General features: G+C 71.3%; 53 protein-coding genes, 1 tRNA gene and 1 pseudogene (1 of these 55 only partly in view). 15 read left to right on the top strand and 40 right to left on the bottom strand.

The window, feature by feature from the left end:
• The 3 genes from Q343_RS0109225 to ald all read right to left on the bottom strand — a co-directional run.
• On the bottom strand, positions 1-871 hold the 5' portion of the coding sequence (locus tag Q343_RS0109225) for a M20/M25/M40 family metallo-hydrolase (protein ID WP_029253299.1). 461 nt of this gene lie to the left of the window's left edge; only the first 871 of its 1,332 coding nucleotides appear in the window; its start codon is at positions 869-871; the stop codon falls past the left edge of the window.
• Positions 868-1,488, bottom strand: a complete 621-nt coding sequence (locus Q343_RS0109220; RefSeq protein WP_029253298.1) for a GNAT family N-acetyltransferase — start codon at positions 1,486-1,488, stop codon at positions 868-870. Before Q343_RS0109220 ends, Q343_RS0109225 begins: the two co-directional genes overlap by 4 nt.
• A gap of 61 nt (positions 1,489-1,549) precedes the next feature.
• Positions 1,550-2,659, bottom strand: a complete 1,110-nt coding sequence (gene ald, locus Q343_RS0109215; protein WP_029253297.1) for an alanine dehydrogenase — start codon at positions 2,657-2,659, stop codon at positions 1,550-1,552.
• A 133-nt stretch (positions 2,660-2,792) separates the two neighbouring features.
• On the opposite strand from ald, the gene Q343_RS0109210 reads away from it, so the two are divergent.
• From Q343_RS0109210 to Q343_RS0109200, 3 genes are all read left to right on the top strand, one after another.
• Positions 2,793-2,877: transfer RNA gene (locus Q343_RS0109210), tRNA-Leu, on the top strand.
• Between the two features lie 273 nt (positions 2,878-3,150).
• The gene (locus Q343_RS0109205) at positions 3,151-3,957 is read left to right on the top strand and encodes a metal-dependent hydrolase (RefSeq protein ID WP_029253296.1); all 807 of its coding nucleotides are present in this window, start codon (positions 3,151-3,153) and stop codon (positions 3,955-3,957) included.
• A gap of 87 nt (positions 3,958-4,044) precedes the next feature.
• Positions 4,045-4,872 carry a serine protein kinase RIO gene (locus Q343_RS0109200; RefSeq protein ID WP_029253295.1) on the top strand — a complete coding sequence of 276 codons (828 nt, stop codon included), beginning with the start codon at positions 4,045-4,047 and terminating at the stop codon, positions 4,870-4,872.
• Positions 4,873-4,881: 9 nt separating this feature from the next.
• Here Q343_RS0109200 and Q343_RS0109195 read toward each other — a convergent pair whose 3' ends face one another.
• The 3 genes from Q343_RS0109195 to Q343_RS14555 are packed head-to-tail and all read right to left on the bottom strand — an operon-like array spanning position 4,882 to position 10,665.
• The gene (locus Q343_RS0109195) at positions 4,882-8,274 is read right to left on the bottom strand and encodes an error-prone DNA polymerase (protein ID WP_029253294.1); all 3,393 of its coding nucleotides are present in this window, start codon (positions 8,272-8,274) and stop codon (positions 4,882-4,884) included.
• Positions 8,267-9,859, bottom strand: a complete 1,593-nt coding sequence (locus tag Q343_RS0109190; RefSeq protein ID WP_029253293.1) for a DNA polymerase Y family protein — start codon at positions 9,857-9,859, stop codon at positions 8,267-8,269. The genes Q343_RS0109195 and Q343_RS0109190 overlap by 8 nt, the downstream gene beginning before the upstream one ends.
• The gene (locus Q343_RS14555; protein ID WP_052367072.1) at positions 9,856-10,665 is read right to left on the bottom strand and encodes a hypothetical protein; all 810 of its coding nucleotides are present in this window, start codon (positions 10,663-10,665) and stop codon (positions 9,856-9,858) included. The genes Q343_RS0109190 and Q343_RS14555 overlap by 4 nt, the downstream gene beginning before the upstream one ends.
• Positions 10,666-10,814: 149 nt before the next feature.
• Between Q343_RS14555 and Q343_RS0109180 the strand changes: the two genes are divergently transcribed.
• Positions 10,815-11,369: a YbhB/YbcL family Raf kinase inhibitor-like protein gene (locus Q343_RS0109180; RefSeq protein ID WP_029253291.1), complete on the top strand. Its 555-nt coding sequence runs from the start codon at positions 10,815-10,817 to the stop codon at positions 11,367-11,369.
• Positions 11,366-11,950 carry a YbaK/EbsC family protein gene (locus Q343_RS0109175; protein ID WP_029253290.1) on the top strand — a complete coding sequence of 195 codons (585 nt, stop codon included), beginning with the start codon at positions 11,366-11,368 and terminating at the stop codon, positions 11,948-11,950. Before Q343_RS0109180 ends, Q343_RS0109175 begins: the two co-directional genes overlap by 4 nt.
• 7 nt (positions 11,951-11,957) lie before the next feature.
• Here Q343_RS0109175 and Q343_RS0109170 read toward each other — a convergent pair whose 3' ends face one another.
• From Q343_RS0109170 to Q343_RS0109135, 8 genes are all read right to left on the bottom strand, one after another.
• Positions 11,958-12,920, bottom strand: coding sequence for a siderophore-interacting protein (locus Q343_RS0109170; protein ID WP_029253289.1), 963 nt, complete (start codon positions 12,918-12,920; stop codon positions 11,958-11,960).
• Positions 12,921-12,970: 50 nt separating this feature from the next.
• Positions 12,971-14,215 carry an APC family permease gene (locus Q343_RS0109165; RefSeq protein ID WP_029253288.1) on the bottom strand — a complete coding sequence of 415 codons (1,245 nt, stop codon included), beginning with the start codon at positions 14,213-14,215 and terminating at the stop codon, positions 12,971-12,973.
• Positions 14,215-15,054 carry a TrmH family RNA methyltransferase gene (locus Q343_RS0109160; protein ID WP_029253287.1) on the bottom strand — a complete coding sequence of 280 codons (840 nt, stop codon included), beginning with the start codon at positions 15,052-15,054 and terminating at the stop codon, positions 14,215-14,217. The genes Q343_RS0109165 and Q343_RS0109160 overlap by 1 nt, the downstream gene beginning before the upstream one ends.
• A 5-nt stretch (positions 15,055-15,059) precedes the next feature.
• Positions 15,060-17,180 (bottom strand): ABC transporter ATP-binding protein, encoded by a 2,121-nt coding sequence (locus tag Q343_RS0109155; protein WP_081829749.1) that lies wholly within the window; start codon positions 17,178-17,180, stop codon positions 15,060-15,062.
• Positions 17,177-18,916: an ABC transporter ATP-binding protein gene (locus tag Q343_RS0109150; protein ID WP_029253285.1), complete on the bottom strand. Its 1,740-nt coding sequence runs from the start codon at positions 18,914-18,916 to the stop codon at positions 17,177-17,179. The genes Q343_RS0109155 and Q343_RS0109150 overlap by 4 nt, the downstream gene beginning before the upstream one ends.
• Before the next feature lie 108 nt (positions 18,917-19,024).
• Positions 19,025-20,278 carry an SPFH domain-containing protein gene (locus tag Q343_RS0109145; RefSeq protein ID WP_052367071.1) on the bottom strand — a complete coding sequence of 418 codons (1,254 nt, stop codon included), beginning with the start codon at positions 20,276-20,278 and terminating at the stop codon, positions 19,025-19,027.
• A gap of 88 nt (positions 20,279-20,366) precedes the next feature.
• A complete protein-coding gene (locus Q343_RS0109140) occupies positions 20,367-20,831 on the bottom strand; it encodes an NfeD family protein (RefSeq protein WP_029253283.1) in 465 nt (154 codons plus the stop codon).
• Positions 20,832-20,925: 94 nt separating this feature from the next.
• Complete coding sequence (locus tag Q343_RS0109135) at positions 20,926-21,711, bottom strand: ABC transporter ATP-binding protein (protein WP_029253282.1); 786 nt, start codon at positions 21,709-21,711, stop codon at positions 20,926-20,928.
• A 27-nt stretch (positions 21,712-21,738) separates the two neighbouring features.
• Here Q343_RS0109135 and Q343_RS0109130 point away from each other — a divergent pair, with 27 nt between their 5' ends.
• The gene (locus Q343_RS0109130) at positions 21,739-22,530 is read left to right on the top strand and encodes a hypothetical protein (RefSeq protein ID WP_052367109.1); all 792 of its coding nucleotides are present in this window, start codon (positions 21,739-21,741) and stop codon (positions 22,528-22,530) included.
• Here Q343_RS0109130 and glgA read toward each other — a convergent pair.
• On the bottom strand, positions 22,517-23,737 hold the full coding sequence (gene glgA / locus Q343_RS0109125) for a glycogen synthase (protein ID WP_029253280.1): 1,221 nt from the start codon (positions 23,735-23,737) through the stop codon (positions 22,517-22,519). The genes Q343_RS0109130 and glgA overlap by 14 nt on opposite strands.
• A gap of 59 nt (positions 23,738-23,796) precedes the next feature.
• Between glgA and glgC the strand changes: the two genes are divergently transcribed.
• Positions 23,797-25,035, top strand: a complete 1,239-nt coding sequence (glgC, locus tag Q343_RS0109120) for a glucose-1-phosphate adenylyltransferase (protein ID WP_029253279.1) — start codon at positions 23,797-23,799, stop codon at positions 25,033-25,035.
• A 25-nt stretch (positions 25,036-25,060) separates the two neighbouring features.
• On the top strand, positions 25,061-25,717 hold the full coding sequence (gene serB / locus Q343_RS0109115; RefSeq protein WP_052367070.1) for a phosphoserine phosphatase SerB: 657 nt from the start codon (positions 25,061-25,063) through the stop codon (positions 25,715-25,717).
• Here serB and Q343_RS0109110 read toward each other — a convergent pair.
• The 3 genes from Q343_RS0109110 to fabG form a co-directional block, all read right to left on the bottom strand.
• Positions 25,698-26,228, bottom strand: coding sequence for a SixA phosphatase family protein (locus Q343_RS0109110; RefSeq protein WP_029253277.1), 531 nt, complete (start codon positions 26,226-26,228; stop codon positions 25,698-25,700). The genes serB and Q343_RS0109110 overlap by 20 nt on opposite strands.
• 4 nt (positions 26,229-26,232) lie before the next feature.
• Positions 26,233-27,000 carry an enoyl-ACP reductase FabI gene (gene fabI / locus Q343_RS0109105; protein ID WP_029253276.1) on the bottom strand — a complete coding sequence of 256 codons (768 nt, stop codon included), beginning with the start codon at positions 26,998-27,000 and terminating at the stop codon, positions 26,233-26,235.
• A gap of 69 nt (positions 27,001-27,069) precedes the next feature.
• Positions 27,070-27,792 carry a 3-oxoacyl-ACP reductase FabG gene (gene fabG, locus Q343_RS0109100; protein ID WP_282706020.1) on the bottom strand — a complete coding sequence of 241 codons (723 nt, stop codon included), beginning with the start codon at positions 27,790-27,792 and terminating at the stop codon, positions 27,070-27,072.
• Positions 27,793-27,818: 26 nt separating this feature from the next.
• Here fabG and Q343_RS15700 point away from each other — a divergent pair.
• The 3 genes and pseudogenes from Q343_RS15700 to Q343_RS0109085 form a co-directional block, all read left to right on the top strand.
• Positions 27,819-28,148 (top strand): annotated as a pseudogene (locus tag Q343_RS15700) (DUF3099 domain-containing protein); the annotation flags it as partial.
• Between the two features lie 153 nt (positions 28,149-28,301).
• On the top strand, positions 28,302-28,541 hold the full coding sequence (locus Q343_RS0109090; RefSeq protein WP_029253510.1) for a hypothetical protein: 240 nt from the start codon (positions 28,302-28,304) through the stop codon (positions 28,539-28,541).
• Positions 28,538-29,446 (top strand): SURF1 family cytochrome oxidase biogenesis protein, encoded by a 909-nt coding sequence (locus Q343_RS0109085; protein ID WP_029253274.1) that lies wholly within the window; start codon positions 28,538-28,540, stop codon positions 29,444-29,446. The genes Q343_RS0109090 and Q343_RS0109085 overlap by 4 nt, the downstream gene beginning before the upstream one ends.
• On the opposite strand, the gene abc-f is transcribed toward Q343_RS0109085, so the two are convergent.
• Positions 29,419-31,017, bottom strand: a complete 1,599-nt coding sequence (abc-f, locus tag Q343_RS0109080) for a ribosomal protection-like ABC-F family protein (RefSeq protein ID WP_029253273.1) — start codon at positions 31,015-31,017, stop codon at positions 29,419-29,421. The genes Q343_RS0109085 and abc-f overlap by 28 nt on opposite strands.
• Before the next feature lie 160 nt (positions 31,018-31,177).
• Between abc-f and Q343_RS0109075 the strand changes: the two genes are divergently transcribed.
• Positions 31,178-31,891 carry a helix-turn-helix transcriptional regulator gene (locus Q343_RS0109075; protein WP_155990701.1) on the top strand — a complete coding sequence of 238 codons (714 nt, stop codon included), beginning with the start codon at positions 31,178-31,180 and terminating at the stop codon, positions 31,889-31,891.
• Positions 31,892-32,011: 120 nt separating this feature from the next.
• Here the strand turns inward: Q343_RS0109075 and Q343_RS0109070 are convergent, their stop codons facing one another.
• From Q343_RS0109070 to Q343_RS0109035, 8 genes are all read right to left on the bottom strand, one after another.
• A complete protein-coding gene (locus Q343_RS0109070; protein WP_029253271.1) occupies positions 32,012-32,338 on the bottom strand; it encodes a metal-sulfur cluster assembly factor in 327 nt (108 codons plus the stop codon).
• Complete coding sequence (gene sufU / locus Q343_RS0109065; RefSeq protein ID WP_029253270.1) at positions 32,335-32,826, bottom strand: Fe-S cluster assembly sulfur transfer protein SufU; 492 nt, start codon at positions 32,824-32,826, stop codon at positions 32,335-32,337. The genes Q343_RS0109070 and sufU overlap by 4 nt, the downstream gene beginning before the upstream one ends.
• Before the next feature lie 52 nt (positions 32,827-32,878).
• Positions 32,879-34,204, bottom strand: a complete 1,326-nt coding sequence (locus tag Q343_RS0109060; RefSeq protein ID WP_029253269.1) for a SufS family cysteine desulfurase — start codon at positions 34,202-34,204, stop codon at positions 32,879-32,881.
• 66 nt (positions 34,205-34,270) lie between these two features.
• A complete protein-coding gene (gene sufC, locus Q343_RS0109055) occupies positions 34,271-35,035 on the bottom strand; it encodes a Fe-S cluster assembly ATPase SufC (RefSeq protein WP_029253268.1) in 765 nt (254 codons plus the stop codon).
• An 18-nt stretch (positions 35,036-35,053) separates the two neighbouring features.
• A complete protein-coding gene (locus tag Q343_RS0109050) occupies positions 35,054-35,395 on the bottom strand; it encodes a non-heme iron oxygenase ferredoxin subunit (protein ID WP_029253267.1) in 342 nt (113 codons plus the stop codon).
• Positions 35,392-36,663 carry a Fe-S cluster assembly protein SufD gene (gene sufD, locus Q343_RS0109045; RefSeq protein WP_081829748.1) on the bottom strand — a complete coding sequence of 424 codons (1,272 nt, stop codon included), beginning with the start codon at positions 36,661-36,663 and terminating at the stop codon, positions 35,392-35,394. Before sufD ends, Q343_RS0109050 begins: the two co-directional genes overlap by 4 nt.
• On the bottom strand, positions 36,663-38,102 hold the full coding sequence (sufB, locus tag Q343_RS0109040) for a Fe-S cluster assembly protein SufB (RefSeq protein ID WP_029253265.1): 1,440 nt from the start codon (positions 38,100-38,102) through the stop codon (positions 36,663-36,665). The genes sufD and sufB overlap by 1 nt, the downstream gene beginning before the upstream one ends.
• A 1-nt stretch (position 38,103) precedes the next feature.
• Positions 38,104-38,829: a helix-turn-helix transcriptional regulator gene (locus tag Q343_RS0109035; RefSeq protein ID WP_043109937.1), complete on the bottom strand. Its 726-nt coding sequence runs from the start codon at positions 38,827-38,829 to the stop codon at positions 38,104-38,106.
• A 134-nt stretch (positions 38,830-38,963) separates the two neighbouring features.
• Here Q343_RS0109035 and Q343_RS0109030 point away from each other — a divergent pair, with 134 nt between their 5' ends.
• The 3 genes from Q343_RS0109030 (at position 38,964) to Q343_RS0109020 (ending at position 41,658) form a co-directional block, all read left to right on the top strand.
• Entirely contained in the window at positions 38,964-39,893 is a 930-nt protein-coding gene (locus Q343_RS0109030; protein WP_029253263.1) for an ABC transporter ATP-binding protein, read from the top strand.
• Positions 39,890-40,645 carry an ABC transporter permease gene (locus Q343_RS0109025; RefSeq protein ID WP_029253262.1) on the top strand — a complete coding sequence of 252 codons (756 nt, stop codon included), beginning with the start codon at positions 39,890-39,892 and terminating at the stop codon, positions 40,643-40,645. The genes Q343_RS0109030 and Q343_RS0109025 overlap by 4 nt, the downstream gene beginning before the upstream one ends.
• Positions 40,646-40,731: 86 nt before the next feature.
• Positions 40,732-41,658 (top strand): COX15/CtaA family protein, encoded by a 927-nt coding sequence (locus Q343_RS0109020; RefSeq protein ID WP_052367068.1) that lies wholly within the window; start codon positions 40,732-40,734, stop codon positions 41,656-41,658.
• A 3-nt stretch (positions 41,659-41,661) separates the two neighbouring features.
• Here Q343_RS0109020 and Q343_RS0109015 read toward each other — a convergent pair whose 3' ends face one another.
• Genes Q343_RS0109015 through Q343_RS0108955 form a run of 13 tightly spaced genes read right to left on the bottom strand, consistent with a single transcriptional unit; the run spans position 41,662 to position 55,350 of the window.
• Positions 41,662-42,318, bottom strand: coding sequence for an NUDIX domain-containing protein (locus Q343_RS0109015; RefSeq protein ID WP_029253260.1), 657 nt, complete (start codon positions 42,316-42,318; stop codon positions 41,662-41,664).
• Positions 42,315-43,994: a CTP synthase gene (gene pyrG, locus Q343_RS0109010; protein WP_029253259.1), complete on the bottom strand. Its 1,680-nt coding sequence runs from the start codon at positions 43,992-43,994 to the stop codon at positions 42,315-42,317. Before pyrG ends, Q343_RS0109015 begins: the two co-directional genes overlap by 4 nt.
• Positions 43,995-44,035: 41 nt before the next feature.
• Positions 44,036-45,136 (bottom strand): glycosyltransferase family 4 protein, encoded by a 1,101-nt coding sequence (locus Q343_RS0109005; protein ID WP_043109935.1) that lies wholly within the window; start codon positions 45,134-45,136, stop codon positions 44,036-44,038.
• Positions 45,133-46,767, bottom strand: a complete 1,635-nt coding sequence (gene murJ, locus Q343_RS0109000; RefSeq protein WP_029253257.1) for a murein biosynthesis integral membrane protein MurJ — start codon at positions 46,765-46,767, stop codon at positions 45,133-45,135. Before murJ ends, Q343_RS0109005 begins: the two co-directional genes overlap by 4 nt.
• Positions 46,767-47,600: a hypothetical protein gene (locus tag Q343_RS0108995; RefSeq protein WP_029253256.1), complete on the bottom strand. Its 834-nt coding sequence runs from the start codon at positions 47,598-47,600 to the stop codon at positions 46,767-46,769. The genes murJ and Q343_RS0108995 overlap by 1 nt, the downstream gene beginning before the upstream one ends.
• Positions 47,597-48,676, bottom strand: coding sequence for a copper transporter (locus Q343_RS0108990; protein ID WP_052367067.1), 1,080 nt, complete (start codon positions 48,674-48,676; stop codon positions 47,597-47,599). The genes Q343_RS0108995 and Q343_RS0108990 overlap by 4 nt, the downstream gene beginning before the upstream one ends.
• A gap of 48 nt (positions 48,677-48,724) precedes the next feature.
• A complete protein-coding gene (steA, locus tag Q343_RS0108985; protein WP_029253254.1) occupies positions 48,725-49,906 on the bottom strand; it encodes a putative cytokinetic ring protein SteA in 1,182 nt (393 codons plus the stop codon).
• Between the two features lie 19 nt (positions 49,907-49,925).
• On the bottom strand, positions 49,926-51,623 hold the full coding sequence (recN, locus tag Q343_RS0108980; RefSeq protein WP_248616802.1) for a DNA repair protein RecN: 1,698 nt from the start codon (positions 51,621-51,623) through the stop codon (positions 49,926-49,928).
• Positions 51,624-51,631: 8 nt separating this feature from the next.
• Positions 51,632-52,552: an NAD kinase gene (locus Q343_RS0108975; RefSeq protein ID WP_043109961.1), complete on the bottom strand. Its 921-nt coding sequence runs from the start codon at positions 52,550-52,552 to the stop codon at positions 51,632-51,634.
• Positions 52,549-53,412: a TlyA family RNA methyltransferase gene (locus tag Q343_RS0108970; protein ID WP_081829747.1), complete on the bottom strand. Its 864-nt coding sequence runs from the start codon at positions 53,410-53,412 to the stop codon at positions 52,549-52,551. The genes Q343_RS0108975 and Q343_RS0108970 overlap by 4 nt, the downstream gene beginning before the upstream one ends.
• Position 53,413: 1 nt before the next feature.
• On the bottom strand, positions 53,414-53,608 hold the full coding sequence (locus Q343_RS0108965; RefSeq protein WP_155990699.1) for a hypothetical protein: 195 nt from the start codon (positions 53,606-53,608) through the stop codon (positions 53,414-53,416).
• 60 nt (positions 53,609-53,668) lie between these two features.
• The gene (locus tag Q343_RS0108960; RefSeq protein WP_029253249.1) at positions 53,669-54,688 is read right to left on the bottom strand and encodes an HAD-IIA family hydrolase; all 1,020 of its coding nucleotides are present in this window, start codon (positions 54,686-54,688) and stop codon (positions 53,669-53,671) included.
• Positions 54,685-55,350: a hypothetical protein gene (locus Q343_RS0108955; RefSeq protein WP_052367066.1), complete on the bottom strand. Its 666-nt coding sequence runs from the start codon at positions 55,348-55,350 to the stop codon at positions 54,685-54,687. Before Q343_RS0108955 ends, Q343_RS0108960 begins: the two co-directional genes overlap by 4 nt.
• Between the last annotated feature and the right edge of the window lie 420 nt (positions 55,351-55,770).

The raw sequence follows: 55,770 nt of genomic DNA, 5'->3' as shown, positions 1-55,770 counted from the left end.
TCGCGCCGACGAACTTCTGCACCGGACCGAGAGCACCGACGAGCGCGTCGACGGAGCCACGGTCCTCGGCGTCGAACGGCAGCCCGGTGAGATCGGCCACTCCCCGCAGGAGTGCGTCGACCGTCGGGGTGAGCTGATAGGGCCACTGGTGGCGACCGATCCGCGTCAGCGCCTCGGCGAGGAGGGTCACGGCGTTGTCGTCGTTGATCTGCGAGCCGTGGCCTGCCGTCCCGTCGGCGACGAGCCGGAGCCACGCAAGTCCCTTCTCGGCGGTCTGCAGCAGATAGGTCCGACGCCCCGCGATCTCCACGGAGAAGCCACCGACCTCGCTGATCGCCTCGCTGGCGCCCTCGAAGAGCTCGGGCCGGTGATCCACCGCGTACCGCGCGCCGTAGACGCCGCCGGCCTCCTCGTCGGCGAAGAAGGCGACGACGACGTCGCGGGCCGGCTTGCGACCCTCGCGCACCATCTGACGGACGACCGCGAGGATCATCGCGTCCATGTCCTTCATGTCGACGGCTCCTCTGCCCCACAGCAGCCCGTCGGTCTCCTCGCCGCCGAACGGGTCGACCTGCCAGTCCTCGGCCTGGGCCGGGACGACGTCGAGATGACCGTGGAGCACGAGCGCGGGCCGTGAGCGGTCGAGCCCCGGCAGACGCACGACGACGTTGGCTCGACCCGGGGCAGACTCGAACAGCTCGGGCTCGAGCCCGACCTCGTGCAGGGACTCCATCACGTACTCGGCGCAGGCCCGCTCACCGGGGCCGCTGTTGTCGCCGAAGTTCGAGGAGTCGATCCGCAGCAGGTCGCGGCAGATCCTGACGACCTCGGACTCGGCGGACGGGACGGACTGCGGGCGGGGGGTGTTCATACGACGTCCTCCTGGAGTCGTGTCGATGCGTCGTCCGGCCAGGGCGCCACGGGTTCACGTCCGTCGCCCGGCAGCAGCGTGGCGATCCACGCGTCGCGCCGCTCACCACGCTGGACGGCGTGGCGTCGCACCGTCCCCTCGAACGTGAACCCGCACCGCCAGGCCACCCGCCGGGACTGCCAGTTCCCGACGTAGGCGGTCCACACGACACGGGCCGCGTCGAGGCCCTCGGCGTCAAAGGCCCAGTCGAGGACCAGGTCGCTCGCGGCACTCGCGAGCCCGTGCCCCCGCGCACCGGGATCGAGCCAGAAGCCGATCTCGGCGTCGACGGCAGACGGCGCCGTTCTGTCGACCGTCAGCCCGATCATGCCGACCAGGTCGCTCGACGACCCCGCGCCGTGGGGACGGATCGCCCACGTGTACGCGGTGTCCTGCGCCCACCCGGGCGTGACGAGCTCGTCGACGAACCAGGCGGCGTCGGACGGGTGGTAGGGCGACGGGACGACCGTCCACCGCTGGATGTCGGCGTCCTGGCAGATCTCCGTGATGCGGTTCACGTCCTTGGCGGTCGGCACCGTCAGACGGACGCGGTCGCTGATGAGGGGGAACGGCTCCATACGGCGAATCCTTGCACGCCTGCACGAGGGAATCGAGGGAGATCCGGCGATGTCCTGCGACCTACCTCGCCAGCGCGCCGTCGACCGACGAGGCGAGCAGATCGTGGGCGTCCGCGACCTCCGTGCTCGTCAGCGCCCCGCGGTGCGTGGCGAGCCCGGTCCGCAGACTCGGGTCCCCGAGCGCTCCCAGGCCGTGGTCGGCGATGCGGGAGAGGTACGGCAGGGTCGCGCTGGTGAGCGCCCGGGTGCTCGTCACCGGCACGATTCCCGGCATGTTCGCGACGCAGTAGAACGTCGACCCGGCGACGTCGAAGACCGGGTCGTCGTGCGTCGTCGGACGCGTGTCCTCGAAGCAGCCGCCCTGGTCGACGGCGACGTCGACCAGGACGGAACCTTGCTGCATCGACTCGACCACCTCGTGCGAGACCAGGCGTGGAGCGCGCGCCCCCGCGACGAGGACGGCCCCGACGACGAGATCGGCGTCGAGCAGCTCGGTCTCGACCGCGTGCGTCGTCGACGCGAGGGTGCGGACGCGACTGCCGAACTGCCGGTCGACGTCGCGCAGCACCGGGAGCGAGATGTCGAGCACCGTGACGTCGGCGCGCAGCCCGACGGCGATCGCGGCAGCGTGCCGCCCCACCGACCCGCCACCGAGGACCACGACCTTGCCCGGGCTGGTGCCGGGCACCCCGCCGAGCAGGACGCCGCGGCCGCCGTCCGACCTCAGGAGGTAGTGCGCGCCGACCTGGGTGGCCAACCGTCCGGCCACCTCGCTCATGGGTGCGAGGAGCGGCAACGACCCGTCCCTGGCCCGGACGGTCTCGTACGCGATCGCGGTGGTGCCGGCGTCCAGCAGGGCTCTCGTACAGCTCTCGTCCGCCGCGAGGTGCAGGTACGTGAACAAGATCTGCCCGTCACGCAGCCGGCCGTACTCCTCGGGCACCGGCTCCTTGACCTTGCACACGACGTCGGCGGCCCAGGCGTCGTCCGCCGCGTCCACGATCCGTGCACCGACGCCCGCGTACTCCTCGTCCGTGATGTGCGACCCGGCACCGGCGCCGCTCTGCACCAGGACGTCGTGCCCGCTGGTGACGAGATGGTGAGCCCCTGCCGGGGTCAGTGCGACGCGGTACTCGTGGTTCTTGATCTCCGTGGGTATCCCGATCCTCATGCGACCAGTCTCCGCCTTCCGCACCCGTGCGCCACCAGAGGAGGCCCTCAGACCGATTTCACGTTTGCCCCCGTTCCCGTGCTATCTTTCTACCCGCACCGCAACGGCCCGCAAGGGGCGGAACGGTCCACCTGTCCGGGTGGCGGAATGGTAGACGCGCTAGCTTGAGGTGCTAGTGCCCGTATTAGGGCGTGGGGGTTCAAGTCCCCCTCCGGACACTCGTTGAGACAGCGACCACGAAGGCCCAGCGCACAGCGCTGGGCCTTCGTGCGTCTCCCGGTCGAGCCCGGGGCGGCATCGCATCAGTGCTGACGAAGAGCTCGCTCATACTGCCGCGCCGGCACCTCCCTCCCTGCCTCTGGCGAGCCGTTCCTGGTGTGCGTGAGAGCGAGACTGCTCCGCTTGGCACACTATTTAACGGCCCGTCTCCGCGATAGTGTGTGTTTCGATCAAACGTGCGAAACCGGGCGAACCGCTAGGAGTGCAGAACCATGATGGGTGGCCACCACGCCGCGAGCGGAGCGGCCGCCTGGGTGGCCGTGACCTCGACGGCCCCGTTCGCGCTCGGCCTCCACCCGGTCTCGGAGGTCGGTGTCCTGACCGGTGCCGTCGTCTGTGCCGGCGCGGCGCTGCTCCCCGACGCCGACCACCGTTCCGGCACGATCGCACACTCGCTCCCCCCGATCTCCGAGGGCGTGACCAGGGCCGTCGCCGCCATCTCCGGGGGCCACCGCAACGGGACGCACTCGATCCTCGGGGTCGCCGTGTTCACCGCTCTCGCCTGGGCGGCCGGTCTCGTCACGGTCGAGACCGAGGCGTTCGGGACGATCGGCGTCGGCGCCGCGGTCGTGACGGTGCTGCTCGTCGCGTTCGCCCTGCGTGCGCTCAAGCTCACCCGAGACCGGAAGTTCGGACCCTGGGCGGCGTCGCTGACGATCGCCGCCGTCATCACGCTGCTCGCCCCCGAGGAGTGGAACTGGCTTCCGGTCGCCGTCGCCCTGGGGACGTCGGTGCACATCCTCGGCGACGTCCTGACGACCGGTGGCTGCCCGCTGCTGTGGCCGATCGAGATCAAGTCGCCCCGCTGGGTGCGCAACGCCGTCGTGATCGACAACGTCTGGCGCCCCGGCGGGCACTTCGCGGTCCCCTTGCTCGGCGACGCCGGGTCCTGGCGCGAGTGGCTCGTCATGATCCCCGTCAGCATCTACGCCACGGTCGGGGTGCTCTGGGCTCTCCTGACGCAGATGGGCTTCGACACCCAGGGCCTGATCGACGCCACGGCCGGTGCGCTCGGCTGACGCCCTGCACCGCCCGTCGCCCGCTCTGGCACCGCCCGCCGTAAATTCCGTTGTCCCACCGGGTGCTCCGGGGCGATGCTGGCCGGGATGACGACGAACCAGGTTCCGTGGGACTCGACCGTTGGCGCTCTGGACGCCGCGCTCGGGCCGGACAGACGATGGTCCACCTGGGGTGCGGTGGAGCGGGGCGCACGCGGACCGGAGCCGAGGCCCGACTGGGTCGTGACCGCCGATGCCGCGGTCGACACCGAGCTCGGCGTCCTGAAGACGGGCAAGGAGGCCGACGTCTTCCTCGTCGAACGGGGCGTTCCTGACGGCGCCTCCTCGCTCCTGGCCGCGAAGCGGTACAGGTCCCCGGACCATCGCCAGTTCCACCGCAGCAGCGCGTACACCGAGGGACGACGCGTCCGACGGTCCCGCGACCAGCGAGCCCTCGACCGCGGTACGGCACACGGCCGGAGCGTCGCCGCGGGCCAGTGGGCTCGCGCGGAGTTCGAGATGCTGAGCTCGCTGTGGGCGCAGGGCGCGTCGGTGCCGTACCCGGTGCAGGTCGACGGCACCGAGGTGCTCATGGAGTTCGTCGGGTCGCGGGACGGCGTCGCGGCACCTCGGCTCGCGCAGACGCGGCCCGACGGCGCGACCCTCTCCCGCTGGTACGAGCAGGTGCGCGCCGTGATGGTCGTGCTCGCGGCCGACGGGTTCGCGCACGGGGACCTGTCCCCGTACAACGTCCTCGCCGACGGCGACCGGGTCGTCGTCATCGACGTCCCGCAGGCCGTGGACCTCGCCGCCAACCCGAACGCCCAGGACATCCTCTATCGTGACTGTCGCACGATGGGCGACTGGTTCCGATCCCGTGGCCTCGACGTCGACGACGGCGAGCTGTTCGCCGATCTCCTCTCCCGCGCCTGGTAGCCCGCCTGGTCACCTGAAGTCACGCGACGTCGACGCCACCGGGAGGCGCAGGGCCGCCAGATGCTCGGCCACGAGATTCGTCGCGCCGTCGGCCCGTTCCACCCGCCCGCGGACCACCATCGCCGCCGCCGACCGCGCGACCGGCCGGAATCTCTTCCACAGCCCCGGGGAGCAGATCACGTTCAGGATCCCCGTCTCGTCCTCCACCGACAGGAAGGTCACCCCGCCGGCCGTCCCCGGGCGCTGTCGGTGGGTCACCACTCCTCCGACGGCGACGCGACGACCGTGCTCCACCTCCGTCACGTCCTGGACGGTGAGCACGCCCGCGCGCGCCAGCCCCTCCCGCAGGTGCTGGGTGGGAAAGCTCTCCGGGGAGACACCCGTCGCCCAGACGTCGGCGACGTCCTGCTCGACGGCCGACATCCCGGGAAGGGTCGGCGCCTCCACACCGACGCTGACCCCCGGCAGGGTTCCCGGGCCTTCCTGGGCCAGCGCTCCCGCCGCCCACAGCGCCTCGCGTCGTCCCACCCCCAGGGACTCCAGCGCTCCCCCGGTCGCCAGTGCCTCGATCTGGCCCGTGGTCAGGTCCACCCGGCGGGCCAGGTCGCGCAGACCGCCGAACTCTCCCTCCTGCCTGACCCGGACGATCTCGTCCGCGAGCGCCTCACTGATGCTCCGCACCGCCACCAGACCGGTCCGTACGGCGAGCGAGCCGTCCTCGAGCCGTTCCACGCAGGCCTGCGCGCGCGAGGCGTTGACGTCGGGGCGCAGCACCTGGACACCGTGCCGGCGTGCGTCGGCGGCGAGCGACTGCGGCGAGTAGAACCCCATCGGCTGCGCGGCAAGAAGCCCGGCGTAGAACGCCGCCGGGTGATGGACCTTCAGCCACGAGCTCGCGTAGACGAGGAACGCGAACGAGTAGGCGTGCGACTCGGGGAAGCCGAAGTCGGCGAACGCCTTGAGCTTGTCGAAGATCTTCTCCCTCGCGTCACCGTCGACACCCTTGCGGGCCATCCCGGCCATGAGCCGCTCCCGCAACGCCTGCATCCGTTCGGCCGACCTCTTCGACCCCATCGCCCGGCGCAGCTGGTCCGCCTCCGCGGGGGTGAAGTCCGCCGCGTCGATCGCCATCTGCATCAGCTGCTCCTGGAAGAGCGGGACTCCGAGGGTCTTGGCGAGCGACTTCTCGAGCAGCGGGTGCAGGTACGTCACGGGCTCACGTCCAGCGTGCCGTTCGATGTACGGGTGCACCGAGCCGCCCTGGATCGGCCCCGGACGGATGAGCGCGACCTCGATGACGATGTCGTAGAAGCAGCGGGGCTGCAGCCTCGGGAGCGTCGACATCTGCGCACGGGACTCGACCTGGAAGACGCCGACGGTGTCCGCCGCGCAGAGCAGGTCGTAGACCGCGGGGTCCTCGGGCGGGAGCCCGTGCAGGGTGAGCTCGACCCCCTCGTGCTCCGCGACGGACTCGAACGCGAGCCGCAGCGCCGTCAGCATCCCGAGGCCGAGCAGGTCGAACTTCACCAGGCCCGCGTCGGCACAGTCCTCCTTGTCCCACTGCAGGACCGTGCGCCCCTCCATCCGCGCCCACTCCACCGGGCAGACGTCGATCACTGGCCGGTCGCACATCACCATGCCGCCCGAGTGGATCCCGAGGTGACGCGGGAGACGCAGGAACCGTTCGGCGAGAGCGAGCACGGGCTCCGGGATCTCCCCCTCCTCGGCCGCGGACTCCGGGCGGCGACGTGGGACGACGTCGTGCCTGTCGTCGGCGGCCCCGTCCGTGGGCGGCCCCCAGATCTCCTGCTGCCGCCGGTCCCGGGCGGCCGTGCGCGTCTGCACGGCCGCCTCCCCGGTGGGTTGCGCGGGGGCGCGCAACGACCCCCACCGCTCGATCGACTTGCTCCATGCGTCCTGCTGCCCGACGTCGTGGCCCAGGGCGCGGGCGGCGTCCCGGACGGCCGAACGGGGTCGGTAGGAGATGACGTTCGCGACCTGCGCCGCATGGGTCCGGCCGAAGCGCTCGTAGACGTGCTGGATGACCTCCTCCCGTCGACGGGACTCGATGTCGATGTCGATGTCCGGGGGCCCGTCGCGCTCCGGGGCGAGAAAGCGCTCGAACAGCAGCCCGTGCCGTACGGCGTCGACGGCCGTGATACCGAGGGCGAAGCAGACGGCCGAGTTCGCGGCGGACCCGCGACCCTGCGCGAGGATGCCCCGCGTGCGGCAGAACTCCACGAGGTCGTAGACGACGAGAAAGTACCCGGGGAAGTTCAGGTCGGTGATCACCTGCAGCTCGTGGTCGATCTGTGCCCAGGCGCGCTCGTTCAGACCCTCCGTTCCCGGAACGCCCGTTCCGGGACCGCCGGTTCCTCGACCCGTCTCTCGGTGCCCTCCCGCGGGCCTCGGTCCGTAGCGCTCGGTCGCTCCTCGCTCGGTCAGCACCCGCAACCAGGAGGCCTCGTCGTGCCCCGTGGGCACGGGGTAGGGCGGGAGCCGGGGCGCCACGAGCGAGAGGTCGAAGGCGCACTCCTCCCCCAGGGCCGCCGCCGTCTCGACCGCCCGCGGGTGCCGTCGGTGGCGGTCGAGCATCTCGGCGGCGGAGCGCAGGTGTGCCGTGGGGGCTCCCGGGAGCCACCCGTCCATGTCGTCGAGCGAGGACCGCGCACGCACCGCCGCCAGTGCCCCGGCGAGGTCCGCGTCGCGCGGCCGGGCGTAGTGCACGTTGCCCGTCGCGACGACAGGCAGGCCCGCATCCTCGGAGAGCGCGACGAGCGCGTCGCACACCACGCTGTCCTGTGGTCCGCCCCCGTCCGTGATCTCGACCGCGACGTTCTCCCGACCGAAGCAGTCGACGAGCCGCGCGAGCTCACGCCGCGCGGCCGCGTACCCGGCCTCCCCCCGGACGGTCGGACCGCCTCCGGTCAGGGCATGGCGGACCGCGCCCTTGCGACAGCCGGTCAGGACGAGCCAGTGCCCGTCCGCCCTCTCCCCCAGCTCCTCCAGCGTGTATTGCGCCGCACCCTTGCTCCCCGTCGCCAGGTGGGCCGTGGCGACGGCCGAGGAGAGCCGACGGTAGCCGTCCGCCCCACGAGCCAGGACCAGCAGGTGCTCTGCCCGGGGGTCCGGCACCCCCGTCGGCGCGTCGAGCACCGGCCTGGCCGCCCGACCCTGTGCCCTCGGCAGGTGCAGCTCCGCGCCGAAGACGGTCGGGAGCTCGACCGCGCGTGCCGCCTGCGCGAAGCGCACCACCCCGTACAACCCGTCGTGGTCCGTGAGGGCGAGTGCCGAGAGACCCAGTCGTGCCGCCTCCGCAGCCAGCTCTTCCGGGTGCGAGGCACCGTCGAGAAAGCTGAAGGCCGAGTGCGCGTGCAGCTCGGCGTACCGGGGCCTAGTCATAGATCGCCTCCACGGCCCAGCGGCCCGCCGTCGACGCGAGGAGCAGTCCCGTCCCGTCGTCGAGCACGACCTGGAGATACACCCGGCGACGTGGTGCGGGGGTCCACCAGCGCTCGGCCATCGGCCAGGGCCCCGCCCAGGCCTGGATCACGTGATGCTCTCTCGACGGAGAGCCGTCGCGCAGCGACGCGGGCGTCCCGCTCATCGCCAGCCGGACGTCGATCGTCACCGGGCCGCCGTTCTCGTCGAGCACGACGACGTCCCGCGCGACCGGAAGGACGGTGGCGGGAGCAGGGTGCGGCAGCCGACCGGGCCAGGGAAGCGCCGGGTCCCGCTCAGGGGGCACCTGCTCACCGAAGGGCACCAGGTGGACGCGGTCCCGGTCGTCCCGCCCTCCCTGCAGCTCGACGGTGACGACCGCGTCCCCGCCGAGGAGGCCCTGGACGCGGACGAGCGCCCTGCGCGCGCGATGGTCCTCGCCGCTGGACGCGCCCCAGAGGCGGGGCTGCTGGGTCCCTGCGGCGATCACGTCCTCGGCCCGGATCGACAGCTCGACGAGGTTGCCGGGCTGCACACCGCGCACGGCAGATCCGGTGAGCCAGCCGTCCAGCTGCCAGCGCACGCGCTCGGTGATCCGTGCGGCGCTGAGTCCTCCCACGGCGTCGTCCCCGCATCGCCACGTCCGCTCCAGCTCACCACCCGACTCGGTACGCGCACCGATCCGGAGCCGCCCGGCCGACACCCCTGCCCGGACGAGCCGGGCATGCAGGTCCTCGGCGAGCCTCCGGGCGGCGAAGGTCGCGACGTCGACCCGCTCGGCAGGAGGGTCCAGGGCGGTGACGACGGCGATGTCGGGCTCGACCCGACGCCGCCCCGGGGGCCGGAGGTCGGCCCCGCCGGCCATCGCGTGCGCCCACTCCCCGAGGGCCCCGAAGCGCATACCCATGCTCGAGCCCGGCAACGCTGCCAAGGCGCCGAGGGTCGAGATGCCCAGACGTCCCAGGAGATCGGTCAGCTCAGAGACGGCACGCACCTCCACGCCCCCTCCTGCGGCGGCGTGCACGAGGTCGTGAACGGGTCGCGGACCAAGAAAGGCTGCGGACCCGCCCGGCGGGACCACCCCGTCCCCGCGCGCCGCCAGCACGGCGGCGAGCACCCCGTCGGCGACCCCCACCTGCGACTCGAAGCCGGAGTCCGCCGCCACCTGGCTCACCAGCGCCTCTGCGAGCGCCGCCTCCGACCCGTGATAACGGCTCGCGCCCGCGGCGGGTAGAAAGAGGAGCCCCGGACGGGCGATCTCGATCCCCGCCACGACCTTCTCCACGGCGACGGCCACCGGCTCGAACTCCCGCGCGTCCCGGGAGTCGTCGGGAGCCAGCAGCTCCAGGTCCGGGCAGAGCTCCTGGGCACGGCGGCGACGCATCCCGCGCCGCACCCCGTGGGCCCGCGCGGTGCTGGAGACCGCGGTGATACGGTGCGCGGCACAGATGGCGGCCGGGGTGTGCGCCGGCACCTGCATGACCGCCATCGCGGCGAGCACCGGCCAGTCCGGCACCCACAGCACGGCGGTCCTGGTCGCGCTCATCCGACGAGCCTGAGGGCAGGGTGCGGCCCGTCCGCACCGGGGAGGTCGTCGACCGCACCCGGCGCGCGTCCGGGTGCCGGGGCACGCAGGGGCAGCTCGATCTCGTAGCGGACCGGGCGGGCCGCCTCTCCACGCCCTGTGCGCTCGACCGTGAGGCGACGGCTCCGCAACCACCCAGCGCCGTCGTCGATCCCCGACCAGGTCCCCGGTCCCGCCCTCAGGACGAGGTGCGCCTCCTCCCACTCCGTGGCCGAGACGAGGACCGCGCCTCGTTCCCGGGCACGGGAGGAGAGCCGACGCCGGTCGGCCGGCGTGACCGGGGCGTCCGGCCCGAGCACCACCAGGTCCAGGCCGTCGAGCAGCGCGGCGATCGCCGCCGGGGCCTGCGGGCCCGGTGCGGGGACGAGTGCCGTGCGCGTGAGCTCGACACCGGCGTCCGCGGCGGCCACCATGCCCACCCGAGGGTGCCCGACCATGACGGTCCAGGCCCCCGCGGCAGAGGCCTGCGCGACGAGCGAGAGCAGCAGCGTCGTCGAGTGCCGGACGACGATCGTGGTCCCGCGGTGCAGCGCCCCCTGCGGCAGCAGGGGCTCCAGCTCCGGGTGCACCGGCCAGAAGCGCTCGGAAGCCGGAGAGGACTCCGCCGTCGCGCGGGGTGAGATCACCGGTGCGTGCCGGAGCCCGGGCAGAGGTGCCGGAGCCACCGCGTGGGCCACGCCGGTCCTGCGCTCGGCGGCGACCAGGGCGGCGCGCGCCCGTGCCGCGCGATCGTGCGAGGGCGCGGTCGACGACGTCGTACCCCTCATGCCACCTCCCCGATCCTGCGCACCGTTCGATCGGAGCACTGTTCGAACACCTGTTCGAACAGTCATCAGTTTTCGCTCTCCTCGAACACATGTCAACCGGAGCCCGCCCGCCTGGTGCCGATCCTGTGTTCCTGTGCACGATGGGAGGCATGAACATCACCGACCGACCCGTCGCCCCCGATCCCTACGCCCAGCTGCCGGCGGTACCGTCCTTCACGCTGACGAGCACGGACCTCACCGACGGCGAACCGCTCGACGACGCCCACGCCGCCCGTGGCGACGACCTCTCCCCGGCCCTGGGGTGGTCCGGGTTCCCCGAGGAGACCCGGTCGTTCCTCGTCAGCTGCTTCGACCCCGACGCCCCCACCCCTGCCGGCTTCTGGCACTGGACCGTCGTCGACATTCCTGCCGATGCCCTCTCCCTGCCGACAGGCGCCGGAGGTGACGACGGCGGCTCCGCCCTGCCGGCCCCCGCCTTCCAGGTGCGCAACGACGGCGGCGGGACCGGATACACCGGGGCCGCCCCACCCCCCGGGGACCGGGAGCACCGGTACGTGTTCGCGGTCCACGCCCTCGACGTCGAGACCCTCGGCCTCGACCCGGACGCGACCCCGACCGCGGTCGCCTTCACCGCCCTCTTCCACACCGTCGCCCGCGCCACCCTGACCGCGACGTACGAGATCCCCGCCGAGGAGGACGAGTGAGCGAGCCGGCACTCCCCCGGCTCGGCAGCCTCCCGTGGACGCCGGCGCTCGACCGGCCGGACCTGCTGGCGGACCCCGTCCGCGACGCGCTCGCCGCCTGGGCCGAGGACGAGCCCCGCGTCCGCCACGAGGTCGCGGTCACCGAGATCGACCCCGACCATGCCGACACCGCCACCCTCAACGCGGTGCACGAGCTCCCGCCCTCGGCCTCGGCGAACTGCGTCCTTGTCGCGGGCAGACGGGGCGGGGAGGAGAGAGTCGCGGCCGTCGTCGTGCTCGCGACCACACGCGCCGACGTCAACCGTCGGGTGCGGACCCTGCTCGACGCCCGCAAGGCGTCGTTCCTCGCGCACGACCGCGCCGTGGCGGAGTCGGGGATGGAGTTCGGCGGCATCACACCGCTCGGACTCCCCGGTCAGTGGCGGGTGCTCGTCGACTCCCGGGTCACCGCACCGGGGGCTCCTGCCCTGATGGGGAGCGGGCTGCGCCGCTCGAAGATCCTGCTCCCGGGCGACCTGCTGGCCACGTTCCCGCCGGTCGAGGTCGTCGAGGACCTGGCGCTGCCGATCGTGCAGACCTGAACGGGGCTCAGCCCTCGGAGCGCCCCTGACGCCAGTAGCCCATGAAGGCCACCGAGCGGCGGTCGACACCGAGGTCGCGCACGAGATACCGGCGCAACGACTTGATCACGCCCGCCTCGCCGGCCAGCCACGCGTAGAGCACCGTGTCCTGGACGAGGGCCGCACCGTTCTCGTCGACCGGGACCTCCCAGAGGATCCCGTGGTCGAGGTCCACGTCCTCGAAGGCCACGTCGTTCCCGGTCACGACCTCGTCCTGCGAGCGCCGCACTCCCATGGAGAGGAGGCGGTCGGCGGCGTCCTTCACAGCGGGCTCGAGCCGTTCGCCGTGGAGGGCACCGTCCCGGGGCAACCAGGTGACGCGCACACCTGCGGGGACGTCGAACGTCCACGTGTCGTCCGCCGTGGGGACCTCGAGGAAGATCTCGCCGAGGGCGTCCTCCGGGAGGGACTCACAGATCGACGTGATCGCCGGGACCGCCGTCTCGTCACCGGCGAGCAGCAGGGCGTGGCTGCAGGCGGGCGGGGCGAACTCCACACCACCGGTCGGGCCCTCGTGCCGCGCGTTGGGCCCCAGGAGGACCAGCGGGGTACCGGGGCCTGCGGCGAGCGCCCACCGCGAGGCGGGACCGAGGTCGCCGTGCAGGACGACGTCGACGTCGACCTCCTTGCGGTCGTGCCGGACCGCCCGCACCGTGTAGGTGCGCAGAGGGTTGCGACGCTCCTCGGGCTGAGCACGCCAGGCGGCGTACCACTCGGGGCTGCGGTCGAGGTGCACGTATCCGCCGTCGGGGGCGGGAAGGACGAACTTGATGCGCTGGTCGCGTCCGTTGTCGGCGAAGGCGTCGAGGTCGTTTCCGGTGAAGGTCACGCGGACGAACGAGGCACAGAGTCGGGTGACGCGAGCCACCGTCACGTCGAACATCCGGTACGGCCGTTCGGTGACCTGTGCGAGGTCGACACTCTGCGTCATGATGGGAAGGCTAACCTAAGAACGGATGCGTTCCAACCCTCCGTGACAGATCACACCGTCGGCGTGCGGCGGCGGGCGAGTGCTCGCCCGCCGAGCCCGAGCGCCAGCACGGCGAACCCGGCGGCGACCGCCGTGCCCGGAAGCGTCAGGGCGAGACCCACGCACCCGACCAGTCCCAGGACCGCCAGCCACCGCGGGTACCGCCGGTGCTCGGCATGCTGGGTGAGCGCCGCCGAGTTCGCGACGGCGTAGTACGTCAGCACGAGGAACGAGGAGACGGACACCACCTCGCGCAGGTCCAGCGTGAGGACCAGGACGACGAGCACCGCGCCGAGGGCCGTCTCCGTCCGGTGCGGGACACCGAACCGGGGGTCGACGGCGGCGAACCACCGGGGCAGGTCACCCTCGCGGGCCATCGCCAGACCGGTGCGCCCCACGCCCGCGACGAGTCCGAGCAGAGCGCCCAGGCATCCGGTGCTCGCCCCGACGACGACCAGCCACACCGGTCCCCCCGCGGCGGCCACGACGTCGGCCAACGGCGCGGCGGATGCCGCGAGAGCCTCGACGCCGAGCGCGCGCAGCGCGACGACGGCGATCACGAGGTAGAGCACGACGACGAGGACGAGCGCCGTGACCACCGCGCGCGGGATCGTCCGGCGCGGGTCGCGCACCTCCTCGCCGAGCGTGGCGACCCGCGCGTACCCCGCGAACGCGAAGAACATCAGGCCGGCGCCCTGGAGCACCCCGAGGACGCCTGCGTCGGCCACGCCCGCCCACAGCTCGGCGACGGCGCTCCCCGGCGCCGCGGGCGCACCGGCACCGAACGCCACCACCGCGAGCAGCACGGTGGCCGTCACCGCGACGAGCACACGGGTGACCTGTGCAGTGCGGGAGATCCCCCGCAGGTTGACCGCCACGATCAGGACCACGGCGAACGCCGCACCGACACGCGGGGTGTCCGGGACGACGTAGTACCCGAACGTCAGAGCCATCGCGGCGCACGAGGCCGTCTTGCCGACGACGAACCCCCACCCGGCCACGAAACCCCAGGCGGGGCCGAGCCGCTCACGCCCGTAGAAGTACGCACCGCCCGACGTCGGGTACTGGGCGGCGAGCTGCGCCGTCGACGTCGCGTTCGCCAGCGCGACGAGGCCGGCGAGCAGGATCGCGACGACGACACCGGCACCCGCGACGTCCACGGCGGGGGCGAAGACCGCGAAGACCCCGGCACCGAGCATCGACCCGACGCCGATGACGGTCGCGTCGACGAGCCCGAGACGGCGTTGCAGCGGCATCAGACGCGCGTCGCCCAGAACGCCACCGCGGAGGCGGCAGCGACGTTCAGCGAGTCGACGACGCCCGCCATCGGGATCTTGACGGTAACGTCCGACGCCGAGACGGCCCTGGCCGAGAGCCCGTCACCCTCCGTCCCCAGCACGAGGGCGAGTCGCTCCGGCGGGTCCGCCTCGAGGTCGTCGAGCGAGACCGCGTCGTCGGCGAGGGCGAGGGCCGCGACCGTGAACCCGTCGTCCTGCAGCTCGTGCAGGCCCGTCGGCCACGCGTCCATCCGTGTCCACGGGACCTGGAACACGGTCCCCATGGAGACCCGTACAGAACGGCGGTACAGGGGGTCGGAGCATCGCGGCGAGACGAGCACCGCGTCGACACCGAGCGCTGCGGCACTGCGGAAGATCGCTCCGACGTTCGTGTGGTCGACGATGTCCTCGAGCACGGCGACGCGCCTGGCCCCCCGACCACCTCGGGCAGAGGCCAGCAGCTCTCGCACGGACGCCAGCGGCGGGCGGTGCATCGCCGCGAGCGCGCCGCGGTGGAGGTTGAACCCGGTGATCTCCTCGAGCAGCTCCGACGGCGCGACGTACACCGGGACCGGCGTGCCGTCCTCGCGCGGGGGAAGCTCCGCGATCGTCGGGGCGAGGTCGGGCAGCCACTTCTCCGCCATGAGGAACGACCGCGGGCGGTGGCCCGCGGCGATCGCCCGTCGGATCACCGTCGCGCTCTCCGCGATGTACAGACCCTTCTCCGGCTCGTGCCGGGACCGGAGCCGGACGTCGGTCAGGTTCGTGTAGTCACCGATCCTGTCGTCAGCCGTTTCCAGGTGGACGACGCCGGGCATCTCGGTCACTCGCGCTCCCTCGTGTCGTGTCCGTGCGGTGCGGTGCCGTCGACCACGTCGGCGGACGCGGGTGCGGAGGCGAGGTCGGCCTCGGGCACCTCGACCTCACCGCCCTCGCCGTCGCTCACCGGCGCGGCGAACTGGCTCGCGTAGAGACGTGCGTACGCCCCCTCGGCGGCCAGCAGCTCGTCGTGGGAGCCCTGCTCGACGATCGAGCCCTGCTCCATCACGAGAATGACGTCGGCGTCCCGGATCGTGGAGAGCCGGTGGGCGATCACGAAGGCCGTGCGGCCCGACCGCAGGGCGTTCATCGCCTGCTGGACGAGCACCTCCGTGCGGGTGTCCACCGAGCTCGTGGCTTCGTCCAGGATCAGGATCGACGGGTCGGCCAGGAACGCGCGGGCGATCGTGAGCAGCTGCTTCTCCCCGGCGCTGACGGCCCCGCCGTCGTCGTCCAGACGCGTGTCGTAGCCGTCGGGAAGCGTGCGCACGAACGAGTCCACGTGGGTGGCTCGGGTCGACTCGAGGAACGCCTCCTCGTCGACGTCGACGCCGTCGCGCACGCCGTAGCGCAGGTTCTCCTCGATCGTCCCGCCGAACAACCACGTGTCCTGCAGCACCATCCCGATGTCCCCGCGCAGCTCGTCGCGCGTCATCTGTCGGGTGTCGACCCCGTCGAGCAAGATCCGGCCGCCGTCCACCTCGTAGAACCGCATGATGAGGTTCACGAGCGTGGTCTTCCCGGCGCCGGTCGGCCCCACGATCGCGACGGTCTGGCCCGGCTCGACGACGAGGTCGAGGTGCTCGATCAGCGGCGCGTCGTCCCGGTAGGAGAACGAGACGTCGTCGAACTCGACACGCCCGCGCACCGGCTGGACGGAGACTCCCCCGGCAGGGTCGGGACTCTGCTCCTCGGCATCCAGGAGTCCGAAGACCCGCTCGGCCGACGCCACCCCCGACTGCAGCAGGTTCATCATCGACGCGATCTGCGTGATCGGCTGGGTGAACTGCCGCGAGTACTGGATGAACGCCTGCACCTCACCCAGGGAGATCGCGCCGGAGGCGACCCTCAGACCACCCACGACCGCCACGATGACGTAGTTGAGGTTGGCGATGAAGCCCATCGCCGGCTGGATCGTGCCGGAGATCGCCTGTGCTCTGAAGCTGGCGTCGTAGAGGGCCGCGTTCTCCCGGTCGAAGTCGTCGAGCGCCGACTGCTGGTGCCCGTAGACCTTGACGAGCGTGTGGCCGGTGTACATCTCCTCGACGTGGGCGTTGAGCCGTCCTGTCGCCGCCCACTGCTCGATGAACTGCGGCTTCGACCGCTTGGCGATCATGGCGGTCACGAGGACCGACAGCGGGATGGTCACGAGGGCGATGACCGCGAGGAGCGGCGAGATGTAGAACATCATGGCGAGCACGCCGACGACGGTGAGCACGGCGGTGACCAGCTGTGACAGCGTCTGCTGCATCGTCTGGGACACGTTGTCGATGTCGTTGGTGACCCGCGAGAGGATCTCTCCGCGCTGGTTGCGGTCGAAGTACGACAGCGGCAGCCGGTTGATCTTCGTCTCCGCGTCCGCCCGCAGGGTGCGGGCGGTGCGTTGGACGACGATCGCTGTCAGACGGCCCTGGAGCCATCCGAAGACAAATGCCCCGAGGTAGACCACGACGACCGCGAGGAGGATCGTCGCGAGCGCCGAGAAGTCGATCCCCTGACCGGGGACGACGTCCATCGCCCCGACCATCGCGGCCAGCTCGTCCTCGCCCGCCTGCTCGAGCCCCTGGACGGCCTGCTCCTGGGTCGCACCCGCGGGCAGCTGGGAGCCGATGATGCCCTCGAAGATCACGTTCGTCGCGTTCCCGAGGAGCTTGGGGCCCGCGACGGCCCCCGCCACCGAGACGACGGCCAGGGCAAAGATCGTGAGGATCAGCGGGCGTTCCGGGCGCAGGCGTCGGACGAACTGGCGGAAGGACCCCGTGAAGTCCGAGGCCTTCTCACCCGGCACGCCCATGCCCCCGTGAGGCCCGGGGCCCCCACCCTGGCGCGGCGGGCGGGCGGGCGCCGCGGCACCGGACGGACGAGCCGCGTCGGCGGGTGGTGTCGTGCGGTCGTCGGCGCTCATGCGCTGGCCTCCTCGATGGAGAGCTGCGAGTACACGATCTCCTGGTAGGTCTCGTTGGTCTCCAGGAGGTCCTCGTGGGTTCCCTCGCCGACGACCCTCCCTCCGTCGAGCACGACGATCTTCTCGGCGCCGCGGATCGTCGAGACCCGCTGGGCCACGACGAGGACCGCAGCCTCACGCGTGCGAGGTTCGAGGGCCGCGCGCAGCGCGGCGTCCGTCGCATAGTCGAGCGCGGAGAACGAGTCGTCGAAGAGATAGATCCGAGGCTCCCGGATCACCGCCCGGGCGATGGCCAGGCGTTGGCGCTGGCCGCCGGAGAAGTTCGACCCACCCTGTGCCACGGCCGCGTCGAGCTGCCCGTCGAGGTCCTGCACGAAGGACTTCGCCTGGGCGACCTCGAGCGCGTCCCACATCTGTTCCTCGGTCGCGTCGGGTCGCCCGTAGCGCAGGTTGTCGGCGACGGTCCCGGAGAACAGGAAGGCCTTCTGCGGCACGAGGCCGATGATCGAACCGAGGTCCTCGGCGGTCAGGTCCCGGACGTCGATCCCGTCGACGCACACCGCGCCGGACGTCGTGTCGAAGAGACGAGGGATCAGGTTGAGCAGCGTCGTCTTTCCCGACCCCGTCGACCCGATGATCGCCGTCGTCTGTCCCGGTTCCGCACTGAACGTGAGGTCGTGCAGCACCGGCTCCTCGGCGCCGGGGTAGCCGAAGGCCGCACCCCGCAGCTCGACCCGGCCGGTCGGCCGCTCCGGCAACGGCGTGGGGTCGTCCGGGTTGACGACGGACGGCTCGGTCCTCAGGACGTCACCGATCCGCTCCGCCGCCACCGCCGCGCGCGGCAGCATCACGAACATCATCGTCGACATCATGACGGCCATGAGGATGTACATGATGTAGCTGAGGAACGCGGTGAGCTCGCCGATCTCGAGCTCGCCCGCGTCGATCTGACGCCCTCCGAACCACATCACGGAGACGCTCGAGAGGTTCATGACGAGCATCACGAGCGGGAACATCAGTGCCATCAGCTTGCCGGCACCCAGGGACGTGTCGAACAGCGCCTCGTTGGCGACGGCGAACCGCTCCTGCTCGTGCCGCTCGCGCACGAACGCCCGGATCACCCGGATCCCCGTGATCTGCTCGCGCATCACCTGGTTGATGCGGTCGATGCGCTTCTGCATCCGGCGGAAGTACGGGATCATCCGCGAGACGACGAGCCCGACGACGACCGCCAGGATCGGCACGATCACGACGAGCAGGAGCGACAGCTTGGCGTCTTCCTGCAGCGCCATGATGATGCCGCCCACCAGCATGATCGGGGCCATCACCATGATCGTGAACGACATGAGGACGACCATCTGGACCTGCTGCACGTCGTTGGTCGACCGGGTGATGAGCGACGGGGCCCCAAACTTGTTGACCTCCTGGGCGGAGAACGACTGCACCTTCTCGAAGAACCCGCGCCGTACGTCCCGGCCCAACGACATCGCCGCCCGGGCACCGAAGAAGACAGCCAGCACCGCGCAGAGCACCTGCCCGATGCTGAACGCCAGCATCACGCCACCCGTGCTCAGGATGTACTCGGTGTCACCCTTGGAGACACCCTCGTCGATGATGTCCGCGTTCAGGCTCGGCAGGTAGAGGGTGGCGAGGGTCTGGAGCAGCTGCAGGACGAGAACCGCGACCACCGCCCACCTGTACGGGCGCAGGTACTCCTTGAGGAGCTGGATCAGCATGGGGCCTCCGGTCTCACGATCCGCAACATGCGGCTACAAGACTCTACGCGTGACGACGCCACGCCCTTCGCGATTTCGCGGACAGCGTGGCGGCGTCGATCAGCGGCGTCAGCCCTTGGTCGGCGGCGTGTCCGTCCCGTCGTTCCCGGGCTCGTCGACCGGCTCGGCCGACGGCTCCGATGTGCTCGGCACGTCCGCGTCGAGCGGCCGCGGCTGAGCGCCGGAGGCGGCGTTCTGCGGCGGACGTGCCGGAGCACCGGGGCGCTGGCCCGTCTCGACGCCTGGCTCGAACGGTCGGCCGGAGTAGGTGCCGGCACTCGTCGCGTCGGCGGTCGCGGCCTGAGCCTGACGCCGGGCCTCGGCCAGTGCCTCGGCCGGGTCCGTGAGCGAGGAACCGAACGTGAGCCGGTCGCGGTCCCGCCGCGCCGAGTCGCCCGTGGCGGCCGCGTCGTCGCCCGACGGGCCCGAGCCCGCGGACCCGGTGAGTCCCTGGGTGATCGAGTTGAGCGCTGCCGTGAACTCCGTCGGCATGAGCCAGAGCTTCGACGACGTGCCGTTCGCGATCTCGGGGAGCGTCTGCAGGTACTGGTACGCAAGCAGCTTCGGATCCGGGTCGCCCTCGTGGATCGCGTCGAAGACCTGCAGGATGGCGCGGGCCTCGCCCTCGGCCTCGAGGATCTTGGACTGGGCGGCACCCTCGGCACGGAGGATCTGGGACTGCTTCTCACCCTCGGCCGTGAGGATCTTCGACTGCTTGACGCCCTCGGCCGTGAGGATCGTGGCACGGCGGTCGCGCTCCGCGCGCATCTGCTGCTCCATCGCGCCCTGGACCGACTGCGGCGGGTCGATCGACTTGAGCTCGACGCGGTTGACGCGGATGCCCCACCGACCGGTCGCCTCGTCGAGCACCCCGCGCAGCTGGCCGTTGATCTGGTCGCGGCTCGTCAGTGTCTGCTCGAGGTCCATCGAACCGATGACGTTACGCAGCGTGGTGACCGTGAGCTGCTCGATCGCGGTGATGTAGTTCGCGATCTCGTAGACGGCCGACTTCGGGTCGGTGACCTGGAAGTAGATCACCGTGTCGATGCTGACGACGAGGTTGTCCGAGGTGATCACGGGCTGCGGTGGGAAGGAGACCACCTGCTCGCGGAGGTCCACCTGCGCACGCAGCTTGTCGATGAAGGGAACGAGCAGGTGCAGCCCGGCGTCCATCGTCCGCGAGTACCGGCCCAGGCGTTCGACGATGATCGACGTCGCCTGCGGGACGATCCGCACCGCCTTGAACAGGGCAACCACGACGAAGACGACGATGACTGCCAGCACGATGTACAAGATGAAGGTCCCGACACTCGGGTCGCTCATGAACTCTCCTCGTCGATCATTCACCGGCCGTCACCGGCCGGACCCGCGAGACGCTCCCACGGAAGTTCGTGCGCTCGTGCTCCGCGGGTCACATCGCGGAGGGTGCCCGCCCGTGCGGCGCGGAGCTCGACGTCCCGACGACGGCGGTCGCGCCGTCGATGCGTAGCACGCGCACCTCCGTGCCCACGGGGAGCGACGGCGCCTCGTCCTCGGTGCGGGCGCTCCAGACCTCACCGGCCAGCTTGATCCGGCCGTGCAGCTCGGTGACGTCCTCCAGGACGACGGCCATGCGCCCGACCTGGGCGGCGGCGTTGGTCTCGGTGAGGGTCATGCGCGAGCGGAGGCTCCGCAGGAGCCAGGGCCTGAGTGCGAAGAGCAGCAGGCCGGAGGTCACGAGAAAGGCCAGGATCTGCACCCAGACGGGCGCACCGAGACCTGCCGTCCCCGCGGCGGCGAGCGCCCCGCCGGCGAACATGATCAGGACGAGGTCGAGCGAGACGATCTCCAGGAGCGCGAGCACCGCTGCTCCGCCCAACCACCACAACCAGGCCATCGAACTCTCCCTCCCCGCCAGCACCCGTCGTCGGACACTGCATCTGCTCCAACCCTACTGCCTCGACCGACGGGCAGGAGGGGTTTCCACAGGGTCAGCGTGCGGAACGCGCGCTCCACCGGTCTCCGTCGTGCGAGACCTCGAGGGGCGTGCCGAACGTCGCCGTCAGGTTCTCGGCGGTCATGACCTCCTCCAGCGGGCCTGCCGCGTGGACGCCACCCTCGCGCAGGAGCAGCGCGTGGGTGAACCCGGGAGGGATCTCCTCGGGGTGGTGCGTGACGAGGACGAGGACCGGGGACGCATCGTCCTGCGCGAGCTCGGCCAGTGCGCCGACGAGCTCCTCGCGGCCGCCGAGGTCGAGACCGGCAGCCGGCTCGTCGAGCAGAAGGAGCTCCGGGTCCGGCATCAGCGCGCGGGCGATCTGGACGCGCTTGCGCTCGCCCTCGGACAGCGTGCCGTAGCGGCGGTCCGCCAGGCGTGCGACGTCGAAGGCGGCGAGCAGGGCGTCCGCCTGCTCGGTGTCCGTCCCCTCGTACTCCTCGCGCCAGCGTCCGGTCATGCCGTAGGCAGCGGTCAGCACCACGTCGCGGACGACCTCCCCCGGGGCGATCCGCTCGGCCAGCGACGCGCTCGCCAGACCGACACGCGGTCGCAGCTCGAAGACGTCGCTCGCACCAAGACGCTCGCCGAGGATCTCCACCGTTCCGGAGGTCGGGTGCATCCGTGTGCTCGCGAGCTGCAGAGCCGTCGTCTTGCCGGCCCCGTTGGGCCCGAGGATCACCCAGCGGTCGCCGTCCTCCACCTCCCACGAGACGTCGTCGAGGATCGTTGAGGCACCGCGACGCACGCTGACACCCTGGAAGGAAAGGACCGAGCTCATAGCGACTGACCCTATAGGTTGGTCGGTGTGGAATCACAGTCCGTCATCCCGCCACGCAGTGTCGTCCTGGCGTTGTGGGCGCGCGACCTCGCGGACGGGGTCGCGCTGCTTCCCGACGCGGTCCGCGCCGTGCGCGGCGACGACGAGCCGCACCGGCTCGGCAGCTCGTTCGACGGCGCCCCGCGCCGGGGTGAGGACGACGACGCCGAGCTCCGGACCCTTCTCACGATCGTGTCGTCCCCGGGGACGTCGACGGTCGCGGCACTGCCCGCACCGGGCGACCCCGCCGGGGTGCCGGCCGAGGCGAGCGCCGCCGCGACGGAGGCCGGCGAGTGCCTCCTCGTCGAGTCGACGGCCGGCGCGTTCGCGCTCGTGCCGTCGGTCGTGCGGTTCGGTTCGGCCTGGGAGCCCGGGCACCTCGTGACGTGGGACCGCGTGCCTGTCTCGAGCTGGGAGCGTCGCTTCTACGGCGTCGTCGGCGACGTCTCCGAGGCCGACCGCGCGCTACGGACGGCCCTGATCACCGCGACCCGCGCCCTGGCGGATCTCGACGTCGCACGCTGGCGGGAGGACGTCGGGGACGAGCTGGCGGCCCTGCGCGGCGAGAACCTGGGATGGCCGCTGCCACCGCGCGTCGAGGCGACGACGGCCCGGGTCACCTCGCTCGCCACGCGACTGCGTCGGATCGTCGAGCTCGCCACCGACGACGACGGCGGTGCCGCGTCGCTCTGGCAGGCGGACCAGCGCAGTGCGGCGCTGGGCGAGGTCGACCGCGCCGCTCGACGCGCCCTCGCGGCAGCGACCCTCACCGTGAGATAGCGGTCCCGAGCACCTGCGCGTAGACGTCGAGGGTCCGGCGCCCGACGGACTCCCACGAGAAGTGGTCCTCCACACGACGTCGCGCCGCACGTCCTTGATCGCGCGCGCGGGCAGGATCCGCGACCGCGTCCGACAGCGCAGCGGCGAGGTCCGAGACGAACCGCTCCGGGTCGATCGGTGTCCCCGTCCCGTCCTGCACCTGGTCGATCGGCACGAGCGTGCCCGTGACCCCGTCGTCCACCACCTCGGGGATGCCGCCCGTCGCGGTGCCGACCACCGGCAGACCGACCGCCATCGCCTCCAGGTTCACGATGCCCAGCGGCTCGTAGACCGACGGGCAGACGAAGACCGTGCACGCGGCGAGCACCGCCACGAGGTCGGGGCGCGGCAGCATCTCCTCGATCCACACCACACCGGTGCGCTCCTGAGCGAGCACCGCGACGGCGTCGGAGACCTCCGCGGCGATCTCCGGCGTGTCCGGAGCCCCGGCGCACAGGACCAGCTGGACCTCGGGCGGCAGTCGGCGAGCCGCCGCGAGGAGGTACGGCAGCCCCTTCTGGCGGGTGATCCGGCCGACGAAGACGACCGCAGGTCGGTCCGGGTCGATCCCGTGTGACCTCGCCACCGCGTCGGCCCGTTCCTGGTCGTCGCCCTCGACGGGACGCTGCCACCCGTCGAGGTCGATCCCGTTGTGCACGACGTGCACCCGGTCAGGGTCGATCGACGGGTAGGCGCGCAGGATGTCGGCACGCATGCCGCCCGAGACCGCGATGACGGCGTCCGCGGCCTCGTAGGCGGTGCGCTCCACCCACGACGAGACGCGGTACCCGCCACCGAGCTGCTCGGCCTTCCAGGGACGCAACGGTTCGAGCGAGTGGGCCGAGATCACGTGCGGGACCCCGTGCAGCAGCGACGCCAGATGCCCGGCCATGTTGGCGTACCAGGTGTGCGAGTGGACGAGGTCGGCACCCGCCGTCGCCGACGCCATCTGCAGGTCGACCCCGAGCACGCCGAGCGTGGCGTCTGCGCCCTCGAGCTCGGAGGGGACGCGATAGCCATCGACCCCGTCGGCGTCGCGCGGTCCGTCGAAGCAACGGACGCGGACGTCGACGTGCTCACGAAGGACGGCGGAGAGCTCGGCGACGTGGACGCCCGCACCCCCGTAGACGAAGGGCGGGTACTCACGCGTCAGCAGGTCGACTCTCACGTCCACACGGTATCCGGTCAGGCGTGCGGACGCGGGGTGGTCCGGCATAAGGTCGAGCCATGCCTACGCCACGAGTTCTCGCGATCGTCCTCGCCGGTGGCGAGGGCAAGCGGCTGATGCCGCTCACCCAGGCCCGCGCCAAGCCGGCCGTCCCGTTCGGCGGCCTGTACCGGCTCGTCGACTTCGCCCTGTCGAACCTCGTCAACTCGGGCTATCTGCACGTCGTCGTGCTGACCCAGTACAAGTCCCACAGCCTCGACCGGCACATCGCCCGGACGTGGCGCATGTCGCCGCTCCTGGGCAACTACGTCGCCCCCGTCCCCGCACAGCAGCGGGTGGGCAAGCACTGGTACCTCGGCAGCGCCGACGCGATCTACCAGTGCCTGAACATCATCGAGGACGAGAAGCCCGACATCGTGGTCGTGGTCGGGGCCGACCACGTGTACCGGATGGACTTCTCCCAGATGGTCGACGCCCACATCGAGTCGGGCGCGGAGATCACGGTGGCGGGAATCCGCCAGCCGATCGCGATGGCCGACCAGTTCGGCGTGATCGACACCGACCCCGAGGACCCCACCAAGATCCGGGCGTTCCTGGAGAAGCCGACCGACCCAGAGGGCCTGGCGGACTCACCCGGCGAGGTTCTCGCGTCGATGGGCAACTACGTGATGAACGCCGACGCCCTCGTCGAGGCCGTCACGCAGGACGCCGCGAGTCCCACGTCCCGTCACGACATGGGCGGTGACATCGTGCCCGCCTTCGTCGAGCGCGGAACCGCAGGTGTCTACGACTTCATCCGCAACGACGTGCCCGGCTCCACCGACCGGGACCGGGACTACTGGCGCGACGTCGGGAGCATCGACGCGTTCTACGACGCCCACAAGGACCTGATCTCGATCACGCCGGTCTTCAACCTGTACAACCAGCAGTGGCCGCTGTTCACGGGCAACACCGGCCTCCCGCCGGCGAAGTTCGTCCACGCCGCCGAGGGGCGGACGGGGCACGCCGCCGACTCCCTGGTCTCGCCCGGCGTGATCGTCTCCGGCGGGACGGTGTCGGGATCGGTGCTCTCGCCCGGGGTCTACGTCCACTCCTGGGCCACCGTCTCGGACAGCGTGCTGATGGACGGGGTCGAGATCCAGCGTCACGCCCAGGTCCACCGTGCGATCCTCGACAAGGGGGTCGTCGTCGCGGAGCGCGCCCGCGTCGGTCTCAACCCCGAGGAGGACCGCGCCCGCGGCTTCCACGTGACCGAGTCCGGCCTCACCGTCGTCCCGAAGGGAACCCTCGTTGACTGATCCCACCGCCCCCTACCTGCTCGTGATGGACGTCGACTCCACGCTCATCACCGAGGAGGTCATCGAGCTCCTCGCCGACCATGCGGGAACCCGTGCCGAGGTGGCCGAGGTCACCGAACGGGCGATGCGCGGCGAGCTCGACTTCGCCGCCTCGCTCCGCGAGCGGGTCGCGACCCTGCGTGGCGTACCGGCCGACGCGCTCGACGACGTCCGCCGACGCGCGACGTTCACGCCGGGGGCCCGAGAGCTCGTCGCCGAGGCGCACCGCCGAGGATGGGTCGTCGCTCTCGTCTCCGGAGGGTTCACCTCGATCGTCGGAGGCCTCGCGTCAGAGCTCGGCATCACCCGGTACCGGGCCAACGGGCTGGAGATCGTCGACGGCGTGCTGACGGGGCGCACGGCAGGCCCGGTCGTCGACCGGGCGGCCAAGGCCACCGCGCTCGCCGCCTACGCCGCACAGGAGGGAATCACGCCCGACCACACCATCGCGATCGGCGACGGCGCGAACGACCTCGACATGATCGCCGCGGCCGGTATCGGCATCGCGTTCGCGGCGAAGCCGGTCGTCCGCGAGCAGGCGCCGTACGCCGTCGACGGACCACGACTCGACGCCGTCCTGCCGCTGATCGACAGGGTCGTCGCCGAGCGGGACCGCGGCTTCGTCAGCGCGGAGGGCGCGTGACCTCGACGAGTCGCGCCGAGCGTGGTTCCCACGCGGCCCACGGCTCGGCGGACTCCAGCACGCTGTAGGTGGCGGTCGGGACCCCGACGCGCACCTGAGCGACCGCGCCGTCCAGGGAACCCGGACCCCCGAGCCGCTCTGCGGTCGCAGCCATCGTCGGCTCGTGCCCCACGACCAGCAGCGTCCGGACGCGGGCGTCGACCGTCTGCAGGACGTCGAGCAGGTCGTTGACGCTCGCCGCGTAGAGCGAGTCGTGCACGTCCACGGGGACGGTGGTGGGGAGGCGAGACGCTGCGAGCTCCCACGTCTGGCGCGTTCGCAGTGCGGACGAGCACAGGACCAGGTCGGGGACGAGCCCTGCCGCGGCCAGCGCTTCGCCGACCCGGCCCGCATGCTTGCGCCCGTTGAGGGCGAGCGGACGCAGGACGTCGTCGCCGTTGCCCGCGGGTTCCGCCTTGGCATGGCGCAGGAGCACCAGGCGGTGCAGAGGGCTCGTCCCAGATGCTGTCATGGCATCAGAGTCCCATAGCGTGCACACCGCCGTCGACGTGGACGATCTCGCCCGTCGTCGCGGGGAACCAGTCGGACAGCAGCGCGGCGACCGCTCGCGCCGTCGGCTCGGGGTCGGTCTGGTCCCAGCCGAGGGGCGCGCGCTCCGGCCAGCCGTCCTCCATGGACGCGAAACCCGGGATCGACTTCGCGGCCGTCGTCCGGATCGGGCCGGCGGAGACGAGGTTGCTGCGGATCCCGTCCGCACCCAGGTCACGTGCGAGGTAGCGGCTGGTCGACTCGAACGCGGCCTTCGCCACACCCATCCAGTCGTAGACGGGCCAGGCGAAGCTCGCGTCGAACGTCAGTCCCACGATGGAGCCGCCCGAGCTGAGGAGCGGCTTCGCCGCCACCGCGAGCGACTTCAGCGAGAACGCCGATACCTCGAGGGCGGTGGAGACGTCGGCCCACTCGCCCGACAGGAAGTTGCCGCCCATCACGCTCTGGGGTGCGAACCCGATCGAGTGGACCACGCCGTCGAGGGAGTCGACGTGCTCCCGGACGCGGTCCGCGAGCGCCGCGAGGTCCTCGTCGTCGGTGACGTCGAGCTGGACGACGGGAGCCTCCTGCGGAAGCCGACGTGCGATCGCCTGGGTGAGGCGGAACTGGCGCCCGAAGGAGGTGAGCACGACCTGCGCTCCCTCCTCCTGGGCGAGCCGTGCGACGTGGAACGCGATCGAGGCGTCGGTCAGCACGCCGGTGACGAGGATCTTCTTGCCGTCGAGGAGGCCCATGGTGGGTCCTTTCCAAAGGTGTGGGGTGTGGGAACGGGACGATCGGGTCCCAGGAGTGGTGAGGGAGGGTCAGTGCCCCATGCCGAGGCCGCCGTCGACGGGGATGACCGCGCCGCTGATGTAGGCCGCGTCGTCGGACGCGAGGAACTGCACGACACCGGCGACCTCGTCGGACTGGGCGAACCGGCCGGCGGGAATCGTGGCACGGTACTGCTTCTGTCGCTCCTCGGGCAGCTCCGCGGTCATCGCCGTCTCGATGAATCCCGGGGCGACGACGTTGGCCGTGATGCCGCGGGCACCGAGCTCGCGCGTGATCGACCGCGCCATCCCGACCAGTGCGGCCTTCGACGACGCGTAGTTGACCTGGCCAGGCCCGCCGTAGAGCCCGACGACCGAGGAGACGAGGACGATCCGCCCGCGTCGCTGCCGGATCATTCCCTTGGCCGCCCGGCGAACACAGCGGAACGTCCCGGTGAGGTTCACGTCGACGACGGACTCGAACTCGTCGTCCGTCATCCGCATCAGCAGCTGGTCCTTGGTGACACCCGCGTTGGCGACGAGCACCTCGACCGGCCCGAGCTCCGCCTCGATCTGCGAGAACGCCGCGTTCACGGCGTCGGTGTCCGTGACGTCCGCCACCGCCCCGAACACGCCGTCGGGCAGGTCTCCCCCGCGGTAGATCGTCGCGACCCGGTCGCCGGCGGCCACGAACCGTTCGGCGATCGCACGGCCGATCCCACGCGCGGCCCCCGTCACCACCACGGTGCGGGGCTCTTGTGCTGCCTGATCCACGGGACTCCTCATTCGTCGGGGCTTCGATGCGCTGCTCGGTCGACGCTACCGTCCGGACCCCGCTTCGGCGGCCGGACACAGCGCCCAAGCGCACCCTGGCTCTTTGTCGGGTTCCCACAACGGCCTACACTGACGTGGTGAAGAAACACCGCACGGGGGACGCCGTGCAGGGCGTCACCTCGGCGCTGGATCCGCTGTCCGACGACCAGGCTCGACGCTTCCGCGTCTACATGATCCAGATGACGATCCGCACGGCCTGCTTCTTCGGCGCCGTCTTCATCGACCACTGGGTCCGTTGGGTCCTCGCGGCCGGGGCCGTCGTCCTGCCGTACATCGCCGTGCTCTTCGTCAACGCCGGGCGTGACCACACGGAGCGGCGGATCGATCCCGTGCCCTACGGCCAGCTGGGCTCTGCACCGTCGCCCCTGCCGCCCACGCCCCCGGACCGGACCACCGACCCGGGTCAGACCACGCACCCCGCGCCACCCCCCGACGACACGGAGTTTTTCATGAGCACCCCCGCGGCCGACACCGTCTCCGGTGAGCTGATCTGCAGCGGCAAGGGCTGCCGCGACGAGGCGCGCTGGGGACTTCTCTGGAACAACCCGAAGCTTCACACCCCGGAACGCCGCAAGGTCTGGCTCGCGTGCGACGCGCACCGTGAGCACCTGGAGACGTTCCTGGGCGCGCGCGACTTCCTGCGTTCCACGGTTCCGGTCGCCGAGCTGGAGCACGAGGACGATCTGTGACGGACGCGCACCGGACGCCACGCGAGTGGGCCACCCTGGCCGTCGCCGTCGTCCTGCTGACCGTCGTGTGCCTGCTGGCCGCTCGGTGGCAGTGGCACCGGTACCACGTCCGTGAAGAGGCGATCGCCGTCGTCGAGTCGAACTACGAGTCGGAGCCTGTGCCGCTCGAGGAGGTCGTGACCGGCCCCGGTGACGAGCTGGACGAGGCCGACGTGTGGCGCCAGGTCACCATGACCGGGACGTACGACCCCGACCAGACGGTCCTCCTGCGGAACCGCCCGGTCGGCGGGACGCCCGGGTTCCACGTGCTCGTCCCGTTCGAGGTCACCGAGGGGTCGGCGAGCGGAACCGTCCTCGTGGTGGACCGGGGCTTCGTCACCTGGGGCGAGGACTCGATGTCCGCGGCCGCGATCCCGGACCCGCCCGAGGGAACGGTCGAGGTCACGGGTCACCTGCGCGAGGACGAGCCCGCCTCCGACCGGCAGGCGCCCGACCACCAGGTGCAGGCGATCTCGACGGACCAGGTCCTGTCCGAGGGCGCCGACGGCGGCGACTGGGCCGACGGACGGACGACGGGCGCCTACGTGGCGCTCGTGTCAGAGGACCCCGCGCCGCAGACGGCGCTCGTCCCGGTGCCCGAGCCGGACACGGACCCGGGTTCCCACCTCTCGTACACGGTCCAGTGGATCATCTTCGCCGTCGGCGCGGTGGGCGGTTTTATTGTCCTGGTCCGCCGCGAGCGCGGGCCGTCGATCGTCGCGGGCAACCTCACGACCGACGGCGAGTCGGTCACTGTCGCACCGCGCGACCGTCGGCGCCGGGACGAGGACGACGAGGACGCCGAGATCGACTCCGCCCTCGGCGCCGGCAGCCCGCCTCAGGCCAGGGACACCAGCTCGGCGTAGGAGTCGTTCCACAGGTCCTCGTCCCCGTCCGGGAGCAGGAGCACACGTTCCGGCGCGAGCGCGGCCACGGCACCGTCGTCGTGCGTGACCATCACCACGGCGCCCTCGTAGGTCGAGAGGGCACCGAGGATCTCGGCCCGGGACGCCGGGTCGAGGTTGTTGGTCGGCTCGTCCAGGAGCAGCACGTTCGCCGAGGACACGACGAGGGTCGCGAGCGCGAGCCGCGTCTTCTCGCCCCCGGAGAGCACCCGGGTCGGCTTCTCCGCGTCGTCGCCGGAGAAGAGGAACGACCCCAGCACCTTGCGCACCTCGGTCTCGCCGAGCTCCGGTGCCGAGTGCTTCATGTTCTCGAGCACCGTCAGGTTCATGTCGAGCGTCTCGTGCTCCTGGGCGTAGTAGCCGATCTTGAGCCCGTGACCCGGGTGCACCTGCCCCGTGTCCGGTTGGTCGACCCCGCCGAGGATGCGCAGGAGCGTGGTCTTCCCGGCACCGTTGAAGCCGAGGATGACGACACGGCTGCCGCGGTCGATCGCGAGGTCCACACCGGTGAACACCTCCTGCGAGCCGTACGCCTTCGACAACCCGGTCGCCGTCAGGGGCGTCTTTCCGCACGGTGACGGCTTCGGGAAGCGCAAGTGCGCGACCTTGTCGCTCACGCGCTCGCCCTCGAGGCCGGACATCATGCGCTCGGCGCGCTTGATCATGTTCTGCGCGGCGACGGCCTTGGTCGCCTTCGCCCGCATCTTCTCGGCCTGCGCGAGCAGGGTGCTCGCCTTCTTCTCCGCGTTCTGACGCTCGCGTCGACGACGACGCTCGTCGGTCTCGCGCTGCTCGAGGTACTTGTCCCAGCCCATGTTGTACTGGTCGAGCTCGCCCCGGTTGGCGTCCAGGTGGAAGACCTTGTTCACGACGGCGCGCAGCAGGTCGTTGTCGTGGCTGATGATGATGAGCCCGCCCGAGTAGTTGCGCAGGTACTCCCGCAGCCACACGATCGAGTCGGCGTCGAGGTGGTTCGTCGGCTCGTCCAGCAGGAGCGTGTCGACGCCCGAGAAGAGAATGCGCGCCAGCTCGATCCGACGACGCTGACCTCCGGAGAGCGTGCCGAGCGTCTGGGCGAGGATCCGGTCGTCGAGGCCGAGGTTCGACGTGATCGTCTCCGCCTCGCTCTCCGCCGAGTAGCCTCCCGCGGCGACGAACCGCGCCTCCAGCTTGGGGTACCGCTCCATCGCCGCCTCGTGGGTCGCGACGTCGGCGCTCGCCATCGCGCCCTCGGTCTCACGCATGTTGCGCACGATCTCGTCGAGCCCGCGCGCAGACAGGACGCGGTCCATCGCGACGACCTCGAGGTCGCCGGTCCGCGGGTCCTGGGGAAGATAGCCGATCTCGTTGCCACGGACGATCTTCCCGGCGCTGGGCAGGGTCTCCCCCGCGAGCGTCTTGGTCAGCGTCGTCTTGCCGGCACCGTTGCGCCCCACGAGTCCTATCCGGTCTCCCGGGGCGATGCGAAAGGTCGCGCTCTCGAGCAGCACGCGTGCACCGATGCGCAGCTCGACACCCTGGGCATTAATCACGAAGCGGGTCCTCCTGAAGTGGTGGTGGCCTCGGAACAGGTCAAGGGACGAACGAGGCACAAACGAAACCAGTCTAGTCTCTGCCGGCTCGGCCCGGGCCCGTCGTGACCGATCACACGCTGCAGCGGGTCCGGCCGGAGCCCGTTGATAGTCTCGTGCCGTGAGAGACGGCGAGATGGCGGTCCGGCGCGCGCTCGCCTCCGAGCGCCGCGTCGCCCTGCTCGACCTTCTCGACGGCCGGGACGGCACCACGGTCGACGACCTCGCGGCGGCGACGGACCAGCACCCGAACACGGTCCGGGAACACCTGTCCGTCCTCGCACGCGCCGGACTCGTCACGAGCGAGCCCGAGCCGCGTGCCGTTCGAGGCCGTCCCCGGAGGCTGTACCGTTCCCGCCCCCGGCCCGACCAGGACCAGACGGCCGAGGCGCGTGGGCACGCCGACCAGGCCGTTCGCACGGCGCTGACGCGGGTCCTCCTCGACGGGTTCGGCACGGACGAGCCCGACCCCGCGGACGCCGCCCGGCGTGCCGGTCTGGCGGTAGCCGAGACTCTCGACCCGACCCCGGTACAGCCAGGCACGTCAGCGGTCCGACACCTGCTGGGACACCTCGAGGACCTTGGCTTCGCACCCGAGACGACCGACGACGAGCCCCGTCGGATCTCACTGCGCCGCTGCCCGTTCCTCGATCTGGCACAGCAGCGCCCGGACGTGGTCTGCGCGTTCCATCTGGGCCTGGCCCAGGGACTCCTCGACCATGCACCGGGGCATGTCGCCGCGACGCGGCTGGAGCCCTTCGTGGCACCGGACCTCTGCCTTCTCGACGTCGAGACGCGCGCGACGGCCGCCGACGACGCTCAGTCCCCCCGCTGACATCGGTCCCACGACCACGAGCCGGACCATCTCCCGACCCGACGGTCGCGAGCCCACCGATGCACAGAGCCCCACCCCGTCGATCGCGACGGGGTGGGGCTCTGTGCACCGGAGCGGCGGTCAGACGTTGAACCCGAGGGCTCGCAGCTGCTCCTTGCCGTCGTCCGTGATCTTCTCCGGGCCCCACGGCGGCATCCAGACCCAGTTGACGCGGAACCCGTCGACGATTCCCTCGAGGGCCTGGGCGGACTGGTCCTCGATCACGTCGGTCAACGGGCATGCCGCCGACGTGAGGGTCATGTCGACCACGGCGTGGTTGTTCTGGTCGACCTGGACGCCGTAGATCAGGCCCAGGTCGACGACGTTGATGCCGAGCTCGGGGTCGATGACGTCGCGCAGCGCCTCCTCGACGTCAGCCGCCGTGGTCGGCGTTGGTGTCGTGCTCATGCTTGCTCCTTGTTCGTCAGGACTCCTGAGGTGACCAGAGAGTCACGCAACGCCGCCCAGCCGAGCAGCGCGCACTTGATACGAGCGGGGTACAGCGACACGCCGGTGAAGGCCGTCGCGTCACCGAGAAGATCCTCCGAGTCGTCGTCGAGACCCTTGCCGCGCGAGGACATCAGCTCGCGGAACACCTCGCCGGCACGCTCACCGGCGTCGACGGACTCCCCCGCCACCAGGTCGTGCAGCACGGAGATCGAGGCCTGCGAGATGCTGCATCCCTGTCCTTCCCAGCTCAGCCGGGCGACGACCGGGTTCTCCGGGTCCGACTCGTCGATCTCGACGCGCAACGTGACGTCGTCTCCGCACGTGGTGTTGACCTGGTGCGACTCTCCGACGACGTGACCGTCGGCGGGCTCCACGAGCCCCTTCCCGTGCAGCACCTTGGCATGGTCGAGAATGACCTGCTGGTACATCTGCTCGAGCGAACTCATCCGTGCAGCACTCCTGTCGGTCGTGGTCGTCGTGCGTGGGCGGCGGACGACATCAGTCGTTCACACCGAAGAACGTGCGGACCCCGGCAAGAGATTCCCGGAACGCCGCGACGTCCTGCGCCGAGGTGTAGACCGCGGCGGACGCCCGAGCGGTCGAGACGATGCCGAACCGCCGGTGCAGGGGCTGCGCGCAGTGGTGCCCCACGCGGACAGCGATCCCTGCGTCGTCGAGGATCTGGCCGACGTCGTGCGCGTGCACGCCCTCGACCACGAAGGAGACCACCGCGAGACGGTTCTCCGGGTCGGTCGGGCCGACGACCCTGATGCCCGGAAGGTCGGCGATCTTCAGCAGCTCGGCCGCCATCTCGCGCTCGTGCGCGGCGATCGCGTCCATCCCCAGCTCGCCGAGGTACTGCGCCGCGGCACCGAGCGCGACGGCCTGCGCGACCATCTGCGTGCCGGCCTCGAAGCGCTGCGGCGGTGCCATGTAGGTCGACTCCGTCATCGTGACGACCTCGATCATCGACCCACCGGTGGTCACCGGGGGCAGCGCCTCCAACAGCTCACGGCGACCATAGAGCACACCGACTCCGGTCGGGCCCATCATCTTGTGTCCCGAGAAGGCCGCGAAGTCGACCCCGAGCTCGTGGAGGTCGACCGGCAGGTGCGGCACGCTCTGGCACGCGTCGAGAACCGTGAGGGCCCCGACCTCGCGAGCACGTCGGACGATCGGCGCCACGTCGGTGATCGCACCGGTCACGTTCGACGCGTGGGTGAACGCGACGACCCGGGCGCGCTCGGTGATCACCCGGTCGACGACGCTCGTGTCGATCCGACCCTCGTCGTCGACCGGGAGGTAGGTCACCGTCGCGCCGGTCCGGGCCGCCAGCTCCTGCCACGGGACGATGTTGGCGTGATGCTCCGCCTCGGTGATGACGATCTCGTCCCCGGGTGCCAGGGCGAACCGCTGCGCGACCGCCCCACCCCGCCCGAGCGTCGCGTTCGACAGCGCATATGCCACGAGGTTGATGGCGGCCGTCGCCCCGGAGGTCCAGACGATCTCACCGACGTCGGCACCGACGAAGCGGGCGACCTCCGCCCGAGCACCCTCGAACGCCTCCGTCGCCTCCTCCGCGAGCTGGTGGGCCCCGCGATGCACCGCGGCGTTCCGACGCTCGTAGAAGTCCTGCTCGGCGTCGAGGACGGCCGTCGGCTTCTGCGACGTCGCCGCGGAGTCGAGGTAGACGAGCGGACGACCCTGCCGCACCGTCCGCTCCAGGAGCGGGAAGTCCGCCCGGACGGCGGCCAGCTCACGCGCCGAGAGCGCACCGTACGTCGGGCAGTGGTCGAGATGCGATGTTCCGACGGTCGTCGTCATCGTGGTCCTCCTCGGTCGATCCGGGAGGTGCCGGCCCGGGCGGCGGCCCGGGCCGGCACCCGCGAGCTACGCGGAAGCCGCACCCGTGAGGTAGCGGTCGTAGCCCTCGGCCTCGAGGCGGTCGGCCAGCTCCGGGCCGCCCTCCTCGGCGATACGTCCGTCGACGAACACGTGCACGAAGTCGGGCGTGATGTAGCGCAGGATGCGCGTGTAGTGCGTGATGAGCAGGAACCCGGCGTCGGTGTTCTCCTTGACGCGGTTGACGCCCTCGGAGACGACGCGCAGCGCGTCGACGTCAAGGCCGGAGTCGGTCTCGTCCAGGACGGCGAACTTCGGCTTGAGGAGCTCCATCTGCAGGATCTCGTGGCGCTTCTTCTCGCCGCCGGAGAAGCCCTCGTTCACGGAACGCTCGGCGAAGGCCTTGTCCATGCGCAGGTTCTCCATGGCGACCTTGACGTCCTTGACCCAGTGACGCAGGGCCGGGGCGTCGCCGTCGATCGCGGTCTTCGCCGTGCGGAGGAAGTTCGAGACGCTGACGCCCGGAACCTCGACGGGGTACTGCATCGCGAGGAACAGGCCCGCGCGGGCGCGCTCGTCGACGCTCATCTCGAGCAGGTCCTCGCCGTCGAGCGTGACGGTTCCCTGCGTGATCTGGTACTTCGGGTGGCCCGCGAGCGAGTAGGCGAGCGTGGACTTGCCCGAGCCGTTCGGCCCCATGATGGCGTGGGTCTTGCCGGACTCCAGGGTCAGGTCGACCCCGCGCAGGATGGGCTTCGGGCCCTCCTTGGTCTCGACGCTGACGTGCAGGTCGCGGATCTCTAGCGTGGACATACGTTTACTCCAGAAAGTTCAGTGGGTGGTGACGGTCTGGTCGACGTCGACGAGGACCCGGTCGCCGTCGATCGTCAGTTGATATACGGCGACCGGCCTGGTCGCGGGGAGCTGGCGTGGCTGTCCGGTGCGGAGGTCGAACTGCGAGCCGTGCAACCAGCACTCGACGAGGCAGCCCTCGACCTCGCCGTCCGACAGCGAGACCGCCCCGTGCGTGCAGATGTCGTCGATCGCGTGCCAGGTACCGTCGGAGTCGCGGGCGACCGCCACCTCGACGGTTCCTGCGGCACCCTCGACCTCGACCTTCATGACCTCCTCGGGAGCAAGGTCACCGGTGTGGCAGACCAGCTCCGCGGTCATGCGCGCGGTCCTTCGATCACGCTCATCGACTTCGCCAGCTCGTCCTCGATCGACGCGAGCAGCCGCTCCTCGACCTCGGGCACCCCGATGTCCTGGATGAGCTCGGCGAAGAACCCGCGCACGACGAGACGACGCGCGTCGATCTCGGGGATCCCGCGAGCCTGCAGGTAGAAGAGCTGCTCGTCGTCGAAGCGACCGGTGGCCGAGGCGTGCCCGGCCCCCTCGATCTCGCCCGTCTCGATCTCGAGGTTCGGGACCGAGTCGGCGCGTGCACCGTCGCTGAGGACCAGGTTCCGGTTGAGCTCGTACGTGTCGGTGGCGGACGCCTCGGCACGGATCAGCACGTCGCCGATCCAGACCGCGTGCGCACCCTCGCCCTGCAGCGCGCCCTTGTAGGTCACGCGCGACTTGCACGCGGGGACCGCGTGGTCGACGAAGAGGCGGTGCTCCTGGTGCTGGTCGGTGTCCGCGAAGTAGAGCCCGACCATCTCGACATCGCCGCCCTCGGCCGTGAACTCGGCGTCGGGGGTCACACGGACGACGTCGCCGCCGAACGTGACGACGACGTGCTTGAGGTGGGCGTCCTTGCCGATCCGCGACCGGTGCGAGCTGGCGTGCACCGCACCCTCGGCCCAGTCCTGCACGGAGACCACGGTCAGGTTCGCACCCTCGTCGACGACGATCTCGACCGTCTCGGTCAGCGTCGCGCTGCCGACGTGGTCGAGGACGACGACGGCGGAGCTGTTCTCCTCGGCGTGCACCACCAGGTGCGCGGCCGTCGCGTCGTTCGACGTGCCCTCGATGCGGATCGAGGTGACGTCGCTCGCCGTGACACCCGCGGGGACGGTCACGACCGTGGCCTGCGTCGCGGCGTTCCACGCGACGACCGCAGCGCGGTCGCCAGGGCGTCCCGCGGTACCCAGGCGCTTGTCGTCGCGACCGACGATCTCGACCTGGACCTCAGGGGCCTCGACGACGGTGGTGATGACGCCTGCGCCGGAGAGGTCGCCGTCGAACAGCGGCATGAGACGGGCGACGGGCGAGAACCGCCACTCCTCCTCGCGGCCCGACGGGACGGGGATGTCGGCGAGGTCGAACGACGTCAGGCGCTCGGCACGCGAACCCTGCGGCGAACTGCCGTTCCCGTGGGTGTGCGCGCCGTCGACGGCAGCACGCGAGTGGTCGGTGCTCAGGCCGGCAGGCTCGCCGCCGAACGCGGCGGCCTCGTCGGCGGTGGGCGTGTTCAGATCAGTGCTGGCGGTAGTCATCAGCCGACGGACCCTTCCATCTGGAGCTCGATGAGGCGGTTCAGCTCGAGGGCGTACTCCATGGGGAGCTCGCGCGCGATGGGCTCGACGAACCCGCGCACGATCATGGCCATCGCCTCGGTCTCGGGCATGCCTCGGGACATCAGGTAGAACAGCTGGTCCTCGCTGACGCGGGAGACCGTCGCCTCGTGCCCCATCGAGACGTCGTCCTCGCGCACGTCGACGTACGGGTACGTGTCGGAGCGAGAGATCTGGTCGACGAGCAGCGCGTCGCAGAGCACGGTCGACGCGGAGTGCTCAGCACCCTCGAGGACCTGGACGAGACCGCGGTAGGACGTCCGCCCACCACCGCGCGCCACCGACTTCGAGACGATCGAGCTGGAGGTGTGCGGTGCAGCGTGGACCATCTTGGCCCCGGCGTCCTGGTGCTGGCCCTCGCCCGCGAACGCGATCGACAGCGTCTCGCCACGGGCGTGCTCGCCGAGGAGGTAGATCGCCGGGTACTTCATGGTGACCTTGGAGCCGATGTTGCCGTCGACCCACTCCATCGTCGCGCCCTCGGCGGCCGTCGCACGCTTGGTCACGAGGTTGTAGACGTTGTTCGACCAGTTCTGGATGGTCGTGTACCGGACCCGCGCATTCTTCTTGACGACGATCTCGACGACGGCGGAGTGCAGGGAGTCGCTCGAGTAGATCGGCGCCGTGCAGCCCTCGACGTAGTGGACGTACGAGCCCTCGTCCGCGATGATCAGCGTCCGCTCGAACTGACCCATGTTCTCGGTGTTGATCCGGAAGTAGGCCTGGAGCGGGATCTCGACGTGCACGCCCGGCGGGACGTAGACGAACGACCCGCCCGACCACACCGACGTGTTGAGCGCGGCGAACTTGTTGTCACCGCTGGGGATGACCGTCCCGAAGTACTCCTCGAAGAGCTCGGGGTACTCGCGCAGGCCGGTGTCCGTGTCGACGAAGATGACGCCCTGCTCCTCCAGGTCCTCACGGATCTGGTGGTAGACGACCTCGGACTCGTACTGTGCCGCGACACCGGCGACCAGACGCTGCTTCTCGGCCTCCGGGATACCGAGGCGGTCGTACGTCGCCTTGATGTCCTCGGGAAGCTCTTCCCAGCTGGTCGCCTGCTTCTCGGTCGAGCGGACGAAGTACTTGATGTTGTCGAAGTGGATCCCGGAGAGGTCGGAACCCCAGTTCGGCATCGGCTTCTTCTCGAACAGGCTGAGGGCCTTGAGTCGACGCTTCAGCATCCACTCGGGCTCGTTCTTCAGCGCCGAGATGTTGCGCACGACGGCTTCGCTGAGACCGCGCTGCGCCGTGGCGCCGGCGGAGTCGCTGTCGTGCCAACCGTATTCGTACGAGCCGATCGAGGCGATGATCTCCTCGTCCGACTGCGGTGTCAGGTTGTCCTGCGTGGGAGCGCTCATGTCAGTCCTTCCGCGTTCCGGGGACGGTGTGGGTCGTTCTGGTCGTCAAGCTGTCTACTGGGAGTGGGACGTTGGTGGTACAGGCGTGCGCTCCTCCCGCCAGGGTGGCGAGACGCTGCACGTGCGAGCCGAGGAGCTCCGAGAAGACCCGGGCCTCCGCCTCGCACAGTTCGGGAAACTCCGCCGCCACGTGCTGGATGGGGCAGTGCCCCTGGCAGAGCTGCAGGGCCATCGACCCGCCGGTGGGACGCACGCTCGCGGCGTACCCCTCGTCGCTGAGGACGTCGGCGAGCTGGACGACGCGGTCAGCGACCGTCTCCGCGTCGACGTCCTTGGCACGGCGGGAGGCAAGGTCCGCGAGCCGTAGCCGGGCGAACTCGGCGACGGCCTCGTCCCCACCCGCCGATCGCAGATAGCGCAGTGCCTGGCCGGCCAGCTCGGGGTAGGCACCCGTGAGCGACGACTGTCCGTGCTCGGTCGCCACGAACCGGCGGGCCGGGCGGCCGCGACGCACCTCGGTCGGGGGCACGACGTGAGGAGCGATGAGGCCGTCTGCCTCGAGAAGCCCGAGGTGCCGACGGACACCCGCGGGCGTCAGACCCAGCGTCGAGGCGAGGGTGGCGGCGGCGACCGGCCCGTCGGTCACGACGTGACGCAGGACACGCTCGCGCGTCGACTCGTCCGAGGTGTCGGCGAGGTCGAGCTGTCGCGTGGCACCGTGCTCCATGACCCCACCTCCTCTGATCGCGTCGAAGAATGCGGACAGTCCGCATATCGCAACATCCTCGTTCTCTAATTGCCGGTTGGCAAGCAAGGCGACCCTCACAGGACCTGTCCCGCGCACCCCTCTAGACTGCCGCAGTGAGCAATCCCGCCCTCGTCGTCCGCGACCTGACGAAGAGCTATGCCGGCCGCCCCGTCGTCGACCGGTTGAGCATGGAGGCGCACGCCGGCCAGGTCACGGCGGTGCTCGGTCCGAACGGCGCGGGCAAGACGACGACGATCGAGTGCTGCGAGGGCCTCCGGACGCCGGACTCGGGCGAGATCCGGGTCCTCGGCACGGACCCGGCTGCCGAGGCCTCGGCAGCCCGTGCACGCGTCGGCGTCATGCTCCAGGACGGCGGACTCCCCTCGGGCGCGCGCGCCCTCGAGGTGCTCACGCACGTCTCCACGATGTACGCCCGTCCCCGCTCCGTCGACGACCTCGTCGACAGGCTCGGCCTGGCAGGCTTCGCCGGCACGACGGTCCGTCGGCTCTCGGGCGGGCAGCGCCAGCGCCTCGCCCTCGCGATCGCCGTCGTCGGCCGTCCGGAGCTCGTCTTCCTCGACGAACCGAGTGCCGGACTCGACCCGCAGAGCCGCCGCGCCGTCTGGGACCTCGTGCGTGAGCTCCGGGACACGGGCGTCGCCATCGTGCTCACCACCCACCTCATGGACGAGGCCGAGAACCTCGCCGACCACGTCTACGTCGTCGACCACGGTTCCGTCGTCGCCGAGGGGACGACGGAGCAGCTCCTGGCGGGCCGCGAACAGACGATCCGCGTCGAGACGTCCACGGGCCTCGACGTCGCGAGCGCGGCGAGCCTGCTCTCCCAGGACACGGGGTCCGACTGGAACGCCGTCGAGGAGTCCCCCGGCGTCTACCTCCTGCACGGTGAGGTCACCCCCGCCGCCCTCCTTGCGACGACGACCTGGCTCGTGCAGGCGGACGCGCTCGCCCACCGCATCAGCACGGGCCAGCGCACGCTCGAGGACGTCTTCCTGGAACTCACCGGACGGACCCTGCGATGACGACCTCCACGCCGGCTCCCGCGTCACGGCGCATCTTCGCGCAGGCGACGTTCGAGACGCGCGCGATCCTGCGCAACGGCGAGCAGCTCCTCGTCACCATCATCCTGCCCGCCATCGTGCTCGTCGGCCTCGTGGCGACCGACGTCGTCTCGATGGACACGGGCGGCCTGTCCCGGGTCGACTACGTGACGCCGGGCGTGCTCGCCCTGGCCGTCATGGCGACCGCGTTCACGTCACAGGCCATCGCGACGGCCTTCGACCGTCGCAACGGGGTGCTCCGGCTCCTGGCCACGACTCCCCTGGGCCGCGGCGGACTCGTCGCCGGGAAGGTGCTGGGGGTCCTCGCCGTAGAGGTCGTCCAGGTCCTCGTGCTCGCCACGACCGCGCTCCTCCTCGGATGGTCCCCCGACCCTTCCGGTCTCCTCCCGGCGCTCGTGGCGGTCCTGCTCGGTACCGCGGCGTTCACCGCTCTTGCCCTGCTCATCGCCGGCACGATGCGCGCGGAGGGCGTGCTGGCGGTCGCCAACCTGGTCCTGATCCTTCTCGCGCTCGGCGGAGGAGTCATCATCCCCGCCGACCACCTGCCGGGGGCCCTCGGCCCGATCGTCTCGGCACTGCCGTCGGGCGCGCTCGCCGAGGCGATGTCGGCGGCGCTCGTCGACGGGACGTTCGCGCTCGGCTCGCTGGCGATCCTTGCGCTCTGGGCGGCCGCACTGTCGGTTCTGACCGCGAGGACGTTCCGCTGGCAGTAGGTCGCCGGCACGACAGCTGAGGATCCCGGGCCGACGTCACACCCGCGGGCGCCGGGAACGCGCCTCGGACCGATTACGGTAGAGGCGTGAGCACGCCCACGCAGACGCCCCCGCAGACCGACTGGCTGGCACGCTTCCGCCCCTGGACGCACGGAGTCCTGGTCGCGAACCTCGTCGTCCAGATCGGCATCATCGTGACCGGCGGGGCGGTCCGCCTCACCGGGTCGGGGCTCGGCTGCTCGACGTGGCCCGAGTGCGAACCCGGTCAGTTCACCGCGGCGTTCCACCCCGAGACGTCGTACCACCAGTACATCGAGTTCGGGAACCGGACGATCACCGGGGTCCTGGGTGTTCTCGCCATCGCGGTCGTCCTGCTCGTCTGCACCGACCGCAGCCGCTCGCGCGCCTACCGACTGCTCGGTCTCGTCCCGCTCGTCGGCGTCGTCGCCCAGGCCCTGCTCGGCGGAATCCTCGTGCTGCTCCACCTCCACCCCGGGCTGGTCTCGCTGCACTTCGTGATCTCGGCGTGCCTGGTCGCCGTCTCGGCACTTCTGCTGCACCGCTCCGGCGAGGGCGACGCGCCGCCGCGACGGGTCGTGGAACCCGCTCTGCACACGCTCGGCACGTGGCTCGTCGTGCTGATGGTGCCGGTCGTCGTCCTGGGTGTGATCGTCACCGGGGCGGGTCCGCACAGCGGGGACGACGAGATCGCCTACCGCATCGGGGTCGACCCCGCGCTGATGACCAAGCTTCACGCCGCTTTCGTGTGGATCTTCCTCGCCGTGCTCGCGGTGACCCTCGTGGTCGCCTTCCGCACGAACGCGCCGCAGGCCGTGACGAAGGCGCTCTGGATCGTCGTGGTGATCACGCTCGGGCAGGGCCTGATCGGCTACGTGCAGTACTTCACCGGGCTCCCCGCGCTGCTCGTCGGGCTCCACATGCTCGGCGCGGCACTTCTCGTCGCAGGGGTCGTGAAGGTTCCGCTCACGATGCGCGTGCGCGAGGCGCTCTGACCCTCAGGCGCGCGGGTCGACGTCCGCCATCACGTACCGGCGTCGCTGTGGCCACGGCGTCTCGGCCGGACGGAGCGTCGACCAGCCGCGGGCGCGTGCCTGAGCCGCGGCGAGGACGCCCACCACGGTGTTGGGGTTGTGCAGGCCGCCCGTGAGCACCGCGTCGACAGCCTCCTCGAGCGGAAGCCACCGTGCCGGCATGCCGGCCTCCTCGTGCTCCCGCTCGAAGCGCTCGGCGGCGGGAACCTCGACGAGATCACGCGCGAGGAACACGCGGAGGGCCTCCGTCGACCCGCCCGGTGTCGTCGAGTAGTCGACGAGGAGGTCCCAGCGCGTCGCGCGCAGGTCGGCCTCCTCGTAGAGCTCGCGCTGCGCCGCGGTGAGCGCGTCCTCACCCACGACGTCCAGGAGTCCCGCAGGCGGCTCCCACATCTCGAGGCCCGCGGGGTGCCGGTACTGCCGCTGGAGCAGGACACGGTCGTCGGGGTCCAGCGCGACGATCGCCACCGCACCGGGGTGATCGATCACCTCGCGGGTGACGACGACGCCCGGGTTCAGCTCGACGTCGTCCGCGACGACATCCCAGATCGGCCCCCGATGGACCAGCCGCCGCTCGCGGACGGTGCGCCGCGCCGGCTCGTCCGCGAGCGGCGCGCTCACCGCTGGGCCTCGACCGCCGCGGCGACCAGGCCAGAGAACAACGGGTGGGCGCGCGTGGGGCGCGACTTGAACTCGGGGTGCGCCTGCGTGCTGACGTAGTACGGGTGGACGTCCCGGGGCAGCTCCACGAACTCGACGAGCGAGCCGTCCGGAGACGTCCCGGAGATCACCAGGCCGGCGTCCTCGAGCTGCGACCGGTAGGCGTTGTTCACCTCGTAGCGGTGACGGTGGCGCTCCGAGACCAGCTCAGAACCGTAGGCCACGGCAGCGACCGACCCCGGGGCGAGAGCGGCGTCGTACGCGCCGAGACGCATAGTGCCACCCATGTCACCCTTGCCGCCGACGAACTCGATCTGCTCCGCCATCGTGGCAACCAGCGGGTGCGCCGTGTCGGGGTCGAACTCCGTCGACGACGCGTCCGCGATGCCGACGACGTTGCGGGCGTACTCGATCACCATCGACTGGAGTCCGAGGCAGATGCCCAGCGTCGGCACCTTGTTCTCGCGCGCCCAGCGAAGCGCGCCGAGCTTCCCCTCGATGCCCCGGACGCCGAAGCCGCCGGGGACGAGGATCGCGTCCACACCGCTGAGAGCGTCGTCCGCTCCCTCGGGAGTCTGGCAGTCGTCCGAGGTCACCCAGCGGATCGAGACCTTGGCGTCGTTGTCGAACCCGCCGGCGCGGAGCGCCTCGGTCACCGACAGGTACGCGTCGGGCAGGTCGATGTACTTGCCGACGAGGGCGATCTCGACCTGGTGCGCCGGGCGGTGCACGCGCTCGAGCAGCTCCGTCCAGCCGTCCCAGTCGACGTCTCCGTGCGAGAGCCCGAGCCGACGGACGACGTAGGCGTCGAGCCCTTCGCCGTGCAGGACCCGCGGGATGTCGTAGATGCTTGGCGCGTCGACGGCGGCGACGACGGCCTCGTTGTCCACGTCGCACATGAGCGCGATCTTCCGCTTGACCGACTCGGGCACCTCGCGGTCGGCCCGCAGCACGAGTGCGTCGGGCTGGATGCCGATCGACCGCAGCGCGGCGACCGAGTGCTGCGTCGGCTTGGTCTTGAGCTCGCCCGAGGGGCCGATGTACGGCACGAGCGAGACGTGCAGGAAGAAGCAGTCGTCGCGACCGAGCTCGTGGCGGATCTGCCGCGCAGCCTCGAGGAACGGCTGGGACTCGATGTCGCCGACCGTGCCACCGACCTCGGTGATGATCACGTCGTAGTCGGCACCGGCCTGGGCGCGCATCCGCGACTTGATCTCGTCGGTGATGTGCGGGATGACCTGCACGGTGTCACCGAGGTACTCGCCGCGGCGCTCCTTGGCGATGACCTGGGAGTACACCTGGCCGGTCGTCACGTTCGCGGAGGCGGGGAGGTCGTTGTCGAGGAAACGCTCGTAGTGACCGATGTCGAGGTCCGTCTCCGCCCCGTCCTCGGTCACGAAGACCTCACCGTGCTGGAACGGGTTCATCGTCCCCGGGTCGACGTTGAGGTACGGGTCGAGCTTCTGCATCGTGACGCGAAGTCCACGGCTGCGCAGCAGACGGCCGAGGCTGGAAGCCGTCAGTCCCTTGCCGAGCGAGGAGGCGACGCCTCCGGTCACGAAGATGTGCCGCGTCGTGTGGCGCGCGTCGGCGCCGGAGTCGAGGGGGCTGGGGGTCTGGATCAAAGGGTCTGCCACGGAACTCCATGCTAACAGTGGATGGCGGACGCGCCCGTCCACTAGGAGGTGACGCTCGTCCCGCCCGCGTATGCACGCAGGAGCTGTCCGACGACGTCCTCGACCCTGGGCAGGGCCAGGAACCGGTCGCGGGCCGCGGAACGGAGCCGGTCACGCTCGGCCTCGTCCCCCAGGAGGTGCCCGACGGCGTCGGCCAGGCCCCGTGCGTCCCCGACAGGGACGACACGGGCGGCGTCCCCCGTGACCTCACAGGTGCCCCCCGCGTCCGTCACGACGAGAGCGGCACCCGCCCCCAGCGCCTCCTGGACGCCGATGGGCTGCCCCTCCCACACGGCCGCGCTGACCACGACGTCCGCCGCGAGCAGGAGCCGGTCGACGTCGTCTCGTCGGCCGAGAAGGCTCACGGGCGCACCGCGGTCGACGGCGCGCCCGAGCAGCTCCTCCCTCAGCGGACCGTCCCCTGCGACCACCCACGTGGCGTCGTGGTCGATCATGGCTGCGGCGTCGACGAGCGTCGAGAGACCCTTCTGGGGCGCCAGCCGGGCAACCGTCACCACGAGCCCCTCGTCCGGGTCGATGCCCAGCTCCTCACGCACCGACGCGACGGCCCGAGGCCGCTCGCTCTCGGGCACCGGCCCGTCGGCAAGGCTCGGCGCGGGGACGAGCGCCCGCGCGACGTCACGGGCTCCACGGGCGGCCATCGCGTCGACAAGATCTCCGGATACCCCGAGCACGACGTCGGAGCCCCGGGCGACGATGCGTTCGAGGACCGCGGAGACGCCACGCACCGCCCGGGAGCCGACCGGCAGGTTGTGCACCGTGACGACGATGCGCGGCCGTGCACGCAGCCCACGCGTGGCGAGCACGACCAACGCCCCGGCGCGCAGGCCGTGCGCGTGGACGACGTCGGCGCCCACGACCGCACGCCGCAGCGCCGTCGTCGCCGCGACGTCGGCGGGACGAGGTCGGTCCGTGATCTCGACGGCGGCGAACGGCACCCCGGGAGGCGCAGCGAGCGCCTCGACCGAGCGCGGACCCACGACACGCGTGTCGATCCCCGCGCCGGTCAGCGCCTGCGCCACCTGCGCCACGTGGCGCGCGACGCCCCCTGCGCTCGAACCCAGCACCTGGACGACTCTCATGCTTCTCCTCCGAGGACGGCGGCGAGCGCCCGCCGGTCCGCCACCCACGAGACGGCCAGGACGATCCCCGCCCCGACGACGCCTGCCAGCAGACCGACCAGGGCGCCCACCACGAACGACGCGTCGTCCGGGAGGACGAGGCGGTTGAGCGCTGCACCCGCGGCTGCGCCGAGCGCACCCCCGAGCGTGATGACGACCGTGGTGCGCCCGGTACCGCGCATCGCCTCGTCGCCAAGGTGTCGGTGCGCGGCCGCGAGAAGCAGCACGGCCGCCACGGTCATGCCGACGGTGTTCGCCGCTCCGAGCAGGACGAGCGTGGTCTCCCGGTTCCTGTCGTCGCCCAGCACGATCGCCGGGAGGACGAACGCCAGGACCGAGACGACGAACCATCCCGCACTGGTCGCGACGACGGCGGCTCGTCCGTGGTCGACCGAGTACAGCGCTCGTGAGACGTGGAAGATGAGCGCATAGCCCAGGAGCCCGGGCGCCATCCACGCCAGGCCCGCCCCCATGCCGGAGACGGTTCCGTCGGCGAACGTCGCGAAGACCGCCTCGACCGCGCCCGAGGCGGCGATCACCCCGGCGACCCCGGCCGCGACGATCGTCAGCATGGTCCGCGTCGTGCGCGAGAACAGTCGTCCCAGGCCCGGGAGGTCGTCCGCCGCGGCACGCTCGGCGATGCGAGGAAAGGCACTCGTGGCCAGCGGGACCGCGAGCAGGGCGAACGGGAGCCAGTAGACCGCCTGGGTGTACGTGTAGACGGGGAAGGTCCCGGACCCGGGGCCGCCGTACCGGTTCGCCGCCAGCATCACCGCGACGACGGACACCTGCTGGGCTGCCAGCCCACCGATCCCTGCCAGCGCGAGAGCCCGCACGCGGCGCGCCTCGCCCGGTGCGAATTGCAGGGTGGGTCGCAGCCTGACCCCCGTACGCATCGCGGGCACGACCAGGGGAAGGCTCATGGCGGCGACACCCGCGGTCGTGCCCCAGGCGAGCCATGCCAGTGCCGTGTCGGACGCCTCGGCCGCGGTCTCCGGCGCCGAGCCGACCAGGCTTCCGTAGACGAAGTACGCGACGATGACGACGACCGAGGAGAACATCGGCGCGGCGGCGGGCCAGAAGAACCGACGGTGCGCCTGCAGCACGCCGGACATGACGATCCCGACGCCGTAGAGCGGGATCTGCAGGGCGAAGACCCGGAGGAACCCCGTCGCGAGCTCCGCCGTGCCGGACTCGACAGCCGCGCCGCCGACGGCGACGACGACGAGGTCGACGAGCGGCCCCGCGAAGACCGCGACGAGACCGCCGAGCGGAACCAGGACGAGCAGGCTCCAGCACAGGAGCGCCGATGCCGTGCGTGAGACCTCGACGCGCGAGCTGCGGGCGATCGGACCGGCGAGGAGCGGGATCACCGCACCGGCCAGGGCCCCGCCCGCTGCCACCTCGAACAGGACGTTCGGGAGCAGGTTGGCGGTGGAGTAGGCCTCCGCCACGGGGTTGTCCGACCCGACCTGGCCGGCCTGGACGCCCCAGCGCAGGAAGCCCAGTGCGCGACTGATCAGCGTGACGACGGTGATCATCGCGGCGGCACCGGCAAGAGACTGGACCGCGACCCGTGCCCGCGGGGACATCAGTGCTCTCCGCCCCGGCCCCACGTGTCCAGACGGTGCAGGACCGGGTTGTCGGCGATCACGGCCGAGAAGCTCACGCGCTCGCTCGCGAGCGTCAGACCGACGATCCCTGCCAGGACGGCGCATCGGACCGGGCGGGGCGCCGTGGCGGCCAGCTCGGCGCCCAGCACTGCACCCAGCGCGTTGGCTCCGCAGTCGCCGAGCATGTCCCGGCCGGCGAGGTCGGCCGGTGCCGCTGCGACGCCGGCACCGACGACGGCCCCGGTGCACCCCGGGGACGAGGGCGCCAGGAGGACGGCACCGACCACGGAGGCCTTCAACGCCCGTCCGGGACGAAGATCGAGGAGGTTGACGAGGTTCGCCGCCCCGGCGACGAGCGCCGTGTCGACGGCCAGGTCGAGGACGCGTCCGACTCCGACGGAACGGCGCGGGACGACGGCCGCGGCGAGTGCCGCGGTCGCGCCGATGCCCAGGACCTTCAGGCCCCCGGTCGTCAGCTCGCCCCGGGCGAGCGCACCGAGGTGGCCCCGCAGCCCCTTGGTCCGGGTCGACGGGTCCTCGGTGAGATCGTCGACCAGACCGAAGGCGCCGGCACCGAGCCCCGCGATCGCGACCGCACTCCCGTGACGGGCGCTCGGCGCTCCTGCGAGGGCCCCGAGCCCTGTCCCCACGGCGACGGCCGGGCCTTCGAGCAGGCTGACCGGGTTGCCGGCATGGTTCGTGCGCGTCCAGCGCGGCGCGTCGGGGCCCACGAGCGCCTGCCCGAGCTCGCGCGCCGTGGCCGTCACGCCCGCGGCCACGATCGCGGCGGCCACCGCGCGACGGCGCCTCACGCTGCCTCGTCGACCGACGCCGACTGGTCGCTCGCCGACGGCGCACCGTCGATCCGCTCGGGCAGCTCGACGGCGTCGGGCATGACCGACGTGGCGCTCTCCTCGAACCCGTAGTGACCGACGACGTCGACGTACGACGCCGCCAGTGCGAGCGGGACGTTGATCTGACCGGCCAGCGAACCGGTACCGGAGACCGTGGACACGGGCTCTTCCTCGTCGCGCAGGAGGGTGATGAGGTCTCCGTCGACCGCGGCCGGCCCTGCGACCACGGCGCCCTGGGCCGCCTCGGCGGACGCGAGAGCGATCGACGCCTCGATCTGCACCGGACCCGCGTCCGTCTCCGCCGTCGGCGCGTCGGTTCCCGCCTCGGTCGGCACGGCCTCTCCCTCGCTCGTGTCGGCTGCCGGGTCGGCCGGCGGCGAGAGCAGCAGGATGGTCTCGGCCGGAGCGGTCACGTCCTCGGAGACGGTGAGCAGTCCGGCGTCGACGAGAGTCTGGAGAACCGCTGACCCGTCGTCGCTGCCCTCGACAGAGGCAGGCTCCGTCAACGAGGTGGCAAGCGCGGTCGCCAGGGCCTGCACGGCGTCCTCGTCGGCCATCGACTCTTCGTCGGTGCTCTCCTCCGTGCCGGTGTCCGAGGTCTCTGCCCCGTCCTGCGACGCGAGGTCCTCCGCCGCAGCGACGCGTGCGGTGCTGTCGTCACCGGTCCACGACTCGGTGATGGCGACCGAGGCCGTCACGGTCGCCCCGGCCAGCTCGAGCTGCTCGGCCACGGGTTCGTAGCGGACCTGGTCGAGGTCGCCGAGCGCGACGACGGCCACCGAGACACCGTCCAACGAGCCGTCCACGAGCCGTGGCCCGCTCGCCTCGATGAACGCCGCCGCGGCGTCTCCCGCGTCCTCGGACTCGTCGAGCTCCTCGCGCAGCTCGTTGCGCTCGGCACGCAGTTGGTCGACCTGGCCGGTGAGCTGGTCACCGATCGGCCCCTCGAGCGGGCCCGCTCCCAGGATGATCCCCACGGCGAGCGCGAGGAACACCGAGATCAGCGAGACGATGTGGTAGCGGAAGTCGATCACGGTGTTCGTCGGTCCTTCGTCGGTGGGGCTTGGGGATCAGGGGAACGCTCAGCCTCCGAAGAGAGAGCCCACCCATGACCAGAACGTGTCGAGGTGTGCGCCGACGATACCGAAGAACGTCTGGCCGGCGGCGGTCGCCGCGAGAGCGGCCATGACCGCGCACAACCCTGCGAGCGAGAGCAGGACGAGCTGCATGTTCGAGATGCGCTGTCGGTAGAGGCGCGAGACGCCCTTGGCGTCGACAAGCTTGCCTCCCACGCGGAGCCGCGTGAGGAACGTGCTCGCCATTCCTGCACGCCCCTTGTCGAGAAACTCGACGAGCGTCGCGTGGGTTCCGACGGCGACGATGACCTCGGCACCGGAGTCGTCCGCGAGGAGCATCGCGATGTCCTCGCTCGTGCCGGTCGCCGGAAAGACGATGGGCTCGACCCCGAGGTCCGTCACCCGGTCGAGGCCCGGCGCCTTGCCGTCGCGGTACGCATGGACGACGATCTCCGCGCCGGACGCGAGCGCACGGTCCGACACCGAATCCATGTCGCCGACGATCATGTCCGGCTTCCAGCCCGCGTCGATGATCGCGTCCGCCCCGCCGTCGACGCCGATCAGCACCGGCCTGTACTCCGAGATGTACGGGCGCAGCGTCGCGAGGTCCTCGCGGTAGTGATAGCCACGGACGACGATCAGGACGTGTCGGCCGTCGATCTTCGTCGACACAGCCGGCACGCCGACGCCGTCGAGCAGAAGGTCACGCTCGCGACGCAGGTAGTCCATCGTGTTCTCGGCGAACCGCTCGATCTCGTCGGACAGGCCCTCACGCGCCTCGGCCATGTTCGTGGCGATCGTCTGCGGTGTCTGCACCGTCCCCTCGGCGACGAGCGTGTCACCCAGGTACACGGCACCGCCGTCGACCCGGACGGTCTCGCCCTCGGGGATCTCCATGACGGCGTCGCCCAGGTCGTCGACGAGCACGATCCCGGCGTCGACGAGGATCTCGGGCCCGAGGTTGGGGTACCGCCCGGAGGTGGAACGTGCGGCGTTGAGGACGACGGCGGGACCCGCGGTGACCAGGGCGTCCGCGGCGACCCGGTCGATGTCGACGTGGTCGATGACCGCGACGTCGCCGTCGCGAAGCCGTTTGGTCAGGCCCTTGGTCCGGCGGTCGACACGTGCGGTGCCGTGCGTGCCGGGCGTCGTCGGTTCTGGCGCCTTCCGGCGCGTCGAGAGTCTCATCGGTGCATATCGTCCCACGTCACGGCTGAACCGTGGACGACTCGAGCAGCTCGTGCGCGTGGCGCAACGCCGTCGACGAGTCGTCCTGCCCCGAGAGCATCCTCGCGAGCTCGCTGACACGCGCGTCGTCGGTCACCTCCGAGACCCCCGTCACGGTCGATCCACCCGTAGTGTCCTTCGCCACGACGAGCTGGCGGTCCGCGAAGGCGGCAACCTGCGCGAGGTGCGTCACGACGATCACCTGGGCACGCTGCGCGAGCTGGGCGAGCCGACGACCTACCTCGACGGCGGCACGCCCTCCGACACCGGCGTCGACCTCGTCGAAGACGAAGGTCCGAGGGCCGCCACCGTGCGCGCCGCGCGTCGCGGCGAGGGCCACCTCGATGGCGAGCATCACCCGTGAGAGCTCACCGCCGGACGCGCCCTTGCCCAGGGGACGGGGCGGGGCACCCGGGTGCGGGACGAGCTGCATCGCGATCTTGTCCCCGCCGGACGCCGACAGGTCGGCCGGTTCGACCGCCGTCGACAACCTGGCTCCGGTCATCGCGAGTCCCGCCAGCTCCGCGCTGACGGCCTCGTCCAGCTCGCGAGCCGCGCGGACCCGGCCCTCTGTGACCTGGTCGGCGAGCCGGCGCAGCCCAGCGTCGAGCTCGGCGTGGCGCTCTCGCAGCGCGTCGAGGCCGGCGCCGTCGTCGTCGAGGTCGAGGAGCTTGAGTCCTGCAGCGCTCGCCCACGCGAGCACGTCGTCGATCGACTCCCCGTAGGTGCGGGTCAGCGTCGTGAGCTCCGCGAGCCGCGCGTGCGCGCTCTCGAGCCCGCCGGGGTCGGCCTGCAACCCGTCGACGTACGCGGCGAGGTCCGACGCGACGTCGTTGAGCATGTACTCCGCCTCGACGAGACGGCGGGCCAGCGCGGACATCTCGGGGTCCGAGTCCGCGACCTGCTCCAGGGCCCGCCGCGCACGGTCGAGGCTCACGACCGCGCTCTCCGACGCGTCGGCCGACTCGTCCCCAACGAGGGAGAGGTGCGCGGTCTGCGCCGCCGCGCGCAGCTCCTCGGAGTTCCCCAGGCGGGCAACGAGCGCGGTCAGGTCTACGTCCTCCCCCGGCTGCGGGTCGACCCGCTCGATCTCAGCCAGCCCCCGGCGAAGCGCCTCGGCCTCCCGTGCCCGCTCGTCGGCGTGCGTGGTGAGATCCTCGATCCGCCTCTCGACGTCCGCACGCTCGTGCCACGTCCGACGGTACTCGGCAAGCGTGCCCGCATGCTCCTTCCCCGCGAACGCGTCGAGCGCGTCACGCTGCCGGCTCTGGGTGCGCAGGCGGATCTGGTCGGCCTGGCCGTGGACCGTCACGAGCTCCCCGGCGACGTCGGCGAGCAGCGCCTGCGGGACGCTACGGCCACCCACGTGCGCGCGCGAGCGCCCCTCCGCGGCGACGGACCGGACGACCACGACCGACCCGTCGTCGTCGAGCTCTCCCCCGGCCTCGTGGACGATCTCCCGTGCGGCAGAGCTCTCCGGGAGGTGCATCCGCCCCTCGACCACCGCACGGGTGGCACCGGGGCGCACGGACGCCGGGTCCGCCTTGCCCCCCATGAGCAGGCCGAGGCCCGTGAGCAGCATCGTCTTGCCGGCCCCGGTCTCTCCGGTGATGACCGTCAGGCCCGGATGAAGACAGACACTCGTGCGGCTGATCACTCCGAGGTCTTCGATGACCATCTCTTCTATCAACGGGTTCCCCCTTCGTTCCCTCGGTGCCGCCCGCGCCATCCGACGACCGGAAGTCTGAACTTGTTCACGAGCCGGTCCGTGAACGGACCGGAAGCGAGTCGCGCCAGCAGGACCGGGTCCGACCCCCGTCGAACCTCGACCCGTGAGCCGACGGGCAGGTCGACCTGCCGGCGCCCGTCACACATCAGGACCCCACCCGACGAGGACGTCGGTGCGACCTCGACCGCGAGGACGCTGTCGGGGCCGACCACGACCGGCCGTGCAAAGAGCGCGTGCGCGGAGATGGGGACGAGGACCGTGGCGTCGACGTCGGGCCAGACGACGGGCCCGCCGGCGGAGAACGCGTGCGCGGTCGACCCGGTCGCCGTCGACATCACGACTCCGTCGCAGCCGAAGGACGACAACGGTCGCCCGTCCACCTCGACCGCCACCTCGAGCATGCGCGCCCTGCCGGCCTTCTCGACCGTGGCCTCGTTCAGCGCCCAGCCGTGGATCGGCTCGTCGACGCCCGGCTGGTGGACCGCGACGTCGACCGTCTGGCGGGCCTCAATCGCATAGTCGCCCGCTGCGAGTCGCGCGACGACCTCGGACAGCTCGTCGCGGTCGCTCTCCGCGAGAAAACCGACGTGTCCGAGATTGATCCCGACGAGGGGTACCGACGTCCCGTGCGTGAGCTCTGCGGCACGCAGGATCGTGCCGTCCCCGCCGAGGACGAGCACCATCTCGACCTCCTCGACCCGCTCCGCACTACGGACGACGTCGATGGGCAGGCCTGCGTTGCCAAACCCCTCAGCGAGGTCGTCGTCGTGCAGCGCGACGGAGAACCCAGCGCCCTCCAGCTCGCGCACGGCGTCCCGCACCGTCGCGACGGCGTCGGGCCGACCACCGTGCGTCACGATGAGTACCCGTCGGGTCACGGTTCCTCCGTCCACGTCGTCCGGTGCGCGATCCAGGTCGGGAAAGTCGCGATTTCGTCGTGGTCAGTCTCCCACCTCACCGCCGAGCGCACGATGTCGGACGGGACGACGGACGCGGGAGACACGCCGGCTCGGAGCCTGAGGACGAACTCGCGGTTCCCGTTCGGGCCGGGCAGGCTGCTCGGGACGAGTCCGACGGAGGAGAGCCCTGCGTGGGCTGCGGCCTCGGCGACGGCCGTCACGCACTCGGCGCGCTGCTCGAGGCTCTTGACGACGCCGGTCGCCCCGAGCCGGTCGCGACCGATCTCGAACTGGGGCTTGACGAGAAGCACGACGTCGGTCTTCTCCGAGACGAGCGAGGCGACGACGGGCAGCACGAGTCGCAACGAGATGAACGAGAGGTCCCCGACCAGGACGTCGATCTCGCCGAACGCCTGTGGCTCGAGATCACGGACGTTCAGACCCTCGAGGTTCACCACCCGCGGGTCGTCCCGGAGCTCGTCGACGAGCTGACCGTGCCCGACGTCGACCGCCGTCACCTGCTCAGCGCCCTGTCGGAGCAGAACGTCCGTGAAGCCCCCGGTCGACGCCCCGAGGTCCACGCAACGCGCCCCCTCGACGGAGACGGGCGCACCGGCCGCGGCGAACGCGTCGACGGCTCCGGCCAGCTTGGCACCCGCGCGCGAGACGAACTCCGCGTCGTCGACGACCAGCGCCGCGGACGGGCTGATCCTCGCCGACGGGCGGGTCGCCACGACGCCGTCCACCGTCACCGAGCCTGCCTTGACGAGACGGCTCGCGCGCTCGCGCGAGCGAACGAGGCCACGGAGCGCGAGCTCGACGTCCAGACGGTTCAACATCTCAGCTCTCAGGGTCTGCGAGTCGCTCCGCGAGTCGCGCCTGGACGGCGTCGACGACATCGGGGTGCTCGGCAACGGGCCGCGAACCGAGGTCGTCGAGCAGCTCCCGGACGTCTTCCCCCCACGGCGCGTCCGGATCGCGCGGCTTCGGCGTCGCCCTCTCGGCCGGCACGGAGCCCTCGGGCACTTCGCCCATGCTCGCCCTCCCCATCTCGTCGAACTGCAGACCTACCACGCTACCGGCCGCGACTGACGGTCATCGGACGTCGAACTCGGGAACGGAGTCCTCGTCGATCCGAACGCCGTCGTCCCGCGCCGCCCAGACCGCACCGCACGCTGCGCGCACGGAGTCGACAGGGTCGGAGGCTTCGCCGTGGTCCAGCCGGAGCCGCCCACCGTCGACCCGCGCCGTGGCCCCGCCGCACTCCCACGAGCCGTCCTCTCGATGACGCGGCGCGGCGTGCGCCTGCGTCAGCGCACGCAGGTCCCGCCCGATGAAGTGCGGTCGCATCGACGCGTCGGCGAGGACGGCGTCACGACCCGAGTTCACACCGGTGAGGACGTGGAGTCCCGGGAACCCACCTGCACGAGCGCCGGCGAGGTCCGTGTCCAGGCGGTCGCCGATCACGAGCGTGCGGTTCCCGCCGACACGGTCGACGGCCATCTGATACATCGTCGGTGCAGGTTTGCCGGCGCTCTCCGGTTCGACGCCTGTCGCGGCGACGACCGCCGCCACGAGCGAGCCGTTCCCCGGGGCGATCCCGCGCGCCTGGGGGATCGACAGGTCGCGGTTGCTCGCGACGAACCATGCACCGCGCTGCACGGCGAACGCCGCCTCGGCCAGGTCCTTCCATCCGACCTCGGGCGAGAAGCCCTGGACGACCGCGTCGGGTGCGTCGTCGGCGCTGTCCACGATCGTCAGGCCTGCCGCCGAGACGGCGGTGCGCAGGCCTGCCCCACCGATGACGAGGACCGTCGCCCCGACGTCGAGCCGTGTACGGAGCAACGCCGCGGCAGCCTGGGCCGCGGTCATCACGTCGTCGGCGGTCGCCGGGATGTCCAGCTCGGAGAGCTGCCCGGCGACGTCCTCAGGCTCCCGCGAGGCGTTGTTGGTGACGAAGACCAGGCGGACACCGGCACTGCGCGCTGCCGAGAGCCCGTCCGCGGCGTGCGCGATCGGCTGGTGACCCGCGTATGCGACGCCGTCCAGATCGACGAGTGCCAGGTCGAACGCGTCGATCAGGGGTCCGTCGCAGGCAAGCAGTCCCCCGCTCACGCGTCGTCTCCGCTCTCTGACCGCGTCAGAGGTTCCTCGGCCTCGAGGTCGAAAACCACGACGTCGTCGTCGTCCTCGACATAGGGCGCGAGCGTCGCGGCGGCGTCGCCGGGCCGACCGAGCGCCTCGAGGGCTGCTGCTCGGGCGTAGGAGACTCGCTCGCGGAGGGCCTGCGGCACCTGTCCGAGGGAGTCGAGCACCGACAGCGCCGCTTCGGGCTCCTTCAGGTCCAGCCGAGCACCGCTCGTCACGACGCCCAGCTCGACTGCGGCGGCACGGGACAGGGTGGACGCCTCCTCAGACACGGCGAGGTCGAGCGCCCGCTCGGGGCGACCCATGCCGCGTTCGCAGTCCGCCATCATCGGAAGGTGCTCGGACGAGCCGTTCAGGCGACGAACGGTCCTGAACTCCCGGAGCGCCTCCGCGTACCGCTCGGTGCGGTATGCGGCGAGTGCCGCGGCTTCGCGGACGACGTCGATCCGGCCGGCCCGACGAACCGCAGCCTGTGCGTGCAGGTACGCGCGCTCGGGGTCGTCGTCCAGAAGTCGACCCACCATGACGAGGTGCTCCCCGACACGCTCGGCGTTCTCCTTGGTCAGACCACGGAGGCGACCACGTGCGTCCCGGTCGAGGTCGTGCCACGAGATCCCGTCCGGGATCAACGGATCGCGAGGCCGGTCACGGTCGTCCCTCCGGGGGGCGTCGGACCGGGCTCCCTCGTCCCGACGGGGCGAACCGGTGCCGGGTCGGTTTCCGTAGCGTCCTTCACCGCCACTGCGACGGTCCGGGCCTCGACCCGCACCAGAGGCTCCCCCACCGTGGGCTCGTGGTCGGTCGCCTCGACCTCGATCGCCGCCTGCACGCTGGGAGTCTCGACGCTCGTTCACCCTGGTTCCTCTCGTCAGTTGTCAGTGCATCATCCTACGCGCCGACCCGGTAGAACCCTCGGCGCGAGGAGTCGCGAGACGGGTGGTCAGACGTGGTGGTGTGGGGGTATGCCAAAGGCCCACCCCGGTTGGGGTGGGCCTTTGGTGAATGGTTGTCCGGCGGTGTCCTACTCTCCCACCCCGTTCCCAGGGCAG

The organism is Paraoerskovia marina DSM 21750 (assembly GCF_000701465.1).
In the GTDB taxonomy this organism is placed as follows: Bacteria; Actinomycetota; Actinomycetes; order Actinomycetales; family Cellulomonadaceae; genus Paraoerskovia; species Paraoerskovia marina.
Note: the sequence above shows the minus strand (reverse complement) of the source record. Positions and strands in the feature narration are given on the sequence as shown.

Excerpts from the sequence above, each read along its gene's own strand:
- Q343_RS0109220 (WP_029253298.1), bottom strand. The coding sequence starts at position 1,488 with ATGGAGCCGTTCCCCCTCATCAGCGACCGCGTCCGTCTGACGGTGCCG.
- Q343_RS0109110 (WP_029253277.1), bottom strand. The coding sequence starts at position 26,228 with ATGACAGCATCTGGGACGAGCCCTCTGCACCGCCTGGTGCTCCTGCGC.
- Q343_RS0108965 (WP_155990699.1), bottom strand. The coding sequence starts at position 53,608 with ATGGGCGAAGTGCCCGAGGGCTCCGTGCCGGCCGAGAGGGCGACGCCG.
- Q343_RS0109145 (WP_052367071.1), bottom strand. The coding sequence starts at position 20,278 with ATGAGCGACCCGAGTGTCGGGACCTTCATCTTGTACATCGTGCTGGCA.
- glgC (WP_029253279.1), top strand. The coding sequence starts at position 23,797 with ATGCCTACGCCACGAGTTCTCGCGATCGTCCTCGCCGGTGGCGAGGGC.
- Q343_RS0109170 (WP_029253289.1), bottom strand. The coding sequence starts at position 12,920 with ATGACGCAGAGTGTCGACCTCGCACAGGTCACCGAACGGCCGTACCGG.
- Q343_RS0109005 (WP_043109935.1), bottom strand. The coding sequence starts at position 45,136 with ATGAGAGTCGTCCAGGTGCTGGGTTCGAGCGCAGGGGGCGTCGCGCGC.
- Q343_RS0109205 (WP_029253296.1), top strand. The coding sequence starts at position 3,151 with ATGATGGGTGGCCACCACGCCGCGAGCGGAGCGGCCGCCTGGGTGGCC.
- Q343_RS0109050 (WP_029253267.1), bottom strand. The coding sequence starts at position 35,395 with ATGACCGCGGAGCTGGTCTGCCACACCGGTGACCTTGCTCCCGAGGAG.
- fabI (WP_029253276.1), bottom strand. The coding sequence starts at position 27,000 with ATGGGCCTCCTCGACGGCAAGAAGATCCTCGTCACCGGCGTGCTGACC.
- steA (WP_029253254.1), bottom strand. The coding sequence starts at position 49,906 with ATGAGACTCTCGACGCGCCGGAAGGCGCCAGAACCGACGACGCCCGGC.
- Q343_RS0109140 (WP_029253283.1), bottom strand. The coding sequence starts at position 20,831 with ATGGCCTGGTTGTGGTGGTTGGGCGGAGCAGCGGTGCTCGCGCTCCTG.
- Q343_RS0109195 (WP_029253294.1), bottom strand. The coding sequence starts at position 8,274 with ATGACTAGGCCCCGGTACGCCGAGCTGCACGCGCACTCGGCCTTCAGC.
- sufC (WP_029253268.1), bottom strand. The coding sequence starts at position 35,035 with ATGTCCACGCTAGAGATCCGCGACCTGCACGTCAGCGTCGAGACCAAG.
- Q343_RS0109090 (WP_029253510.1), top strand. The coding sequence starts at position 28,302 with ATGAGCACCCCCGCGGCCGACACCGTCTCCGGTGAGCTGATCTGCAGC.
- Q343_RS0109180 (WP_029253291.1), top strand. The coding sequence starts at position 10,815 with ATGAACATCACCGACCGACCCGTCGCCCCCGATCCCTACGCCCAGCTG.
- sufB (WP_029253265.1), bottom strand. The coding sequence starts at position 38,102 with ATGAGCGCTCCCACGCAGGACAACCTGACACCGCAGTCGGACGAGGAG.
- Q343_RS0109150 (WP_029253285.1), bottom strand. The coding sequence starts at position 18,916 with ATGCTGATCCAGCTCCTCAAGGAGTACCTGCGCCCGTACAGGTGGGCG.
- serB (WP_052367070.1), top strand. The coding sequence starts at position 25,061 with ATGGACGTCGACTCCACGCTCATCACCGAGGAGGTCATCGAGCTCCTC.
- Q343_RS14555 (WP_052367072.1), bottom strand. The coding sequence starts at position 10,665 with ATGAGGGGTACGACGTCGTCGACCGCGCCCTCGCACGATCGCGCGGCA.
- Q343_RS0109025 (WP_029253262.1), top strand. The coding sequence starts at position 39,890 with ATGACGACCTCCACGCCGGCTCCCGCGTCACGGCGCATCTTCGCGCAG.
- Q343_RS0109190 (WP_029253293.1), bottom strand. The coding sequence starts at position 9,859 with ATGAGCGCGACCAGGACCGCCGTGCTGTGGGTGCCGGACTGGCCGGTG.
- murJ (WP_029253257.1), bottom strand. The coding sequence starts at position 46,767 with ATGTCCCCGCGGGCACGGGTCGCGGTCCAGTCTCTTGCCGGTGCCGCC.
- Q343_RS0109060 (WP_029253269.1), bottom strand. The coding sequence starts at position 34,204 with ATGACGACGACCGTCGGAACATCGCATCTCGACCACTGCCCGACGTAC.
- sufD (WP_081829748.1), bottom strand. The coding sequence starts at position 36,663 with ATGACTACCGCCAGCACTGATCTGAACACGCCCACCGCCGACGAGGCC.
- Q343_RS0109200 (WP_029253295.1), top strand. The coding sequence starts at position 4,045 with ATGACGACGAACCAGGTTCCGTGGGACTCGACCGTTGGCGCTCTGGAC.
- ald (WP_029253297.1), bottom strand. The coding sequence starts at position 2,659 with ATGAGGATCGGGATACCCACGGAGATCAAGAACCACGAGTACCGCGTC.
- Q343_RS0108970 (WP_081829747.1), bottom strand. The coding sequence starts at position 53,412 with ATGTTGAACCGTCTGGACGTCGAGCTCGCGCTCCGTGGCCTCGTTCGC.
- Q343_RS0109035 (WP_043109937.1), bottom strand. The coding sequence starts at position 38,829 with ATGGAGCACGGTGCCACGCGACAGCTCGACCTCGCCGACACCTCGGAC.
- Q343_RS0109165 (WP_029253288.1), bottom strand. The coding sequence starts at position 14,215 with ATGCCGCTGCAACGCCGTCTCGGGCTCGTCGACGCGACCGTCATCGGC.
- Q343_RS0109070 (WP_029253271.1), bottom strand. The coding sequence starts at position 32,338 with ATGAGCACGACACCAACGCCGACCACGGCGGCTGACGTCGAGGAGGCG.
- Q343_RS0109155 (WP_081829749.1), bottom strand. The coding sequence starts at position 17,180 with ATGAGCGCCGACGACCGCACGACACCACCCGCCGACGCGGCTCGTCCG.
- Q343_RS0109135 (WP_029253282.1), bottom strand. The coding sequence starts at position 21,711 with ATGAGCTCGGTCCTTTCCTTCCAGGGTGTCAGCGTGCGTCGCGGTGCC.
- sufU (WP_029253270.1), bottom strand. The coding sequence starts at position 32,826 with ATGAGTTCGCTCGAGCAGATGTACCAGCAGGTCATTCTCGACCATGCC.
- Q343_RS0109160 (WP_029253287.1), bottom strand. The coding sequence starts at position 15,054 with ATGCCCGGCGTCGTCCACCTGGAAACGGCTGACGACAGGATCGGTGAC.
- recN (WP_248616802.1), bottom strand. The coding sequence starts at position 51,623 with ATGGTCATCGAAGACCTCGGAGTGATCAGCCGCACGAGTGTCTGTCTT.